The organism is Candidatus Chryseobacterium colombiense, assembly GCA_029203185.1.
Taxonomy (GTDB): Bacteria; Bacteroidota; Bacteroidia; order Flavobacteriales; family Weeksellaceae; genus Chryseobacterium; species Chryseobacterium colombiense.
The window spans coordinates 3590416-3647297 of record CP119310.1; the positions used below are offsets into that span (position 1 = coordinate 3590416).

The 56882-nt window shown below is 34.7% G+C and carries 62 protein-coding genes (2 of these 62 only partly in view); 26 read left to right on the forward strand and 36 right to left on the reverse strand.

Annotation, left to right across the window (positions count from 1 at the left end; translation table 11 throughout):
- Nucleotides 1-464: the start of an excinuclease ABC subunit UvrC gene (gene uvrC / locus P0Y62_16270; GenBank protein ID WEK69376.1), read on the reverse strand. Its footprint begins 1327 nt before the window's first position; only the first 464 of its 1791 coding nucleotides appear in the window; it begins with the start codon at nt 462-464; its stop codon lies off the left edge, out of view.
- 79 nt (nt 465-543) lie between these two features.
- Entirely contained in the window at nt 544-1305 is a 762-nt protein-coding gene (locus tag P0Y62_16275) for a hypothetical protein (protein ID WEK69377.1), read from the reverse strand.
- A 131-nt stretch (nt 1306-1436) separates the two neighbouring features.
- On the opposite strand from P0Y62_16275, the gene hutH reads away from it, so the two are divergent.
- The 4 genes from hutH to P0Y62_16295 all read left to right on the forward strand — a co-directional run bounded on the left by hutH (nt 1437) and on the right by P0Y62_16295 (nt 5584).
- On the forward strand, nt 1437-2924 hold the full coding sequence (gene hutH / locus P0Y62_16280) for a histidine ammonia-lyase (GenBank protein WEK69378.1): 1488 nt from the start codon (nt 1437-1439) through the stop codon (nt 2922-2924).
- A 14-nt stretch (nt 2925-2938) separates the two neighbouring features.
- The gene (locus P0Y62_16285; protein WEK69379.1) at nt 2939-3412 is read left to right on the forward strand and encodes a DUF2059 domain-containing protein; all 474 of its coding nucleotides are present in this window, start codon (nt 2939-2941) and stop codon (nt 3410-3412) included.
- A 113-nt stretch (nt 3413-3525) separates the two neighbouring features.
- Nucleotides 3526-3972 (forward strand): GNAT family N-acetyltransferase, encoded by a 447-nt coding sequence (locus tag P0Y62_16290; GenBank protein ID WEK69380.1) that lies wholly within the window; start codon nt 3526-3528, stop codon nt 3970-3972.
- Between the two features lie 115 nt (nt 3973-4087).
- Nucleotides 4088-5584 carry a S8/S53 family peptidase gene (locus P0Y62_16295; protein ID WEK69381.1) on the forward strand — a complete coding sequence of 499 codons (1497 nt, stop codon included), beginning with the start codon at nt 4088-4090 and terminating at the stop codon, nt 5582-5584.
- 45 nt (nt 5585-5629) lie between these two features.
- Here the strand turns inward: P0Y62_16295 and P0Y62_16300 are convergent, their stop codons facing one another.
- The 3 genes from P0Y62_16300 to P0Y62_16310 all read right to left on the reverse strand — a co-directional run bounded on the left by P0Y62_16300 (nt 5630) and on the right by P0Y62_16310 (nt 8274).
- Complete coding sequence (locus P0Y62_16300; GenBank protein ID WEK69382.1) at nt 5630-6802, reverse strand: carboxypeptidase-like regulatory domain-containing protein; 1173 nt, start codon at nt 6800-6802, stop codon at nt 5630-5632.
- Nucleotides 6803-6855: 53 nt separating this feature from the next.
- Nucleotides 6856-7683: a 4,5-DOPA dioxygenase extradiol gene (gene ygiD / locus P0Y62_16305; GenBank protein WEK69383.1), complete on the reverse strand. Its 828-nt coding sequence runs from the start codon at nt 7681-7683 to the stop codon at nt 6856-6858.
- A gap of 78 nt (nt 7684-7761) precedes the next feature.
- Nucleotides 7762-8274: a YceI family protein gene (locus P0Y62_16310; GenBank protein WEK69384.1), complete on the reverse strand. Its 513-nt coding sequence runs from the start codon at nt 8272-8274 to the stop codon at nt 7762-7764.
- A 368-nt stretch (nt 8275-8642) separates the two neighbouring features.
- On the opposite strand from P0Y62_16310, the gene P0Y62_16315 reads away from it, so the two are divergent.
- A complete protein-coding gene (locus P0Y62_16315; GenBank protein WEK69385.1) occupies nt 8643-10784 on the forward strand; it encodes a DPP IV N-terminal domain-containing protein in 2142 nt (713 codons plus the stop codon).
- Nucleotides 10785-11021: 237 nt separating this feature from the next.
- Nucleotides 11022-12047 (forward strand): LLM class flavin-dependent oxidoreductase, encoded by a 1026-nt coding sequence (locus P0Y62_16320; GenBank protein WEK69386.1) that lies wholly within the window; start codon nt 11022-11024, stop codon nt 12045-12047.
- Nucleotides 12048-12120: 73 nt separating this feature from the next.
- Here the strand turns inward: P0Y62_16320 and P0Y62_16325 are convergent, their stop codons facing one another.
- From P0Y62_16325 to P0Y62_16370, 10 genes are all read right to left on the reverse strand, one after another.
- Nucleotides 12121-12618: a hypothetical protein gene (locus P0Y62_16325; GenBank protein ID WEK69387.1), complete on the reverse strand. Its 498-nt coding sequence runs from the start codon at nt 12616-12618 to the stop codon at nt 12121-12123.
- Nucleotides 12619-12701: 83 nt separating this feature from the next.
- On the reverse strand, nt 12702-13736 hold the full coding sequence (locus P0Y62_16330) for a T9SS type A sorting domain-containing protein (GenBank protein WEK69388.1): 1035 nt from the start codon (nt 13734-13736) through the stop codon (nt 12702-12704).
- Nucleotides 13737-13756: 20 nt separating this feature from the next.
- Nucleotides 13757-14401, reverse strand: coding sequence for a hypothetical protein (locus P0Y62_16335; protein WEK69389.1), 645 nt, complete (start codon nt 14399-14401; stop codon nt 13757-13759).
- 136 nt (nt 14402-14537) lie between these two features.
- Nucleotides 14538-15272, reverse strand: coding sequence for an intradiol ring-cleavage dioxygenase (locus tag P0Y62_16340; GenBank protein WEK69390.1), 735 nt, complete (start codon nt 15270-15272; stop codon nt 14538-14540).
- A 216-nt stretch (nt 15273-15488) separates the two neighbouring features.
- Complete coding sequence (locus P0Y62_16345) at nt 15489-16163, reverse strand: LytTR family DNA-binding domain-containing protein (GenBank protein WEK69391.1); 675 nt, start codon at nt 16161-16163, stop codon at nt 15489-15491.
- Nucleotides 16160-17245, reverse strand: a complete 1086-nt coding sequence (locus tag P0Y62_16350; protein ID WEK69392.1) for a histidine kinase — start codon at nt 17243-17245, stop codon at nt 16160-16162. Before P0Y62_16350 ends, P0Y62_16345 begins: the two co-directional genes overlap by 4 nt.
- 9 nt (nt 17246-17254) lie before the next feature.
- A complete protein-coding gene (locus tag P0Y62_16355; protein WEK69393.1) occupies nt 17255-17701 on the reverse strand; it encodes a hypothetical protein in 447 nt (148 codons plus the stop codon).
- 47 nt (nt 17702-17748) lie between these two features.
- Nucleotides 17749-20787 carry an AAA family ATPase gene (locus P0Y62_16360; protein ID WEK69394.1) on the reverse strand — a complete coding sequence of 1013 codons (3039 nt, stop codon included), beginning with the start codon at nt 20785-20787 and terminating at the stop codon, nt 17749-17751.
- Nucleotides 20784-21992: an exonuclease SbcCD subunit D gene (locus P0Y62_16365; protein WEK69395.1), complete on the reverse strand. Its 1209-nt coding sequence runs from the start codon at nt 21990-21992 to the stop codon at nt 20784-20786. The genes P0Y62_16360 and P0Y62_16365 overlap by 4 nt, the downstream gene beginning before the upstream one ends.
- Entirely contained in the window at nt 21989-22141 is a 153-nt protein-coding gene (locus P0Y62_16370; protein WEK69396.1) for a hypothetical protein, read from the reverse strand. The genes P0Y62_16365 and P0Y62_16370 overlap by 4 nt, the downstream gene beginning before the upstream one ends.
- Nucleotides 22142-22278: 137 nt before the next feature.
- Here P0Y62_16370 and P0Y62_16375 point away from each other — a divergent pair, with 137 nt between their 5' ends.
- The 3 genes from P0Y62_16375 to P0Y62_16385 all read left to right on the forward strand — a co-directional run bounded on the left by P0Y62_16375 (nt 22279) and on the right by P0Y62_16385 (nt 23987).
- Nucleotides 22279-23079, forward strand: coding sequence for a hypothetical protein (locus P0Y62_16375; protein WEK69397.1), 801 nt, complete (start codon nt 22279-22281; stop codon nt 23077-23079).
- A 40-nt stretch (nt 23080-23119) separates the two neighbouring features.
- Entirely contained in the window at nt 23120-23365 is a 246-nt protein-coding gene (locus P0Y62_16380; GenBank protein WEK69398.1) for a VF530 family protein, read from the forward strand.
- Between the two features lie 121 nt (nt 23366-23486).
- Nucleotides 23487-23987 (forward strand): peptidylprolyl isomerase, encoded by a 501-nt coding sequence (locus tag P0Y62_16385; protein WEK69399.1) that lies wholly within the window; start codon nt 23487-23489, stop codon nt 23985-23987.
- A 189-nt stretch (nt 23988-24176) separates the two neighbouring features.
- Here the strand turns inward: P0Y62_16385 and P0Y62_16390 are convergent, their stop codons facing one another.
- Nucleotides 24177-24554 (reverse strand): YchJ family protein, encoded by a 378-nt coding sequence (locus P0Y62_16390; GenBank protein WEK69400.1) that lies wholly within the window; start codon nt 24552-24554, stop codon nt 24177-24179.
- A 376-nt stretch (nt 24555-24930) separates the two neighbouring features.
- Complete coding sequence (locus tag P0Y62_16395; protein WEK69401.1) at nt 24931-27069, reverse strand: M3 family metallopeptidase; 2139 nt, start codon at nt 27067-27069, stop codon at nt 24931-24933.
- Between the two features lie 60 nt (nt 27070-27129).
- Between P0Y62_16395 and P0Y62_16400 the strand changes: the two genes are divergently transcribed.
- Nucleotides 27130-27948, forward strand: a complete 819-nt coding sequence (locus P0Y62_16400) for a DUF2807 domain-containing protein (protein ID WEK69402.1) — start codon at nt 27130-27132, stop codon at nt 27946-27948.
- 68 nt (nt 27949-28016) lie between these two features.
- Here the strand turns inward: P0Y62_16400 and P0Y62_16405 are convergent, their stop codons facing one another.
- From P0Y62_16405 to P0Y62_16430, 6 genes are all read right to left on the reverse strand, one after another.
- On the reverse strand, nt 28017-28565 hold the full coding sequence (locus P0Y62_16405; protein ID WEK69403.1) for a hypothetical protein: 549 nt from the start codon (nt 28563-28565) through the stop codon (nt 28017-28019).
- Nucleotides 28566-28666: 101 nt separating this feature from the next.
- Nucleotides 28667-30541, reverse strand: a complete 1875-nt coding sequence (locus P0Y62_16410; GenBank protein WEK69404.1) for a monovalent cation:proton antiporter-2 (CPA2) family protein — start codon at nt 30539-30541, stop codon at nt 28667-28669.
- A 3-nt stretch (nt 30542-30544) separates the two neighbouring features.
- On the reverse strand, nt 30545-31066 hold the full coding sequence (locus P0Y62_16415) for an NAD(P)H-dependent oxidoreductase (protein WEK69405.1): 522 nt from the start codon (nt 31064-31066) through the stop codon (nt 30545-30547).
- 229 nt (nt 31067-31295) lie between these two features.
- On the reverse strand, nt 31296-32096 hold the full coding sequence (locus P0Y62_16420; protein WEK69406.1) for a TPM domain-containing protein: 801 nt from the start codon (nt 32094-32096) through the stop codon (nt 31296-31298).
- Nucleotides 32077-32505: a TPM domain-containing protein gene (locus P0Y62_16425; protein ID WEK69407.1), complete on the reverse strand. Its 429-nt coding sequence runs from the start codon at nt 32503-32505 to the stop codon at nt 32077-32079. The genes P0Y62_16420 and P0Y62_16425 overlap by 20 nt, the downstream gene beginning before the upstream one ends.
- Before the next feature lie 2 nt (nt 32506-32507).
- Nucleotides 32508-33116 carry a LemA family protein gene (locus P0Y62_16430; GenBank protein ID WEK69408.1) on the reverse strand — a complete coding sequence of 203 codons (609 nt, stop codon included), beginning with the start codon at nt 33114-33116 and terminating at the stop codon, nt 32508-32510.
- Between the two features lie 74 nt (nt 33117-33190).
- Between P0Y62_16430 and P0Y62_16435 the strand changes: the two genes are divergently transcribed.
- Both P0Y62_16435 and P0Y62_16440 read left to right on the forward strand, forming a co-directional pair.
- Nucleotides 33191-33685, forward strand: coding sequence for a dihydrofolate reductase (locus tag P0Y62_16435; GenBank protein ID WEK69409.1), 495 nt, complete (start codon nt 33191-33193; stop codon nt 33683-33685).
- Between the two features lie 75 nt (nt 33686-33760).
- Nucleotides 33761-34327 (forward strand): tetratricopeptide repeat protein, encoded by a 567-nt coding sequence (locus P0Y62_16440; protein ID WEK69410.1) that lies wholly within the window; start codon nt 33761-33763, stop codon nt 34325-34327.
- Nucleotides 34328-34389: 62 nt separating this feature from the next.
- Here the strand turns inward: P0Y62_16440 and P0Y62_16445 are convergent, their stop codons facing one another.
- The 6 genes from P0Y62_16445 to P0Y62_16470 form a co-directional block, all read right to left on the reverse strand.
- Nucleotides 34390-34851, reverse strand: a complete 462-nt coding sequence (locus tag P0Y62_16445) for a hypothetical protein (protein WEK69411.1) — start codon at nt 34849-34851, stop codon at nt 34390-34392.
- Between the two features lie 75 nt (nt 34852-34926).
- Nucleotides 34927-35559 (reverse strand): trimeric intracellular cation channel family protein, encoded by a 633-nt coding sequence (locus P0Y62_16450; GenBank protein WEK69412.1) that lies wholly within the window; start codon nt 35557-35559, stop codon nt 34927-34929.
- Nucleotides 35560-35600: 41 nt separating this feature from the next.
- A complete protein-coding gene (locus P0Y62_16455; GenBank protein WEK69413.1) occupies nt 35601-35957 on the reverse strand; it encodes a four helix bundle protein in 357 nt (118 codons plus the stop codon).
- 45 nt (nt 35958-36002) lie between these two features.
- Complete coding sequence (gene coaD / locus P0Y62_16460; GenBank protein ID WEK69414.1) at nt 36003-36461, reverse strand: pantetheine-phosphate adenylyltransferase; 459 nt, start codon at nt 36459-36461, stop codon at nt 36003-36005.
- A 4-nt stretch (nt 36462-36465) separates the two neighbouring features.
- Nucleotides 36466-36918: a hypothetical protein gene (locus P0Y62_16465; GenBank protein WEK69415.1), complete on the reverse strand. Its 453-nt coding sequence runs from the start codon at nt 36916-36918 to the stop codon at nt 36466-36468.
- A 5-nt stretch (nt 36919-36923) separates the two neighbouring features.
- Nucleotides 36924-37907, reverse strand: coding sequence for a D-alanine--D-alanine ligase (locus P0Y62_16470; protein ID WEK69416.1), 984 nt, complete (start codon nt 37905-37907; stop codon nt 36924-36926).
- A gap of 153 nt (nt 37908-38060) precedes the next feature.
- Between P0Y62_16470 and P0Y62_16475 the strand changes: the two genes are divergently transcribed.
- The 6 genes from P0Y62_16475 (at nt 38061) to murI (ending at nt 44945) form a co-directional block, all read left to right on the forward strand.
- Nucleotides 38061-39119: a PASTA domain-containing protein gene (locus P0Y62_16475; protein WEK69417.1), complete on the forward strand. Its 1059-nt coding sequence runs from the start codon at nt 38061-38063 to the stop codon at nt 39117-39119.
- Nucleotides 39120-39191: 72 nt separating this feature from the next.
- Nucleotides 39192-40265, forward strand: coding sequence for an RluA family pseudouridine synthase (locus P0Y62_16480; protein WEK69418.1), 1074 nt, complete (start codon nt 39192-39194; stop codon nt 40263-40265).
- A gap of 51 nt (nt 40266-40316) precedes the next feature.
- Nucleotides 40317-41267, forward strand: coding sequence for a type IX secretion system membrane protein PorP/SprF (locus tag P0Y62_16485; GenBank protein ID WEK69419.1), 951 nt, complete (start codon nt 40317-40319; stop codon nt 41265-41267).
- 50 nt (nt 41268-41317) lie between these two features.
- Complete coding sequence (gene hemW / locus P0Y62_16490) at nt 41318-42442, forward strand: radical SAM family heme chaperone HemW (GenBank protein WEK69420.1); 1125 nt, start codon at nt 41318-41320, stop codon at nt 42440-42442.
- Nucleotides 42443-42475: 33 nt separating this feature from the next.
- On the forward strand, nt 42476-44071 hold the full coding sequence (locus tag P0Y62_16495; GenBank protein ID WEK69421.1) for a DUF4139 domain-containing protein: 1596 nt from the start codon (nt 42476-42478) through the stop codon (nt 44069-44071).
- Nucleotides 44072-44114: 43 nt separating this feature from the next.
- A complete protein-coding gene (gene murI, locus P0Y62_16500; protein ID WEK69422.1) occupies nt 44115-44945 on the forward strand; it encodes a glutamate racemase in 831 nt (276 codons plus the stop codon).
- 35 nt (nt 44946-44980) lie between these two features.
- On the opposite strand, the gene P0Y62_16505 is transcribed toward murI, so the two are convergent.
- Complete coding sequence (locus tag P0Y62_16505; GenBank protein ID WEK69423.1) at nt 44981-45583, reverse strand: NAD(P)H-dependent oxidoreductase; 603 nt, start codon at nt 45581-45583, stop codon at nt 44981-44983.
- 84 nt (nt 45584-45667) lie between these two features.
- Between P0Y62_16505 and P0Y62_16510 the strand changes: the two genes are divergently transcribed.
- The gene (locus P0Y62_16510; protein ID WEK69424.1) at nt 45668-46006 is read left to right on the forward strand and encodes a winged helix-turn-helix transcriptional regulator; all 339 of its coding nucleotides are present in this window, start codon (nt 45668-45670) and stop codon (nt 46004-46006) included.
- A 17-nt stretch (nt 46007-46023) separates the two neighbouring features.
- On the opposite strand, the gene P0Y62_16515 is transcribed toward P0Y62_16510, so the two are convergent.
- The 4 genes from P0Y62_16515 to P0Y62_16530 form a co-directional block, all read right to left on the reverse strand.
- Nucleotides 46024-46602, reverse strand: a complete 579-nt coding sequence (locus P0Y62_16515; protein WEK69425.1) for an RsmD family RNA methyltransferase — start codon at nt 46600-46602, stop codon at nt 46024-46026.
- Between the two features lie 72 nt (nt 46603-46674).
- Nucleotides 46675-47391, reverse strand: a complete 717-nt coding sequence (locus P0Y62_16520; protein WEK69426.1) for a DUF3822 family protein — start codon at nt 47389-47391, stop codon at nt 46675-46677.
- 18 nt (nt 47392-47409) lie between these two features.
- Nucleotides 47410-47904, reverse strand: coding sequence for a Smr/MutS family protein (locus P0Y62_16525; protein WEK69427.1), 495 nt, complete (start codon nt 47902-47904; stop codon nt 47410-47412).
- A gap of 11 nt (nt 47905-47915) precedes the next feature.
- Nucleotides 47916-48410 carry a metallophosphoesterase family protein gene (locus P0Y62_16530; protein WEK69428.1) on the reverse strand — a complete coding sequence of 165 codons (495 nt, stop codon included), beginning with the start codon at nt 48408-48410 and terminating at the stop codon, nt 47916-47918.
- A gap of 158 nt (nt 48411-48568) precedes the next feature.
- Between P0Y62_16530 and P0Y62_16535 the strand changes: the two genes are divergently transcribed.
- Nucleotides 48569-50113, forward strand: coding sequence for a serine hydrolase (locus tag P0Y62_16535; protein ID WEK69429.1), 1545 nt, complete (start codon nt 48569-48571; stop codon nt 50111-50113).
- Between the two features lie 52 nt (nt 50114-50165).
- Here P0Y62_16535 and P0Y62_16540 read toward each other — a convergent pair whose 3' ends face one another.
- On the reverse strand, nt 50166-50642 hold the full coding sequence (locus P0Y62_16540; protein WEK69430.1) for a phosphoglycerate mutase family protein: 477 nt from the start codon (nt 50640-50642) through the stop codon (nt 50166-50168).
- Nucleotides 50643-50757: 115 nt separating this feature from the next.
- Between P0Y62_16540 and ruvX the strand changes: the two genes are divergently transcribed.
- From ruvX to P0Y62_16570, 6 genes are all read left to right on the forward strand, one after another.
- Nucleotides 50758-51174, forward strand: coding sequence for a Holliday junction resolvase RuvX (gene ruvX, locus P0Y62_16545; protein WEK69431.1), 417 nt, complete (start codon nt 50758-50760; stop codon nt 51172-51174).
- On the forward strand, nt 51171-51743 hold the full coding sequence (gene def / locus P0Y62_16550; protein WEK69432.1) for a peptide deformylase: 573 nt from the start codon (nt 51171-51173) through the stop codon (nt 51741-51743). Before ruvX ends, def begins: the two co-directional genes overlap by 4 nt.
- 76 nt (nt 51744-51819) lie before the next feature.
- Complete coding sequence (locus P0Y62_16555) at nt 51820-52380, forward strand: DUF5606 domain-containing protein (protein ID WEK69433.1); 561 nt, start codon at nt 51820-51822, stop codon at nt 52378-52380.
- A gap of 214 nt (nt 52381-52594) precedes the next feature.
- Nucleotides 52595-53362 carry a nucleoside triphosphate pyrophosphohydrolase gene (gene mazG, locus P0Y62_16560; protein WEK69434.1) on the forward strand — a complete coding sequence of 256 codons (768 nt, stop codon included), beginning with the start codon at nt 52595-52597 and terminating at the stop codon, nt 53360-53362.
- Nucleotides 53363-54442 carry an FUSC family protein gene (locus P0Y62_16565; protein WEK69435.1) on the forward strand — a complete coding sequence of 360 codons (1080 nt, stop codon included), beginning with the start codon at nt 53363-53365 and terminating at the stop codon, nt 54440-54442. It begins immediately after the preceding gene.
- Nucleotides 54443-54444: 2 nt separating this feature from the next.
- Complete coding sequence (locus tag P0Y62_16570; protein ID WEK69436.1) at nt 54445-55314, forward strand: hypothetical protein; 870 nt, start codon at nt 54445-54447, stop codon at nt 55312-55314.
- A gap of 38 nt (nt 55315-55352) precedes the next feature.
- Here the strand turns inward: P0Y62_16570 and P0Y62_16575 are convergent, their stop codons facing one another.
- On the reverse strand, nt 55353-56882 hold the end of the coding sequence (locus tag P0Y62_16575) for a metallophosphoesterase (protein WEK69437.1). Its footprint extends 2184 nt past the window's final position; 1530 of the gene's 3714 nt are visible here — the last part of the coding sequence; its start codon lies off the right edge, out of view — the gene reads right to left on this strand; its stop codon occupies nt 55353-55355.

Sequence of the window (56882 nt, forward strand, 5' to 3'; positions counted from 1 at the left end):
TTGAGATTACAGGTTCTGAGCTTATAAATATGCTTAATGGTATCCAACAAAATTTTTGCAGGACGTACTTTCGCATAAGGACCGTAATATTCAGATCCGTCTTTAATTACTGTTCTTGTCAGAAAAATTCTTGGAAAATCTTCATTTTTAATGCAGATCCATGGATAGGTTTTGTCATCTTTCAACATGACATTGTAAAAAGGTTGATGTTCTTTGATCAGATTATTTTCTAATAAAAGGGCATCATATTCACTGTTTACAATAGTGGTTTCCAAGCGCTGGATTTTCCCGACCATGATCTTGATCCGGTATCCTGAAAGGTTTTTGTTGAAATAAGAAAGAACCCTTTTCTTTAAATTTTTAGCCTTACCAACGTATAAAAGCTGGTCGTTTTTGTCATAATAACGATAAACACCAGGTTCGGAAGGTAAAGTTTTAAGCTGCAGTTCTAAAGAAGGATTCATATAACAAAATTAAGGAATTTAAAGCCATAAAAAAAGCTGCAGAATTTCTACAGCTTTATAACATATGTTAATATTAATTTTATCCGTTGCTCATTTCAGTATACTGATACACTAAGAAGCTGAAATAATCCCATTCTACAGAGTTTTTAGGATATTTTTTCATGAATTCTGCATTGTCTCCAAAAAGAAAATCATAGTTGTCTTCAAAATCATCTTTGTGAAGCCACATTACTTTATCGCCTTTCTTCACATAGTAAGATTTGGTAACACCTCCGGTAAGGCGCGGTCCCATCCCGACATACATTCCACCAGTTTCTTTTGCTCTTGGATCATGATAAACAGAGATAATATCATCGAATTGAGGATTAATAACCTGCATTAAGAACTCTTTATCATCTTTCTTATTCTTCAATGAAACTGTTTGATTTACAAAATAAATATGTTCATTTGTAGTACTTTTATTTATTTTTTTTGTGGTCATACTTTTCAAACTGCTGTAATGTCTAGCTACTTTTAAACCTTTTTCGAAATTACTTGGAAAAACATACATTTCTTTAACTTTTTCGGCATCAAATGTCATTGGTTTTTTTGTAGCACTGTCTTTTATTGAAATGGAATAGATTTGGCCTTTTTTAGTTTCTAGATCATTACAGAACCCTTTGTAGATTGCCCCATCTTTTAAAACAATGGTAGATATTTTTTTAGGAGAGGGGCCAGAAAACCCTTCATTAAAAAGGTATTGTTCCATCTTTTTGATCTCTTCTTTAGAGTATTTTACTTTCTGCGCGAAAGAAGCAGTGCTTACAAGAAACAAGGTAAATAGTAAAGATTTAAGTTTCATATGGATATTAATTTTTTTATTTAGGCGCTAAAATAGCAAATTAAATGACTTATTCTGAGAAAAATATGACGTCGAAAAATTAGTTTTTCCAATTATTGTTAAATGTGTAATTTTAAGACAAAATTTAGAGAATGATATACGGTGTAGATGTTTTCAGTTTCCATGATGTTTTGGAAATCTGTAAAGCTCCAAATAAAGCTAAACTCAACAAAGCTGCGAAAGAACAAATCTTAAAATCACAGAAAAATGTTCAGAAGATTGTAGACTCAGATCGTTGTGTGTATGGAATTAATACAGGATTTGGACCTCTTTGTGATACAAAAATTTCAGCTGATGAAACGGCTCAGTTACAATATAATCTGATTATCTCTCACGCAGTAGGAGTGGGAAAACCTATTGATAAAGAACTGTCAAAAATCATGATGATTGCTAAAGTTCATGCGTTGTCAAAAGGATTTTCGGGAGTTTCTTTAGACGTGATCGAGAGAATGATTTTAATGTTGGAAAAAGATATTATTCCGGTTGTTCCAGAACAAGGTTCTGTTGGAGCTTCGGGAGATTTAGCACCTTTATCACATCTTGTTTTACCTCTTTTAGGACTTGGAAAAGTGTGGGTAGGAAATGAAATTTTTGAAACGGCTGAAGTTTTAGAAAAAAATGATCTTCAACCATTGGTTTTAGGTCCAAAAGAAGGATTAGGATTAATCAACGGAACTCAGTTTATTCTTGCTCATGCTATAAAAGGTTTAGAAAAATTCGAATACTTATTAAATCTTGCGGATATGACAGCGGCAATGAGTCTTGAAGCGTATAGAGGTTCTGCAAGTCCGTTTAAAAAAGAACTTCATGAAATCAGACCGTTTGAAGGAAGTAAAAAAGTGGCAGCAAGAATGCTTAAGTTTTTAAAAGGTTCTGAAAATCTGAAAGCGCACGAAGATTGTGAAAGAGTTCAGGATCCTTATTCAATGAGATGTGTTCCTCAGGTTCACGGGGCGAGCAGAAATGCTTTTGAACATTTAAAGATGATGGCAGATACGGAATTGAATTCTGTAACAGATAACCCAATTGTTTTAAGTGCTGAAGAATCTATTTCAGGAGGAAACTTCCATGGTCAGTTGATGGCTTTACCATTAGATTATGCAACGTTAGCTGCTGCTGAACTGGGAAATATTTCTGACAGAAGAAGTTATTTATTATTGGAAGGAAAATACGGGTTGCCAAGATTATTAACAGAAAGCTCTGGTTTAAATTCAGGATTTATGATCCCTCAGTATACTTCTGCAGCATTGGTGACAGAAAATAAAACATTATGTTTCCCTGCTTCAGCGGATTCTATCCCGACAAGTTTAGGGCAGGAAGATCACGTTTCGATGGGAAGTATCTCAGGAAGAAAATTCAATCAGGTTTTAGGAAATTTGGTTAATATTTTAGCTGTTGAATTAATGTTTGCGGCACAAGGATTAGAATTCAGAAGACCTTCAAAATGTTCAAAAATCATTGAAGAAAACTATGGAATTCTCCGTTCAAAAGTGGCTAAGCTTGAAGATGACCGATTGATCGGACAGGATATGTTAGCCATTGCAGAATTGATTAATGAAAGAAAATTTGTAGTTAATTAATAATCGAACTATTGATGAAAAAAGCTTTTTGCATAGCCATGCTTATATTGGGGATATTTTCTTATTCTCAAACAAAACAGGATAAAGTTAAAGAATTAATTTCTTTAAGTGGTGCTTTCCCGGTTACAAAACAAGCTGAAAAAAGTTTGATCGCTAATTACAAGAAGCAATACAGTAATGTTCCTGATTCTGCATGGGAATCCATTGAAAAGAAAGTGAATATTGACAATCTGATCAATAATGTGGCTGGAATTTACGGGAGTAAGTTTTCTGAAAAGGAAATTGATCAATTGCTTAGTTTTTATAAATCGGATTTGGGAAAGAAGGTGATTCAAAATACACCAAGCATTATGTCTGAAATTCAAACGGCAGCAGGCAATTGGGCTAAGAATATTACCGAAACAATTAATGGGGATTTAGTAAAAATGGGTTATTTACAATCTCCACCTCCTATGGAATCAAGTCCTAACCCTCCTATGCATAAATAAAATAAATTAAAAAAGCTTTCGGAAACGGGAGCTTTTTAATTGTTTACAACATTTAAAAGATTATAAAATCAAAAGCCATCTTAAATAAGTAATTTTGTATAAATATTCATTCAATGGTAATTAAAAGAACAGATTCCTCTAATTCAGATTTTCAGTATTTAGTCCAATTTTTAGATCAGGATTTGGCGATTCGTGATGGTGATGAACATGCCTTCTATCATCAGTTCAATTCAATTGATACATTGAAAAACTGTGTTCTTTTCTATATAGATGAAAAACCTGTCGCTTGCGGAGCATTTAAAAAATTTGAAGATGATACCGTGGAGATTAAAAGAATGTTTGTACTGCCTGAACACAGAGGGAATGGATATGCATCTAGAATACTCTCAGAACTGGAAATCTGGGCGAAAGACGAAGGTTTTCGATTTGGTATTTTAGAAACCGGACTTAAACAACCGGAAGCTATTGCCTTGTACAAAAAAAATGGGTACGATCTTATACCTAATTACGGGCAATATATCGGGGTTGAGAATAGCGTTTGTTATAAAAAGATGCTGTGATTCATTTTGTTACTGTTATTTTTAGTATAATAAAATTAATGGTAATTTAAATTTTAAATCTTTTTAATTCAATGTAAAGTGATATCTTGGTTAAGCCAATCAAATATTATTTTATATGAAAAAAAATGTCTTTTATCTACTGCTATTGTTTTTTGTTTTCACTGCCTGTAACAGAGAAGACCTTCAAAACAATCCCGCAAACATTGAAGTGGCACAGAAAGATCCTCTGACGGCCAAACAAATCAATGAAAAAATTAATGAAACCATTAAAACGAAAGGAAGGTTTTCCTGGAACCAATCTTCAGATCATTTGGTGTGGAGTGCCATTTTCCAGGGGAATAAAATTGCTTCTATCGGATTTGGTTCTTCTTTTGACAGAAGCTTGACGCCGGATAATAAAGCGATTGAGGAAGAAATTTTAAAAGTAATTGAACAATACGAAGGAAAAACGGGAAGAAATTTATTATCTTCAGATCAGTATTTAAATCAAATCGATGTAACGATAGAAAAGCAGGAAACGGTGATTGCTCTTAGAAAAATGAAAAATATCCGTTATCTGGAGCCTGCAGATTATCATTATTTTGAAAATGAACAGAAATTCGGAACTGCGGCAAAATCGAGCAGCGGTTCATCAGGATGCGGATTTGAATCAACAACCTTAAGTACTTCAGATTATACAACCGTAACTCCTAATGCAAAAGCACCCTGGTCTTTTGCGAAACATAATATCACCAACGCCTGGAGCTACAGTACAGGTGCAGGAATTACTATTGGTGTGATTGACAGCGGGGTTTCTCCTGAGCAAACTTTACTGGGAAGCAGTTTTAATAACGGGCTTTCCTCGGGTAGAACGATCAGCAAAAATGGAGTCTATGTAGATTCGGTTTGGCCGTGGAGTACAGGTTACGACGGTCCTGCAGATCAATGCGGCCACGGAACGAGCATGGCTTCGGCAATGGCAGCTCCCCGAAACAATCAGGGACAGCCGGTTGGTGTTGCTTACAATGCGAATCTGGTAACGTACAGAGCAGCTTCAAACGTTGTATTGGATGGGTACCACGAACAAAACGGGGTGAAAATTGCGTTTACGGAGCTGGGAAACAATACCAGTGTTAAAATCATTTCAATGTCGATGGGACATATTTTCTCTGTCGGGAAAATCGAAGATGGGGTAAAATATGCGTATTCAAAAGGGAAACTGATTTTTTGCGCAGGAGGAACTTCTACAAGTTTTACGAATTTTGTGGGGGTGATCTTTCCGGCATGGATGCCTGAAACACAGGCAATCACAGGAGTAAAAGAAAATACATCTAATCAAAAATGTGATGTATGCCATTCAGGCGCTGAAATTGATTTTACCTATCAAATGGAAAGAGCTTCAGGAAACAGTATTCCGGTGTTGAGCTATTACAATGCACAAACCGATTATGTGGGAGGTTCTTCTGTAGCAACAGCTTCTACGGCGGGAATTGCAGCTTTGGTTTGGGCTAAAAATCCGTCCTGGACGAGAGATCAGGTTCTTAATAAAATGAGACAGTCAGCTACCTATTATCCGACTCCGAATTCAGATTACGGATATGGAAATATTAATGTGTTACAGGCTGTTCAATAAAAATATTAGATTAAAAAATATTCAAAAAGGCGGAAGTATCTCAGATTAATCTCCCAGCTGATAATCTAAAGGAAGCATATATTCAATTTTATTTTTGGTAAAGTCTCCTTCAGCAATCAGTAAATCAGGAGTGGAGATGTTTCCGTCTTTTGAAACTTCAAAAGTTTCACCTTCAGGATGTAAATAGGACGATATCACAACAGGAATTGTCGTTTTTATAAACTGTTTTCCTTTCAGTTCATAGTAATACTTAGAATAATTAACCTGTAGCATATCCTTAAAACTGAAAAGAACATTTTTCCCATCTCTTTTTACATAATCAGAATCCGGAATCATGGTTTTTGTTATCGCTAACGCGTAAGGTTTTTGGGTATTTTTCCTGTGCGAAATATCACTGATTTCCTCCGAAATTTTTCCTATTATTTTTGAAGTTCGGGTCATCTCCATGAAATTTTTCAGGATGTTCAGTTCTTCTGCGGTAGGATATTTCGGATTAGGAATCTGGACAACATGATTTACGATAAACTTATCTTCTGAAATCGTATTGTTGTAAATACTTCTGAAAAAATGAAGCATACTTCCGTCATAAGCATTCATTCTGTTGAGTTTTATTTTATCAGAATTTTTGGTTTCCTTGAAAAAGCTTGTTCCTGTATAGTTAACCATATTAGAATTGAAATCTGCAGAAAAGCTCATGAGATTATATTCGATCTCGTATCCCAGATTTTTATTTTCGATAATTAATGTTTTCGGGGCTTTTACCTTCAGTGTTTTATTCTTTTTATCGTACGCGAATTTTAAAGATCTTTGATTTTTAATTTTCACATTTTCCTGATCATTGCCGATAAAAGTATTGAGGAAATAATGGATGTAATTCTTATATGCTTCCTCAGTGAAAGGAATGATGGTTACCTCTTCAATGGTATTGGTCTTGAGTAAAACAACTTTTAATTTTTTATTTAAAACTTCTGAAACAGGAGTTGCAAAAGTTTCGTAATCTTCTTTCTGAAAAATAATATTCCCAATATTTTTTGAAGGCAAATTGAGGCTGAAACTTCCGTCTTCTTTAGAAGTTGTCCCGATTTTTGTTCCATCAATATAAATTGAGACATTGGGAATTTTTTGTTCCACATCGTTCACTACCGTCCCTTGTATTATTTGAGCAATGGAAAAGGAAAACGGAAACAGAAATAAAAAAAGTAATACTGTTTTTTTCATGGTAAACAATATTACTAAATTTTTAGTGATAAAAAATAGAGGAGAATAAGTTATTATCCAATTCTCACACTCGTCATGCTTAAAGAGCCTCCTATTAATTCATCATTAAATAAGGTTAAGCTTTCTGATTTATCTTTCAATCCTAACGTATAAATCAAAGGAAAATAGTGATCTGGAGTCGGAACAGCATATTGTAGTGAAGTTCCCTGCTTTTGATAATCAATTATATTCTGAAAATTTCCGTCCAAAAGCCAGTTGTTGGTTTTCTCACGGGCTTCAATCGCCCAATCCCAGCCAGCACCTACCGTATTGATGTTTTTCCAGTCGATCAATCTGAGGTTATGAACAATATTTCCGCTACCGATGATCAGAATTCCCTTTTCACGAAGCTTCTGTAATCTTTTAGCCAGGTCAAAATGATATTGTGAAGGCTTCGTATAATCAATACTCATCTGAATCACGGGAATATCTGCATGAGGATACATGTGTTTAATAACGGACCATGCTCCGTGATCCAATCCCCAATTATGGTCTTCTTCCACTACAACAGGAGCTAAAAGTTCTGCTGTCTCTTTTGCCAGTCCAGGATCTCCGGGAGCGGGGTACTGAACGTCAAACAAAGCCTGTGGAAAACCACCAAAATCATGAATTGTTCTGGGCATATCCATCGCCGTAACTTTCGTTCCGTGAGTAAACCAGTGTGCAGAAATACACAAAATTGCATTCGGTTTCGGAATTTCAGTGGCTGCTTTTCTGAAACCTTGTACAAACTGATTTTCCTCAATAGCGTTCATCGGTGAGCCATGCCCAAGAAAAAGAACGGGCATTCTCTGGGTGTTCCCGAAGTTTTCGCTTATGTTTTGTAAATCGTTTAGGTTCATTGTATTGATAGTATAGAAAAAACAAAAGGTTCAAGGTTTTAGAAAAATCCCTGAACCTTTTAAGATATTTGTTAAAAATTAAGCTTGCTTTACGAACTGTAATTCACCTGCCAATTTTACCTCATCGCTTACCATTACACCTCCTGCTTCAAGAGCTGCATTCCAGTTCAATCCAAAATCTTTTCTGTTGATTTTTCCTTCAAAAGAGAATCCTGCTTTTGTATTTCCCCATGGATCTACGTTAACTCCGTTAAAATCTACGTCAAGGCTTACAGGTTTTGTAATTCCGTTGATTGTAAGGTTTCCTGTAACTTTTCCGTTCAATGACTGAGCATCGAAAGTGATGGTAGGATTAGCTTCAGCGTTAAAAAACTCTGCAGATTTTAAGTGATTATCTCTGTCTGTATTGTGCGTAGAAATAGAGGCAGTCTGAATCGTTGCAGTCGTTTTAGCATTAGCAAATCTATCATCATCAGCTTCGATTTCTGCATTGAAGTTAGTGAAGTTTCCTTTGATATTAGAAATCATCATGTGTTTTACTTTAAAAGTAATTTCACTATGCGCTGGGTCTAGGTTCCATTTTGTTGCCATTGTATAAATGTTTTTATTGTTATTGTATGATGCAAATTTATATCAAGAGACAGATACAAGTCATTGATTTAGGATAAGAAATGATTTCTGTTTTTATTTTTTAATGGGACATTTATTATTTATTAAAATAGATTTCCGCGACGCTGTCATTTCGACAATAGGAGAAATCTAAATTACGATCAACAGATTCTTCATTTCATTCAGAATGACAAGCACAAAAAACGGACAATCATATGTCTGATAAACTCACCATTAAGGTAAGAAATAAATTTCTATCTGCTTATTAATATCGTTTTATAATCTTTTATTTTAACATTTCTTAACGTGTGGGTTTTATTTCTTATTTTTGATGGATTCAATTTTTTACAATGAAATTACATAAGTTTTCTTTATTGATGCTGGTTTTGGGGAGTTCAGCATTTGCTCAGACCCAAAAATTTACGATGGCGGAGGCTGTTAATGGTTTAAGAAGCAATCTTGCAGTGAAAAATATTTCTCAGTTTTCGTGGTCGAATGACGGGAAATCATATATTCAGGCGGTGAATGGCGGATATCTAATCACCGATTTAAAAACAAGCAGACAGGATACGTTAGTGTCTTTGTCACAGTTAAATAAAAGCCTTGCGAATAATAAGCTTAAAGCGATTCCGCAGATTAAATTTGTAAGCAATTCTAGCGGTTATTTCAATTCTGATAATCAGATGATCTGGGTTGAAAAATCAGGAAACGACTGGAAAGTAAAAAATGCGGTTACCATAGATAAAGATGCTTCAAATATCAAGATCTTCGGAGATAATGAGACTTTTGCTTTCACGGCAAAAAACAATCTATTTATTAATAAAAGCGGAAAGACCATTGCGGTAACGAATGATTCTAACGAAAACATTCTGAACGGTGCAGCCAATGTTCACAGAAACGAATTCGGAATTGATACAGGAATTTTCCCTGCGCCCAATTCTGAAAGTGTAGCTTTTTACAGAATGGATCAGACCATGGTTGCAGATTATCCGATCATTGACTGGTCAGTAACTCCGGCTGTCAATCACAATATTAAATATCCGATGGCGGGGCAGACTTCGCACCAGGTAACGTTAGGTGTGTTTAATATCAAAACGCAGTCAACGACTTTCTTAAATATTGAAGGAGAAAAAGATCAGTATTTAACTGCTGTTACCTGGAGTCCGGATTCAAAATATATTTTTGTTGCGGTATTGAACAGAGGCCAGAATCATATGAAAATGAATCAGTATGATGCTGCTACCGGAAATTTAGTAAAAACTTTATTTGAGGAAACTAACGATAAATATGTTGAACCGCAACATCCGTTAACGTTCTTCCCGAATTCCAATACGGATTTTATCTGGCAGAGTCAGAGAACAGGGTACAATCATTTATTCCACTATAGCTTAGAAAAAGGCTTGATCGCACAGATTACGAAAGGAGACTGGTTGGTAACGGATATTTTAGGATTTAGTGAAAGTAAAAAGGAAATTTATTTCGCTTCTACTAAAGAAACTCCTTTAGAAAAACATTTATACAGAATCAACTGGACGAATTTCAAAATGCAGAGAATGGATAATGCAGAAGGAGTTCACGCAGGAATTTTAAGTAAGGATGGAAATTATCTTTACGATTCTTACAGCAACGCTACCACACCGAGAATTGTAAATGTTATTAATACAACAACATTAAAATCAACGAATCTTCTTACTGCTGAAAATACATTAAAAAATTACCAGAGACCGGAGATCAAAAGTGTGAATTTCAAAACGGATGACGGTACGATCCTGTATGGGAAAATGATTCTTCCGACAGATTTTGATGCCAGTAAAAAGTATCCGGCTATCGTTTATCTATACAACGGACCACATTTGCAATTAATTACCAATACATTCCCGGCTTCAGGAAACCTTTGGTATGAATATATGGCTCAAAACGGGTATATCATCTTCACCATGGACGGAAGAGGTTCTGCCAATCGCGGTCTGAAATTCGAACAGGCTGTATTCAGAAACTTAGGAACAACAGAAATGAACGATCAGATGAAAGGAGTGGAATATTTACAGTCACTTCCTTATGTAGATTCTGAAAGGTTGGGAATCAACGGATGGAGCTTTGGAGGATTCATGACGACAAGTTTTATGCTTCGTAAACCGGATGTATTTAAAGTAGGAGTAGCAGGAGGACCTGTAATTGACTGGAGCATGTATGAAATCATGTATGGAGAAAGATATATGGATACTCCACAGGAAAATCCACAAGGCTATGCAATGGCTAATCTTTTAGATAAAGTTCAGAACTTAAAAGGAAAACTGCTAATGATTCACGGAGCGCAGGATGATGTGGTCGTTTGGCAACATTCGGTTAAATTTATCAAAGCAGCAGTAGATAATGGTGTTCAGTTGGACTACTTTGTTTATCCCGGACATCCGCATAATGTAATCGGAAAAGACAGGGTACATTTAATGCAGAAAATCACAGATTATTTTGATCAGAACCTAAAGAAATAAATAGTTAAATCCAGCCAATGAGGTTGGATTTTTTGTTTCTCATCCATAATATGTCATCGTGTAATATTAATAACACCGCTGTCATTCCGAGTAAAGAGGAACCTACTTCTTTTATGAATAGATTCTTCATTTTATTCAGAATGACACGAACAATAGTAAAGTATGAATCATTCTTATCAAAGATCAATGCATCTGAAAGGTAAGAAACTTAATTTTGTATCACTAAAAATCAACAATATGGAATTAGGAATAGGAATGTTTGGAGATCTTTCATTAGATCAGACAACCGGAAAATATAGAGATGCAGGAGTAAAAATTCATGAAATCCTTGAACAGGTAAAATTCATGGATGAGGTAGGAATTGACGTTTTTGCGATGGGAGAACATCACCGTCCCGATTATGCCGTTTCGTCCCCTGAAATTGTTTTGGCAGCAGCAGCAAGTATTACAAAAAATATAAAATTGGCAAGTGGTGTTACGGTTTTAAGTTCATCCGAGCCGGTAAAAGTATATGAGGACTTTTCGACTTTAGATTTGATTTCTGACGGTCGTGCAGAGATTTTCGTTGGAAGAGGAAGTTTTATAGAATCTTTCCCTTTATATGGCTATTCTCTGAATGATTACGAACAGCTTTTTGATGAAAAATTAGAATTGTTGCTAAAGATCAATTCAGAAGAAAATGTTTCCTGGTCTGGAAAATTACGCGCACCGATGCAAAATCAAACGGTTTATCCGAGAGCTAAAAATGACGGAAAATTATCGATCTGGAGAGCGGTTGGAGGAACTCCACAATCTGTTTTGAGTGCTGCACAGTTAGGAATGCCTTTAGTGGTGGCCATTATTGGTGGAATGCCTATCCAGTTTAGAAATTTAATTGAATTTTATAAGCAGGAATATAAAAAAGCAGGTCACGATGTAGATAAAATGCAGATTGCGATCCATTCGCATACGTTTGTGAGCGATGATCAAAAAGTAGTGGACGGATATTTCCATAATTATAAATCTCAGATGGACAGAATTGGTGCTTCCAGAGGTTGGGCACCTTACACAAAAATGCAGTATGACGGAGGAAGAAGCAAAGATGGAGCATTATTTATCGGAAGTCCGGCTGAAGTAGCTGATAAAATAACGTATATGAAAGAAATCTTCGGAATTACAAGATTTATCGGTCATATGGATGTTGGAGATCCTTCACATGATATCATGATGAAATCAATCGAATTGTTTGGTAATGACGTGAAGCCACTCATTAAAAACTTATAAAATAAACCGCCGCTGAAATTTTCAGCGGCGGTTCTCTTAAAAAAACAGTTATCGTACTTATAATGAAAAAATATTAAAAAGGAGTGTAACTGGAAATGGCTACTTGTGGATGAAAAGCAAACATAAATGTTTCAAAACTTTCACCAGATACATTTTTACTTAAGAGGTATTTATTGTCAATAATATCGATCAATAATAATTGTGGAGAGTAGAAGGTGATGCCTATTTTATGTTTTGAAGGATCTTCTATATTGGAACTGATGAGGTCAAGTTTAAAATTTTCAATAGGAAAAAATGTATTTCCTAAAACGTCCGGAAGGCTTTTAATTTCCCCATTAAGCTGAGAAATATAATTGGTTGCTGAAGCGCTCAGTAAAAATGGAATTCTCCCGGCGTGCGGATTTTTTGCTAACAGCTCCCAAAAGTTTTTCACCGGATTTTCTTTATCGTCGAAAACCTGATGCTGAACTTTATATTCAAAGAAAGTATCTTCAAAGATATATTTGTCCCAGACCATTGTGGAACTTTGATCGATCAAAATCCGAAATGCTAGCTTTATTTTCGCTTTCATGAATTACAATGTTAAATAAACAGGGCGGTTTTAATTCCACCCTGACTCTTAAATAAATGATATGAATTTAATACTCAAAAGTATTAATGAACGAGAACTTTAAGATTCTCGATTAATGTTCCTTTTGAATTGTCAATAGTAATTTTTGCTACATACATTCCTGATTTCAGTTGATTTCTGCTCATCTTTATTTCCTGTTTTCCAGCGGAAAGATTTTGATGGTCAATTACTCCCAAAACCTTTCTTCCGCTTGCGTCAAATAAATTAATACTCACTGTCGATTTTTCATCAAGAAAAAGAGGGAAAACTGTTTCCTCACGGAAAGGGTTGGGATAATTTTGTTTCACCTGATGATTTTTTGGATTCGAAACTTCTTGTGTTCCAAGAACAGCCCCTGCAACATATATCGTATGAGTTAAGGTATAACCACCCGACAGCGAACCTGTCACAGTGCTCATTTCATTACTTGTTCCGTCAGAAAATACATTGTCTGTACTGTTGTAGGTGTATCCGGTCATTCCTTTTGTATATCCGTAAGAAGTCCCATTCACATTAACGTCGTACACTGCACTCGTAGTTCCTTCAGGAAATGCAATTTGAGTTACCAACAAAGAGGTTCCGTCTGCTTTGTAGATATGAACATGAATATGTGTTGCTCTGCTTTGGTACCATCCCGGAAAAATACTGGTAAAAGTTACCAGACCATTAGCATCGGTAGTTTGCCTGCCGCGAAGAAAATGATAATTGGTATAATTGGAAGACTGCATTGAAGTTCCTTCGTATTCGGAGTAGTTTCCGTCTTTATCACAATGCCATACATCTACCAGTACTCCTTGATATGCTGCACAGTTGGCATTGGTATTTTTGATATAAATATTCATCGTGAAAGCGACTCCTGTTCTGTCACTTACAATATTACTTTGTACAAGACTTGATGGAGTATGGGTAGGAAAGGGGCCTTCCGTTTCCGAGTTTGTAACACTACAGCTTAGCGTATTTTTTAATACCTCTGTCAAAGGTTTTTCTTCCGGAAATATTTCAGATCTAAGCAGACTGGGAACAGCAACAGCAACACCTGCCAATCCTAGGGAATTTCTTAAAAAATTTTTTCTATCCATTGTTTATTGTTTTTGTGAGACTAAATTTCTAAAAAAATTAAAAGTGCATTTTCACTCAATGCTTCAAATTCTAAAGTTTCAATTTCTGAAAGAAGAATCGCATCACGGGCTTCCAGAAGCCTGTTTTGAAATTCAAAAGCACCGTTGATGACCATTCCGAAAATGGAACTTCCTTTAGTATGAAGAGCATATTTCTGTTCTTTTCGTCCCTCATAAAGTCCTATAAAATTGGGAATCTTTAAATTATTGGAAATCTGATGCAGAATATTTCTTCTATTTAAATCTAACCCTTCAATAGTAAAAGCGTTCTCAAGATTTTTACTTTTAAATTCTAAAATGAGAACGTCGGCTTTTTCATTCGTAAGATTATTTTTGATCGTTATCGCATTTTGTTCAATGGACTGTAAAGAGAAAGTTTCTTTTGGGGAAATCGCTTTTTCAAAATCATTGATTAGAATTTCGCCATACAAAATAATGATGAGAAGATTGTTTTTTTCTCTGTAGGCAAATTCATAACTTCCACTTTCGGGCAAAACAATTTCTGTGACTTTTCTTAGTTTTAAGGGATCTTCACCGGAAAAGAACTCATTTACTGCACAAGAGTTAACTTCTTTCCAGACTGAAAAATCAGATTTAAATATTCTTGATGGACTTTGAACTAACATAATTTTACATCTTAAAATTTCCACACAGCACAGACAAATACTTTGCTTTTAGTTTAACACACACTCTCAGCTTTTACCTGTACACATCTGCGCTTTTGTGGAAACGACTAATATTAATACCTCTCTCTTCTTAGATCTAAGCCGAAACTTTTATAGTGTGAGTCAGAGCAAAACCTCCGCTAACACTTCCCGAAATGCTTGACATTTCGTTTGATGTTCCGTCACTGAATACATTATCACTTGCATTATAAGTATAACCGCTCATTCCTTTATATCCGGTACTTGCCGCGACTAAAGCTACAGCGCTGTCACTTCCTTCAGGAAATGCAATTTGTGTTACCAAAAGCGATTGCCCTGAAGTATTGTAAATATGTACATGAATATGAGTTGCTCTGCCACTGTACCAACCTGGAAAAATTGAAGTAAAACTCACTTGCCCGTTAGCATCAGTAGTCTGTCTTCCTCTTAGAAAATGTACAGACGTATAATTTGCAGACTGCATTGAAGTTCCTCCGTATTCCGAATAATTTCCGTCTTTGTCACAATGCCAGATATCTACAATAGCACCCTGCAAATTTGCACAACCGGCATTTACATTCTGGACGGTAATCGTGATGCTGAAAGCAACTCCCGTCCTGTCACTTACAATATTGCTCTGAACCAAAGTTGAAGGTGACTTTGTAGGAAAGGGCCCCTCAGTTTCAGTGTTCGTAACAGAGCATCCTGTTGAAGATGATCCTGAAACGGTAGAAGAGGAATCGGTAATGACATCATCATCACTTCCACAATGGATTAAAATGGGTGCTGCAACTGCTGTTACACCTGCTAAACCCAGATTTTTCAAAAATCCTTTTCTTGACATCGTTTTCATAATACGGGTTTTTAGGGTTAATACTGAAAATCAATAAGGATGAATATTCATCTGTTTGAATTTCCTGTATCAAATGTATTTTCAAAAAACGGTCTTCAGAAATTTATGAGGTAAACGATGTAAATGTGTCGGTAAATTTACTGTTGAAACAAAATTGAGAAATATGAAAACTTTAAAATGTTTTAGGACAAACAATTTTGCTTGTTGGTGTTCCTGTTATTTGTTCAGGATTTTCATTACCGTGTCTTTATAGGTTTCTCCGATGGGAATAATAAAGCCTCCGATATGAATATTACGGTTGACTATGGTTTTAATACTGTTTATGGGAACGATATAAGAGCGGTGAACACGGACAAAATCTTTATCAGAAAGTTTTTCCAGAATATTTTTCATAGAAGAACGTGCTGTTATTTTAGTATGATCGGTTAAATGAATCTGAATATAATCATCCAGACCTTCTATCAATAGAATATCATCGAAATTGATTTTATGAAGCTTATAATCCGCACGAATAGAAAGATGTTTAACTTCATTGGTTTCAGGATTGATTTTTACTTTATCTACCGCGGCTTTGAATCTTTCGAAAGAAAAAGGTTTCAGCAGATAATCTACGGCATTAATGCTGAATGCATCTACAGCATATTCCGAATAAGCCGTTGTAAAGATCACCTTTGTGTTCTGAGAAATACTTTTATAAAAATCCATGCCGTTTTTAGAAGGCATTTCTATGTCTAAGAAAATAAGATCAACCGGAAATTTGTTGAGGTATTTTTGGGCATCACTCTGGATATTGAATGTTCTTTCAAGTGAAAGATTTTCAATTTTTCCGGCATAATTCTCAATAATCCTCAAGGCAAGAATTTCGTCGTCCAAAGCAATGGCTTTTATCATATCAAATTAATTTTTAAATCTACTTCAAAGGTATTTCCCGTATTGTTTATTTTTAAAGTGTGTTTTGAAGGATATACCTGTTGTAAATGTTCAATCGTATTTTTTAAACCAATTTTCAGGCTGTTCTCATTTGTAATGTTTTGATTGACAATATTATTAAAGATGTGAAAGTGTAGTACTTCTTCCTGAATAATAATCTTTACGGATATTTTTGAATTCTTTTCAGCATTGAAACCGTATTTGAAAGCATTTTCAATAAAATTAACCAAAATAAAAGGAGCAATCTGCCCATCTTTATTTTCACCGATCTCTGTATAAGAAAAATCTAAGCTGCTGTCTGTTCGTATCAATTGTAGAGCTATATAATCTTTAAGGTATTCAATTTCTTTGCTGAGCTCTACAAAATCTTTGCTGCTTTCCTGAACGACATACCGCATTACATTCGAGAGTTTTAAAATTCCGTTGGGAGTGTCATCAGATTTTAATAAAGCTAAAGAATAAATAGAATTTAGTATGTTAAATAAAAAATGAGGCTGAAGCTGATATTTTAGGTTTAATAACTCCGCCTTAGCTTTAGAACGTTCCAATTCCTTTTTTTCAATATTCCTATAAATAAATAGTGAAGATAGAAAAGAGAAAAGAAAAGGGAGAACGGAAGGAAAAATCATTTGCAGATAAGATGTCTCATTTCTGGGACCAAAATGTTCAAATGGTCTTTTTCCGATAGGTGGAGGAGGAAAATTTTCATGAGGATGCATTTGAGGAGGTCTCACCTGGATCATAGAGGATTGAGAAGAAAAGATGTTCGCAGAACTGAGATAATTAGGAATAAAAACCATAATTCCGAAACATATCAAAATACAGGCTGCTAAAGGTAAATATTTTTTTTTGCTGTAAAATCGGGGAAGAAAAATATTGAGATTCAGGTAGAAAAAAATAATAACCAGTATGAAACGGATAAATTCCCTCTGAAATGGAGAAACCCTGAAAACCGATAATGTTCCGTCGAAATCAGGAGAAGAAACGATCGGAATGGTTAGCAGTAGGGGAATCAGAATGATATGAGGCCAGATTTTTTTCACATGAAATAATTAATGGCTGTTCAATTGATTTTTATAATCATTTAAAAGTGCTGCCAGTTTTTTTGCAGACATTCCGTAAGTGTCGGGAAAAGCTCCTTGTTTGGATTTGATTTTAGACAGTTTTAAAAACTTTTCATCAATATCAAACATAACCAGTTTGTTAACAAAGATCTGTTTTGTTGTAAAGCCGTTTATAACCTGCCACGGAATAAATGTGGTTCTGAAAAGGCTTTTCATTTCAAGACCCCTTTCGTCAATCTTCAGATAAGAAGTATTGGGAATAAGATTGATGGAAAAAACAATTAAACTGATTCCGAAAAGAAAAATAGTAAGAATGGCAATCCAGAGATTTCTCTCAATAAGCGTAATTCCCATACAGATAAATCCGATACTGATGAGAATCAGGATAATATTTTTTAATTTTCCGGGTCTTAAAGTAAGGGGTAAATTTTGCATTGTAGTTTTTAATAATTCAAATGTATAAAAAAGAAATTATGAATTTTCTAAATAAATTCAATTAAACTTCCACGCTCTTCATCTTTTATAATATTCAGTGCAACAGGGATTTTTTCTTTCAGCTCTTCCACGTGAGATATAATGCCGACCATCCGGTTTTCCTTTTGAAGATTCATCAGAGTTTCAAATACGATATTCACCGATTCAATATCCTGGGTTCCGAAACCTTCGTCTATGAAAAAGAAATTAGATTCTGATTGTGCATTACTCTGAACACTTTCTGCCAAAGCCAGGGCAAGGCTAAGAGAAACCTGAAATGCCTGTCCTCCGGAAAGAGTCTTCACACTTCTGCTTCTGCCTTCATTCAAATAATCTATAATTTCAAAATCGTTGTTTTCATTTAATTGCAAGCTGAGCTGATTCCTTGTCATCCGATGAAATCTTACATTGGCATGATCACACAATTGACGCAGATAAATGGATGAAACATATTGTACAAAACCAGCTCCTTTGAAAAGATTGGTCATAATTTTCAGGTTTTCTGCACGCTTTTGCAGTTCCGACCAATTCTTTAAAAGATTTTCTTTTTTCTTAAACTCGATTTCCAGCCTTTCAATCTCCGCTGTGATTTTTACCACTGCATTATTGGCTGTTTTTACATCATTTTCAAAAGACCTGAATTGATTTTCAACGGCTAAAAATTCTTCCTCATTATAGGAAAAGTCCTTCAATTTGGACTCAAATTCAAGGATGCTGTTTTTAAGCGTTTCAAACTGAATTCTGAATTGCTGTATTGTATTTCTCGTTTCCTGAACATTGATCTGTTGTGCAAGAATTTGCTGAATTTCATCTAAATGATTGAACTGTTTTTCTGCCAAAGCTTTTCCCAAAAGATCTTTATTATCCGAGATTTCCTTTTCCAGTTCAGAAATTCTTTTTTCCAGTTGAGAAACCATTGTTTTCTGTTCTGCAAGGCGGGGAGCAATTTCTTTTTCCTCTTTTATAAGCTGCTGATAATTCTCTTCAGTTTCAAGATTGGAACGGGATAATGTGTTGAAAATTTCTTCAACTTCTGCAATGGTTTTTTTCTTGTAATCCAGCCACTGTAAAACTTTTAAATTCCCTTCATTTGTTTTGATCTGCTCTTCTTTTTTTGCTTCATCAAGTCTGAATTTTTCTAGTGCTTTATTGTAACTGTCAAGATGTTCTCTTTCTTTATCAAGGTTTTTCTGCTCCAGAGCGATTTGAAGATTCAGCTCATCAATCTGTTTTTCAATCGAAAAGGATTGTTGGCGTTTTTCTTCAAACTCATTTTGATTTTCAGGATTAAATTCTTTCCAGTTGAAATTTTTAAGATGCTCTTCAATCGTATTTTGAATTTGTTTCAGGATGTCTTCTTCAGATTTCAGCTGTTCTTCAAAAATTTTCTTCCGGTCAAGAATCTTTTCAAGATCCAGAAACTGTTTTTGAATGTTTTCTTCATCAATGTCAATCTGTTCAATTTTTTTCTGAATTTCATTCATTTCTGAGTTGACATCATCAAACGCTACAATATTCGGATGTTCCAGAGCTCCACAAAGCGGACAAGATTCCCCATCATGCAATTCATTGGCAAAGTGCGCCAGTTTTTGCTGCACTTCAAGATGGTTTTTCTTGTCAGAAAGAGATTTTTTCTGTTTTTTTAGAGTTTCAATCTGAAGGTTAAAATCATTTCTGAACGTTTCAGGATTGATTTCAAAGGGTTTCAGCTCTTCCGATATTTTTTCAATTTCAGTTTTCTTTAAAACAATTTTTTTAATTTGTACTTCAAGCGTTTCAGTCAGTTTTTTTCTTTCCAGGAACCAGTTCCCTACATTCAATAGCAAATGGGAATCTAGTTTTTTCGGTTTTAAAAGCTCGATGTTTTTTGAAAGCCCTTCAATTTTTTGCTGAATTAATTTTTGACCGGCTTCAACTTCTTTTACTTTTATTGAACCTTTTTCAGTTCGAACCTTTAAAGTTTTAATTTCCTCAGAGAATTTCAGCATCTGGAGAACCAGACTCAAATCTTGTTCCTGAAATTTGGATTCATTTAACGCCTCATATTTAGGTTGAATCGCAGAAAGTTTATTTTTTGTATTTTCAAATTGAGTTTCGGTTTCCTGTAAAATTTTGAACTGATGTTCTTTGTTTTTCTGCTGATCCGAAATTTCTTTTTCAAGCTTATCCTTTTCAGAAAGCAAAGGTGTGAAAATCCTGAAAATACCATCGTAGATTTCAGTTTTTCTTTCTAAGATGTCAATTTCAGTTTTCTTTTGCGCCAGTTTTTCAAAATCAGTTTTTTTTTGTTGAAGAAGCTCAATATCGGCTTTCAGGTTTTTGAGTTTTGAATATTTCTCTTCTGTTTCTTTAAAAACTTTCTGTATCTCATTAAACTTCAACTGTTCGGCTTTTAAATACTCTTTCTGAGCTGAAATCTGCTCTTCATTTACTTCTTCAAAACCTTTAAGCTGTCCTTCCAGCTGATCCAGCTCCGATCTGTTTTTTATATGTAAGGCAGAAACATTATGTTGCAGATCAAAACGCTGAAGGCTGAAGATTTCCTTCATCATATTGGTCCGTTCGGTTGCACCGAGTTCTATAAACTCTTTGAATTGTCCTTGAGGAATGATGATGGTCCGTTTAAAGTTGGCATAGCTCAGTCCAACCAGCTTTTCTGAGTTGGAATGCTCCAGTGGAACCCAGTTTTCGTTTTTCCATTCGTAGAATACGACATTCGGGGTCTTTACATCTTCAAAGTTTTTAGAATTACGTCTGAACTCTCTTGTAGCACGGAATTTTTTATTTTCATAATTAATAAAATCAAACTCGATATAGGATCTGTTTGATTTTAAGTTCATCATATTGTAGGTACGTTTGTCTCTTGCATTCAGTCTCTCGGTTTCTCCATAAAGTGAAAAAGAAATGGCTTCCAGAATAGACGATTTTCCGGAACCTACCGAACCGAAAATTCCAAAAATCCCTGCTTCTGTAAGGTTTTGAAAATCGATTTTCTGACGTTCCTGATAAGAATAAAGACCTTCTAAAGTAAGTTGAATAGGAATCATGATGGATTAAGAATTTCATTAAACAGATTGATCAAGTCTTCATTGGCTTCCTGTCCGCCATTTTTAGATTTAAAATAATCTCTGAACAACGTCTGGATATCCTGGTTGAGATTGATGTCACCAAGTTGATTTTCATCGGTATCCATATTTTTTATTTTGGGAATCAGATATACAATTCCGTTATGGGATTGATACAGTAATTTTCTTTCTTCGGCTTTTAAATAAGTTTCACTTTCTAACGTCAGTTCAACCAGAGCATTTTGATTTTCACTCAGCCATTCTATAGCGCTTTCTACGCTTTGAAAGGTTTTTCGGACTAATGGTTTTCCATTTTTTAATGTGACTTTTTCATAGGTAATCTGCTGTCCGGGTTCCGCGTTAATAATCGAAACATATTTCGTCTGTCCAGCTTCACTGAAACTATAACATAAAGGTGAGGAAGAATAAACAACAGGCTTTTCTTCTGTTCCTATATTTTTAAAACCATGAAGATGCCCCAAAGCAGTATATTGGATCTGATCCGGAATACTGTCCGAAAAAACAAGATCTGCATTTCCTATTTTGAGAGGTTTCTCTCCTTCGGGTTCATCGAGAAGCGGAGCTCCTTTTTTATTCATATACAAATGAGTCATCAAAAGATTGATTCCGTTGCCATCACAGAATTCATCGGCCGTTTCTTTCCAGTGTTTTTCCAGTATATTATTGAGTTCTGCTTCTTTATTTTCACCGAAATATTCTTTTAAACGAATTTCGTTTGCATAAGGGGTGTGAAGTAAACGGACAGGGGAAGAATGACCTTTTAACTGCAATTCTAAAAATCCCGCCGCTGATTTTGAAATTTTAAAATCTCCCAAGGCAAAAGGAGTAATTTTTGCTTTGGGATAACCGATCAGGATAATACCGCATTCTCTTGCCAAAGGATCCGGAGCATCAATAAAGCTGGGAGAATCATGGTTTCCAGAAATGGCAATTACAGGACGTTTCCCGTTAAGAGAAAGTCTTTTTAAGGTTTTATAAAAAAGTTCAACAGCTTCAGTTGAAGGATTGAAATTATCGAACAAATCTCCGGCAATCAGGACCAGATCAACATTTTTTTCATCGGCAATCTCGACAATTTCATTCATCACCGAAACCTGTTCTTCTATTCTGGAAAAACGATCCAGACGTTTCCCTAAATGCCAGTCGGCGGTGTGCAGGATTTTCATAATGTATTATCAGATTCTCTCGCTTTAAAATCTTCTCTGATTTGTTTCAGACGTGCTTTTCTTTCGGCTTCCGCATTCTGTATCTTCCGCTTTTTATTGTCGATTTTCTTTTTATGCAATTTTCTGTTGGCGTCTGTATTTCTACTCATCTTAGCTGGTTTTAGGTGAACGGTAAAATGGAATATTTAACCTCAGCGATTTCATAGGGTAAATGTAAGAAACTAAAAAGGCAAAGTGAAATTTCCGATTGAAAATGTTATTCGCTATTTTTGAAAAAACTAATTTTATGAAAAATATTCTATCTGTACTTTTTATTTTGTTTGCAGTTTTATTCAATGCTCAAAATCTGGAAAAAATTTCGAAGGAAATTAATGAAGAAGGGATTGCTTTGTACCGAAGTGAAATGGCAAGCTGGTATGGGACAGATCTTTTTATTGCTAATTACGGAAAAAAAGAAAATATTGGCGGGTATTTTTCATATGTTGATGATGTTCCGAAGTGTATTTTTTTCTCAAAAGATCAAAAAGTGATTGGTACTATCTCATTTCCTACCAATTATGATCCCAAAAATGCCAATCTTGATTTAAAAGAAAGGGGTTTTACTCCGATAGAAGCTGAATATTTTACAATCAGACAGAATGCTTTAAAAAGAATTCAGAACGATACAATTTTTAAAGTCTATAAAAATACAAGCCTAAATATTGTTCCGCTTATTAAAAATAAAGTAAAAAAAGTATATGTACTTACAGGACCTTCTGTAAATAACGTTGTTGTATTTGGGAATGACTATCTGATTACTTTTGATAATAAAGATCAGGTGAAGAATGTTGAAAAGCTCCATAATAGCTTGATTGTTCAAAACATTAATGATGAAAAAGTAGGGAAAACAATCAGTGGAGTACATACCCATATTTTAGAAAATTGGCTTGCGATGACTCCAACTGATATTTGTACACTAATGTTATATCATAAGTTTACAGATTGGGAAAGTTATTTTACTACGTCTAAAAAATATACGAGTATTTGGAATGCGAATAATAATCTTGTGATTATGAAAACTGAAGATTTTGAAAAGATGAACAAATAAGTTGAGAGAAAAGGGAAATAATAATGTAAAATAACAATAGATGGAACAACAATCAAAAGATCCGCTTCACGGAAAAAGACTGGATGCTATTCTTGAGGAACTGGTAGAGTATTATCAGGGATTTGAAAAACTGGGTGAGCAGATCAACATCAAATGCTTTACGGATAATCCAAGTATCAGTTCATCTTTGAAGTTTCTGAGAAAAACACCCTGGGCAAGAACCAAAGTGGAGAGTTTGTATCTCTTCGTTTTAAGACAGAAAAAAAAGGAAGAAAAAAATAAGTAAGATTAGAGCTAGATAAGATTTTCTTAAGTTTTTTCAGAGTATTTTATCAGAATCAATCATTTCAAAAAAGACTATATTTGTCAAAATTAATCGTGAGCAGATCACGAAAAAAAGAAAAAATATGACAATTGAAAACAATCATGTTGTAGCGGTAAGCTACATTCTTCACACCATCGAAGAAGATGGAAGTAAGATTTTAGTAGAGGAAACAACAGCAGAAAATCCACTTACATTTTTATATGGTGTAGGAATGATGATTCCGAAGTTCGAACAGAATATTCTTGGTTTGAAAGCAGGTGATAAAGCTGCATTTGTGATTCAGCCGGAAGAAGCATATGGTGAAAGACATCCTGACTCTATTGCGCAGCTTCCTCTTGAGATGTTCAACGAAGCAGGAGTTCCGCCGGTAGGAGCTATTTTGCCTTTATCAGACAATCAGGGGAATAATTTCCAGGCTATTGTTGTAGAGGTAACTCCGGAAGCTGTAGTAGCAGATCTTAATCATCCTATGGCAGGGAAGACTTTGGATTTCCAGGTGGAGATTTTAAATACACGTCCTGCAACAGAAGAAGAGTTGTCACACGGTCATGCTCATGGAATTGACGGAAACGAAGCTCACTAAGAGGCTCTTTTTTATAATATAATGTCCGGCTTTTTTCAGTCGGACATTTTTATTGATATTTCTGATCTTCTTTTTGTCGTGTAACTGTCATTCGTGAATGTAATGAAGAATCTTTAATAATAGATTTCTCCTTTCGTCGAAATGACACATCTCTAAAAATATGATTGAAAACGAATTGGCAATTTTATTTTAATCTAAAAACTCACCGGTCACATAATACCATCGGTTCTGTATCATTTTGAACTGCGACAATTCATGATGAACCTGCTGTTTTCCGTCTTCGTCGGTATAAAAGGCTTTAAATTCAACTTTATTCATCGAAGGTTTGCTTACGATTTCCAGTTTTGTCCATTCATTGATTTCTCCCCATTCCTGCAAATCTTTCGTGTTATGAAATTGCCTTTTGCTGGGAGAAGTTGTTTCTATTAAATATTTTCCATTCGGAATCGCAAATGCAGAAAACCTTGAACGCATTAATGCTTCTGCGGTAGGAGCATGTTTTTCTCCGGTATGATAAGGTTTACAGCAGTCTTCGTAAGATTTTCCTGAACAGCAGGGACAATTCATTTTTTCTGGATTTAAAGCACAAATTTACGCGAATATTTTTTCAGAAGTTTTGATTTTTATTTTCTCCCATGGATTTTGAAGATCGTACAGATGCTTGTGTTTAAATTTTATATGGTGTTTTTAAATTTGCGTAATTAGCGAGATCCGCGAGACAATAGATATTGTCATATCATTTATGAAAAATAAGTTCCGTTTTTTATTTTCTCCCACAGATTTTACAGATCGCACAGATGTTTGTGTAAAATTATGATGCTATCAAATCTGTGTAATTAGTGAGATCTGTGGGAGAAAAGATATATCATGTCATTTGTGAAAAATGATTATGTCATTAATGTTTCAATAAAAAAAGCATCCAAAACTGAATGCTTTTAAAAATTTATTTAATAAAACCTCTGTTTCTCAATAAAGGTTTAATATCAGGATCGTGTCCTGTAAAATCTCTGAATGCCTGGTTCAGATCAACAGAATTTCCTACAGAAAGAATATATTTTCTGAAACGGTCTCCGTTTTCTCTGGTCAGTCCGCCATTCTTTGAAATCCATTCCCAAGCGTCATTATCCAATGTTTCTGACCATAAGTAAGCATAATATCCTGCTGAATAGCCTCCTCCCCAAATATGTGCAAAATAAGGCGTATGATATCTTGGAGGAACTGTTGCTAAAGTGAATCCGTGTTTTGCCAGTGATTGTTTTTCGAAGTCCAAAACAGGAATAAGTTCGCTTTCATTGGTTACCGTATGCCAATCCATATCCAATTCAGCGGCAGAAACCAATTCAGTGGTCATGTACCCTTGATTAAAGGTAGCTGCTTTTTTAATTTTATCAACTAGAGCCTGTGGAATGGGTTGTTTCGTTTGGTAATGAAGGGCGTAGTTTTTCAGAACTACCGGATCTAAAGCCCAGTGTTCGTTAATTTGCGAAGGGAATTCTACAAAATCTCTAGGTACATTCGTTCCTGAAAGAGAAGGGTATTTCTGGCTTGCAAACATCCCGTGAATAGAGTGACCAAACTCGTGGAAAATTGTGGTTACATCATCATAGCTGATTAATGAAGGTTTTCCCGGAGCAGGTTTCTGATAATTGTAGCAGTTGACAATGACTGGTTTTGTTCCTAAAAGATAAGACTGCTCAACAAAATTGCTCATCCATGCACCTCCGTTTTTAGAATCTCTTGTGTAGAAATCCAGGTAATAAATGGCGATAGACTTACCGTCGTGGTCGAAGACTTCGTACGTCACAACATCAGGATGATATACCGGAAGGTCCGTTCTTTTTTTGAAGGTTAATCCATAAAATTTTTCAGCCGCGAAGAAAACTCCTTTTTCCAACACGGTTGTAATTTCAAAATAAGGTTTTATTTCACTTTCATCAAGATCAAATTTTGCCTTTCTAACCTGTTCCGCGTAAAAATTCCAGTCCCAAGGTTCAAGTTTGAAACCTCCTTTCTGCTGATCAATCAGATCCTGAATATCTTTAGCTTCACGTCTTGCCGTTTCTACAGCAGGTGTTGCAATCTGGTTCATTAATTTGGTGGCAGCTTCGGGAGTTTTAGCCATCTGATCCTGTAATTTCCACTCTGCGAAACTTTTTTTACCTAACACCTGAGCTTTTTTAAGTCTCAGATTAGCCAATTTTTCAATGGTTTCTCTGGTATCGTTTGCGTCTCCTTTTTCAGCTCTCAGCCAGGATGCTTTGAATAATTTTTCTCTTGTTGCTCTGTTTTTCAGATTTTGCAGAAGAGGTTGTTGTGTAGTATTTTGTAAAGCTAATAAATATTGACCAGGCTTTCCTGCATTTTTAGCATCACTTGCAGCGGCAGCAATTTCATCAGCAGAAAGTCCGTCCAGTTCTTTTGCATCGGTAAAGAAAACTCCACCCTGCTTTCTCGCTTCCAATAACTTGTTTGAGTATTGGGTAGAAAGGGATGCTAATTCCTGATTGATCTGCTTTAATTTCTCTTTATCAGCAGAAGAAAGGTTTGCGCCCGCAATTTCGAAGTTTTGTTTATAATATTGTAATAGTCTTTTGCTTTCAGCATCTAACCCGTTTTCAGAAATCGCTTTGATTCTCTTATAAAGATTCTCATTCAGATACATTTTATCGGAGTGAGCCGCAAAAATCGGAGCATATTCTTCATCTAAAGCCTGTAAAGTAGGATTGGTATTCGCACTTGTAAGGTTTGAGAATACAATCATGGCTCTTTTTAAAATTTCACCGCTTTTTTCCAAAGCAACGATGGTGTTTTCAAAAGTAGGAGCATCAGGATTATCGGCGATACCTAAGATCTGAGAATCATGTTGCTTGAGTCCGAAATCAAAAGCAGGTTTAAAATGTTCATTTTTAATTTTATCAAACTCGGGAGCTTCATACTGAAGCTTGCTTTTCTTTATAAAAGGGTTTGATGCGAGTGAGGCAGGAATAAAAAGTTCCTTTTGAGTATCGGCTTTTTTCATTGTAGTACAAGAGTAGTTAAATGCTAATGCAGAAATTAATAATACCGATGTAATATTTTTCATAAATTAGTTGTTATTAAAAGTATAAAGATATTAAAACTAAAATTTATAAAAGAACCAAACATGAGATCACAAACTATTTTTATTTTTTCTGCCTTCCTATTATTAGCCTCGTGCGATAAGCAAGAACGAAGAAATGGTGAAAGAGAAAAAAGCAACTGGGTTGAAAAAGTGGTTACCACCGACAACGGACCCATGAAGCAAAGGGAGGTCACCGGAGATTTTGATGAAATTGAAGTTTCCCAGGCGATTGATGCTGAAATTATAAAAGCTGATGTTGAAAAAGTAGTCATTTATGCCCCTCAGAATATTATTGATGAGGTATTGGTAGATAACGACGGCGGAAATCTTCATATTCATTATAAAAAAGGAATAAGGGTAATGAATACCCATAACGTTTCCGCTAAAATTTATACCAAAGATTTTTCAAAGCTTAATGCGAATTCTGCGGCAAATATTACTGTTAAGGACAAATTTGTTCAGGAGAAAACACATATTGAAGTGTCCAGTGCAGCAAGTATTTCCGGAGATCTTGAAGCGAATGATTTCGATATTTCCGTAGACAGCAGCAGTAATTTTAAAGGAAAAATATGGGCTGTAGATTTAGGAATAGAGGCTTCCTCAGGAGCAAGTATAGATATTTCCGGGAAAGCCAAAAAAGCTGAGGTTACCTCTTCTTCAGGAAGCAGCGTTTCAGCAAAAGAGCTTGTAGCAGATCATGTAAGTGCAGAAGCTTCAAGTGGGGCAAATATACAAATCAGTGCTTCTTCATCCATTAAAGCAGATGCTTCTTCAGGAGGGAGTGTGAATGTATATAAAAGAGGAAATGTAACTTCTGTAACGAAAGAAGAGAGTAGTGGCGGAAGTGTATCGATTGAGTAAGAATTATTATTGATTATATAAAACAATCCTCCGTTGAATTGCAGCGGAGGATTGTTTTATAATGTAATCTATAGATTCTCTGTTTTAGGTGTTTTAAATAATAAAACCAAAGCCCAGATTTGTAAAATCATTTGTATAATATTGATAATTCCGACAATGGGATCATTGACTAAATTGGCAATTATAAAAATAATACTGAAAAGCCCAAGAGATAACAGAATTAAAAGTACAAATTTTATCCACTCGGTTCCTTTACTTACTAAATATCCAATTCCAAATATAATAGCTAGAGAAAATAGAGCAATACATATTTTTATTCCACTATCCAGTGTTTCATATTTCCAAATTAAATTTCCGATTTCCAAAGCTCCGGAAAGGTAAATAAGTTCTGCCGTTTTTTTATAATTGGAGTGAATAACCGTATTTTTTCTTTCCGTTTTAAGAGTTAATAATTCCTGATTTCTTTCAATTTCTTCGGAAGTAAATTCATAGGCTCTTGATTTTAATATTTCAAAAGCCTGTATTTTTGCTTCGTCTACAAATTTACTTTCGGGTAAAAGGTATTGCGCTAATTCTTGATTTGATTTTTTCTCTAAAACACTTTTATTTACGCTCATTTTTGAAAATAATAACTATTTTTCAAATGTATGGACTTTTTAATAATTGATTTCTGATTTGGTGTTAGACCATTTAAAAAAACGTATAATAAAAAGAAAGTTTAATCTTCATCTTCTTCATCTGCAGATGATGAACCTTCCCAGTTTCGGGTATCGAAATTAAGATTATCATAAGCGAGTAGTTCTTCTTCTCGCTGAAGCATTTCTTTTGTCGTAAAAATATTGAGATCACCTTCTTCTTTGATTTTAGCTAATTTCCTTACAGAATCTTTATCTATAGCCATAAACCTTTGTCCGAGCCTTCTTGCTGCATATTTTCTCATCCCTGTTTCATGCAGAACATCTACTGCCATATCAACCGCAGTACCCAGTGTTTCACGGTAGATATTATCAATTCCGTTGTTGAGGTAACTGTATGCATCAATTCTGTTTTTAGCTCTTACGAAGATTTTTACATTAGGATAATGTTCCCGCACAAGCTCTGCAATGAATTTATTATCATCAGGATCGTCAAGACAAAGAACCAGAATCTCGGCATCTTCAATTCCTGCTGCTCTCAGAATAGGAATTCTTGTCGCATCCCCATAATATACTTTGAAACCATAACTTCTTAATAATTTGACACGATCCGAATCTCTGTCCAAAACAGTTGCAGTTATTTTATTGGCTTTAAGCAATCGTCCGACCGTACTTCCAAAATGGCCAAAACCAACAATTATGATTTTTTTCTGGGCGACATTGTTGTCTAAAATGTTAAAAGCATTATCCTGTTCAGGGATTTCTTTAATAAATTTAGGAGTTATGATTTTATCATTGATAATTAAAAGAAGCGGAGTGATACACATGGTGATTGCCGTTACCGCCATCATTTGTGCGTTCAGTTCCGGACTGATCAGATAAAGACTGGAAGCATAATTGATTAATACAAAAGCAAATTCTCCCACCTGAGAAAGAGCAAAAGCATAAAATAAGCTCTGAGGAGTATCAATTTTGAAAAACTTCCCGATAAAAAATAAAACAATAAATTTTATACTTAAAACAGCAAAAACGGTACTGAAAATAAAGACCGGATCTTTCTGGATAATATCAAAATTCATGGTAGAGCCGACACTTACAAAAAACACCGCCAATAATAATCCTTTGAACGGGTCGATTTGCGCTTCAAGTTCATGCCGAAACTCACTGTTGGCGAGCATTACCCCTGCAAGGAAAGCTCCTAAAGCAGGAGATAGCCCAATTGCGACCATAAGCTCTGAAACACCAATTACCAAAAATAAAGAAGAAGCCGTTAAAAGCTCCGTCATTCCCGACTTTGAAACATATCTTAAAAAAGGAACGAAAACATATCGTCCTAATAAAATTAAAATAGCAACTCCCAGAATTACGGTTGCAAACTGCATCCATTCCGGAAGTGTTTGTATCAAAACCTGAATTTCGTTATCGTGATGCCTGGCTTTATAATTGGCAACAAGTGGTAAAATTGCCAATATAGGAATCACTGCAATATCCTGAAATAAAAGCGTGGAAAATGAAGCTTCTCCGGCTAATGTTTTTAAATTATTTTTTTCCTGTAAAGTCTGTAAAACAATAGCTGTGGAAGAGAGTGCAAAACACATCGCAATGGCGAAAGCTTTATCTATTTTCCAATCGACCCAGATAAATACTAAAAAAAGCAGGGAAGTGGTCAGAAGCATTTGTGTGAGTCCCAGTCCGATAATTTTCTTCCGCATCTCCCAAAATTTTCTGGGTTCAAGTTCTAGTCCGACTAGAAATAAAAGCATAATCACTCCGAATTCACTGGCGTGCATAATGTCATTTACATCTTTACCGGTTAGTTTTAAAACATAAGGACCGATAATAATACCTCCTGCAAGATAACCGATTACAGAACTTAGACCAAATTTTCTTACAAGCGGAACCATAATGATGGCAACGCCTAAAAAAATAAGGGTATTCATTGCTAAGCTAGATTCCATGCATTATTGATTCAAAAGTTCTGTAAATTTCTGTTTATGTAGAATGATATCTTTTTTGGATAATTTATTGGCTTCGTAAACAATTTTAATATTTTTAAGATTAGCTTTAAAAACATTTAACGAAACGATAAGGCCGCTGATGAGTTCTTCTACAGTGTATTTATAAGTGCCATGTCTGCTGAAAGACCTTTCTTTTCCACCAGTCGTTACCAAAATATAAACTTCTTTATTTTCTAATGGGTTATATTCTCCTTCTTTAAGCCAGTCACGGTCAAAAACTTCGTCAATCCAAAGTCGCAGCAGAGGAGGGATTCCGAACCAAATCAAGGGAAACTGAAAAACAAAACGGTCATAATTTTTTAATCTTTTTCTTTCCCTAAAAGCAGCGATATGAAAGTCGGGGTATTCTTCGTAAAGATCTCTGAGGGTAAAATGCTGATGACGTACATAGAAATTGATGAGCTCTACATTCGAGTTTGAGTGCTCCAAATAAGGGTGTGCAAAAACTACCAACGTCTTCTTCATAAACCTGTTTTCAGTAAATTTAATAAATTTTTTTTGAATTAAAGGTAGGCTTTGAGTGGATTTGTTGATTTTTTAATATTAAAAATGATACTTATGTTAAAATAAAGTAAAGAATAATAGTTTAATTTTTATTTTCTTTAATATTCTTGTTTTTTATTAATGAAAAAATCGCTCATCATTGAGCGATTTTATATTTTATTGATTTGTAATTATATAATAATTCAGGCTTTTACCATCCGCCAGATGCACCGCCTCCGCCAAAACTTCCGCCTCCGCCGAAACCTCCAAATCCACCGCCTCCGCCGGAGCCACCACCAAATCCCCCTCCGCCAAAGCTGCCTGGAAATGGAAAGAATCCTCCGGGATAGTTTCTTCTGCCACGTCTTGTAATAAGAACGTCATCATCATCGTTTCCGCCATTTCCTCCTCCTCTGTTTCCGAAAAGGATGGCAAGAATAACTAAAATGACAAAAGCAATGAGTAATATCTTTAGCGCATTTCCGTCTCCGCTTTCTTCTTTGGCAATAGGTTTGAATTTTCCCTGAACGGCTTCCATCAGTGCAGAAGTTCCCCGATTGATTCCTTCATACCATTCTCCTTTTTTAAAATGTGGAGTAACAATATAATCTAAAATCTGTCCGGCAACTGATGCTGTTAAATACTGTTCAACGGCTCTCCCCTGCTGTATCGACATGGTATGATCTTCGGTGGCAATAAGGAAAACAATTCCGTTATCAATATCTTTTTTTCCGATTCCCCATTTTTCGCCGAACATGGTGGCTAAAAAGTTGACATCTTCTCCCTTTGTAGAAGGAATAATGATTACTTCAATTTCCGTTGAGGTGGAATCTGCAAACTTAATGAGTTTGTCATTCAGTTTATCTATTTCCTGTTGACTTAATAAATTGGCTTTATCATAAACAGGATAGAGAGTCGATGGCTTTTCAGGAATAGTGTACTGTGCTGATACAAAACTGTAAAAGCAAAGCAGTAAAAATGAAAATACTATTTTAAGAGAACGTAATTTCATTAGGCAATTGATTGGGGTTTTCTCCTGTTACGGGAAAATGTTTTTTAAGCTCAAGTCCTGTTTTCAGGATTGCACTTTTCAAAGCTTTATAATAATTTCCTTTAGCAAATTCAGCAGTAATATAGTCATGCAGATGATCCCAATACGACTGCTGCACTTTCTCATGAATTCCTGTGTCGCCAATTATGGTGAGGTATTTCTGTTCAAAATTCACATGGAAGAGCACAGCATTCTTTTCGGTGGTTTTATTAAGGCACAGTTTTTCGAAAATCTGAAATGCTGTTTTAGCATGATCTTTTTCAGTATTCGAGTCGATATGCACTCTAATCTCACCGGTAGAATGTTCTTCTGCTGACTGAATCGCTTCCACAAGGGAAGCGATTTGCTGATCTGTAAGGAAACTTTTCATTATTATTCTGAGAATACTTCAGGTGCTTTTTCAGCTCCCGCTTCAGCCTTAAATGCAGGCTTTTCTTTGAAATTGGTGAAGTTTGCCAAAATATTGTTAGGGAACTGTTTAATCGAAGTATTGTATTTCTGTACAGCCTGATTATAATATACCGTTTCAGTTCTGATACTATTTTCAATGGCAGTATATTCTCTCTGGAAGTTAATGTATTGCTGATCGGCTTTTAAATTCGGATATTGTTCCACGACAGCCATCAAACGGCTTAAAGATCCTGATAATTCTCCCTGTGCAGCCTGGAATCTTGCAAGATCCTGTTCTGTCATATTGCTCGGGTCAATATTGATGGAGGTAGCTTTTGAACGGGCTTCAACTACTTTTGTAAGAGTTTCCTGTTCAAATTTTGAATAAGATTTTACCGTTCTTTCCAAATTAGGGATAAGATTTGCTCTCTTTTGATACACAGTTTCTACGTTGGCCCATTTGGTAATAACTTCCTGCTCCTGAGCTACGAAATTATTATATCCGTTTTTACCCCAGAAAAATAATACAGCAACGATAATGATAAGAGCAATACCGATGGTTCCGGCGCTCAGACAGCCCTTGTTTTTCATAGTTTATTTTTTTTTAAATTCTTGTCTTAACCAAATATACAAATTATGTGCTAATTTTGCAGAAAATTATTTGAATGACAACAATAGTGGTGGCAATGGGAGAGAAAAATGAAATTGGTTTTGAAAACCAGTTGCTTTGGCATCTTCCGAAAGATTTAAAACATTTTAAAGATCTGACGTCGGGGCACCCGGTTATTATGGGAAGAAAAACATATGAAAGCATCGGTAAACCTCTTCCTAACCGTACCAATATTGTTGTATCCAGACAAAAAGACTGGTTTGAAGAAGGTATTTTAATCGTAGGAAGCATTAAAGAGGCTGTGAAATTTGCCAAAAAGATTGATGAAGAGGTCTTCATTATCGGAGGCGGAAATATTTATGAGCAGACGATGGATGTTACGGATAAGCTGGAGGTGACTTTAGTAAAAGCGGATTTACAGGCAGATACTTATTTTCCGAAAATTGATCCTAAGGTTTGGAGAAAAGTGGATGAAGTTTGCCATGAGAAAGATGAAAAAAATCAATATGATTTTTGTTTTCAGACTTATGAAAAAATTAAGAGTGAATAGTTGTAAGAATTCTGGCTTCCAACTTCTAGCATCTAACAGTTAAATGTTTTATCTTTGCACTTCTAAAATTTAAAAATGAATAAATACATAAAATTCGTAATCTCTGCGATTATTATTGCAATAGCGGTTTATCTGATGATGAACAGAAACATCGGTTGGGGTATTGTTTTGGTTGTTGTTGCTGCTGCACCTATTTTGCTTTTCTTTAAAAATGAATATATCCTTTTGGCTTTCTGGCAATTGAGAAAACAAAACATGGAAAAGGCGGCTGTTTGGTTACAAAGCGTCACCAATTATCAAACTCAGCTTCATAAATCTCAATATGGATATTATCATTATCTATTAGGATTAACACAAGCTCAGGATCATCCGACAAAAGTGGAGCCTTTAATGAGAAAAGCTTTGGAATACGGATTGAATATGAAGCACGACAGGGCAATGGCTACCTTGAATTTAGCTGCTGCAGCAATTTCCAAAGGAAGAAAACAGGAAGGACAAAAACTATTGGAAGAAGCAAAGAGATTAGACAGCGCAGGAATGATGACCGATCAGATCAAAATGATGAAAGACCAGCTGAAAATGCCAACAATGCAGAAGCATATGCATAATCCTCATATGAGAAACAGAGGGAAATTCTTTTAATTGAAAGAAAAATTTCGGATCCGATTATAAAATAAAAAAACACCTATATTTTAGGTGTTTTTTTATTTTATAGGAGGTGGTGGAGGTGGTTCTGGAGATTTAAAAAATCGGTCTACAGGATATATGTTTTTTCGGACTAGCGAAAACTGCTCAAGTTTTTCAAATTTATCTTCTAAGCCATCATCATAAAAAGCTTCAGAATAAGGTCTGTTTTTGAGGGAAACAGTGACAAGTGGCGAACGTGTTTCTTTCTTAGGTCTATTTCTTCTCTTTAAATATTTAAAATAATTTTCAAAAGATAGCGGGGCTGAAGACCTGATCTTGTAAATTATTTTTGGTAAGTTCTGTTCTTTGTGTTCAAATGAATTAATTTCAGAATACGTTTGAATGTATGTAATATCCTTTTGTTTTGTGAAAGTGAAAACTTCATGAGCAGAATACATACACGCAGAATAGTTAATGTTTACCACTATGGTATCTCCGTCTTCCATTTTCTCTGAGAATTGATACAAATCTTTTTTCATGTCAAATTTACTCTCATGCTGTTTGCAAGAGAAAATAAACCAGAGAGAAAATAAAAAAATAAAAGATTTCATAAGTTACATTTCAGCATCATTATTATATCCATAAAATTTGGGAATTTGCCAATGATACTTTACGGCCAATGTTCTGATAGCTACAATTAATAAAATCGTAAAAATCTGAATGACCGTATAAGAAAGAGGAGTGAATTTTGTTAACAGTAAAAATATGGAGCCACCCACAATACAGGCTGTTGCATAAATTTCTTTTCTGAATATCAGAGGAATTCTGTTGAGCAAAATATCCCGGATAATCCCTCCGAAACATCCTGTAATCGTTCCCAGACCAATACAAATTAAAGGATGTATACCTACATGCAATCCTTTCTGAATCCCGATTATCGTAAATAATCCAAGTCCGAAGCTGTCAAAAATAAATAAAGTTACCTGAAAGTTTTTTTCAAGAGATTTGAAAATCATGGTAAAAATACTGGTCAGGATAATCAATGCGCAAGTCAGAAGATCATGCATCCAGAACACCGGAATGTCCAGTAACAAATCTCTTACAGTTCCGCCTCCCACAGAGGTCACGAATGCAATAATAAGCACTCCAAAAGGATCCAGGCGTTTTTGCATGGCGGCAAAACTTCCGGACATTGAAAAGGAAATCGTTCCAAGTACTTCTATGGCAAAATTGAGCTGTTCGTGCATGTTTTTATGGGTAATAAGTAGTGGGTAATGAGTAATAAAAATTATGCCGTTATATTTTGGGATAATTTATATTTGGTCATTACTTTTACTAATTCTTCACATTCCAATTTTAAATGTAGAATTTTTTCCTCATTTAAATATCCTAATTCCTCAATTATTTCCAGCCAGAATTGAGTCTCATCAATTTCCTCAACAACAATACAAATTTTTGCAAACCTTTCTTTTTCGGATCTTGCTCTTGAAGCGGCCCTGTAATTGGCCGCAACAGATGTTGCAGATCTGATAATTTGTTTTCTGATTATTGAAAGATCATCAGAATAAGCTAATGGCGATAAAGATTTAATAATAGAGACAGAAATTTTTTTAGTTATATCTCTAAATGTTTGATTAAAATCCATAGTAGTAAAAATTACTCATTGCCCATTACTTAATACTAATAATATTTATACTCTAACGGAATCGGGAACAAGCAGTTCATATTCTCCGCCATGGTTGATGATTTCTCTTACAATGCTGCTGCTGATAAAAGATTTTCCTGATGAAGTTAATAAAAATACCGTTTCCAGTTTTTTGTGAGCCAGTGTTCTGTTGGTGTGGGCAATAGCTTTTTCAAATTCGAAATCTGCGGGATTTCTCAAGCCTCTTAAAATAAACTGAGCATTTTTTTCAAAACAGAAATCCACCGTTAAACCTTCAAAAAAATCAACTTCTACATTGGGAAATTCTGCTACGGAATTTTGAATAAATTCTATTCTTTTTTCCAGAGGAAACATATATTTTTTTTGAGAATTCTGACCAATTGCGATAATTAATTTATCAAAAAGCGGAGCTGCTCTTTCAATAATATCGTAGTGTCCTAGAGTAATGGGATCAAAAGATCCCGGGAAAACAGCAACTTTCATATTCTTAGTTGTTTTCGTTTGATTTTTCGTAAAATAGCCTCAAATTATCAATATTTAAGGTACAATCATTATTTAAAACTTGATTGGAAGATAGGTTTAAAATTAGTTTATTTCTTCCTATAATTTTTGAATTTTTATACAATTTTTCAATTGGTCTGAAATTAATAATGTTTTCAAAATTCCCCGATTCATTTTTTTTAATAATTCCTGAAAATAATACTTTATTATCCAGAGAGGTAATTTCAAAATAGTTTGGAACTCTTTCGTTGTCAATTACTATATCGTGCTTCATGATATATATAAAACACTTCTTTTTATCTAAATAAATTGCATCTTCTTTAAAGCTGACATCTTTAGGTTCAAGATTCGTTTTAGGAATATCTAATTTAAGAGTTTCTAAACTTTGAGAGGCTCCTAAAAAAGGAATTAAAAATAAAATCGCTAAAAAATTCTTCATTATTTCTATTTGTTAAGAACCTTTTCAACTTCATTTCCGCAAAGATCAGTGATGGAAATTCCATATATTTTTGCCTGTTGAGGAAGGATACTTGCAGGGGAGAATCCCGGGTTCGTATTCATTTCCAGCATATAAGGAATTCCGTTCATCAGAATATATTCACTTCTTGAGAAACCGCTCATTCCTAAAGAATTATAAGCTCTTTTAGAGATTTCTTCCACTCGCAGTCTGGTTTCATCATCAATTCTTGCCGGAGTAATCTCTTCGGAAGCACCTTCATATTTTGCCTCATAATCGAAGAATTCGTTTTGAGGAACGATTTCTGTAATTCCTAAAACAATAGTTTCCCCTTTATAATCAATCACTCCCACAGAAACTTCCATTCCGTCAAGGAAACTTTCGATCAAGATTTCATCATCTTCTTTAAATGCAATTTCCGTTGCTGCAATCAATTCAGATTTTTCTTTAACTTTTGAAATTCCTAAAGAAGATCCCGACTGATTCGGCTTCACAAAAACGGGAAGACCAAGGGTTTCTATAATTTCATCAACATTGATTTCTTCTCCTTTTCTTAAGTAAACACTTTTTGCGGAAGGAATTCCATATTTTGAAAGTACAGCTAATGTATCTTTTTTATTGAATGTTAAAGCACTTTGATAAAAGTCACAACCCGTGTATTTTTGTCCGATGGCATCCCAATAAGCCTGTAGTATTCCGTTTTCTCCGGGCGTTCCGTGGATGATATTAAAGCATACATCAAATTGTAATGTTTCATTATCACTTAATGTGACAGAAAAATCTCCCTTGTTAATGTTGTATTTTGTGTCATTTTCGTCCAAAAAATACCATTCCTTTTTAAGGATAACTACTTTATATACATTGTATAAGTTTCTGTCTAAAGAATCAAAGATTAATTGACCGCTTTTTAAGGATACAACGTATTCGTCGGAATAGCCTCCCATTACTACGGCAACATTTTTTTTGCTCATATCTATATAGTATCAATGAAGCAAATTTAATGATTTTATGGAATCTGAACCGTGAAAATAAGAAATTTTAAAATCTGAATGAATTGTGTTAAATAAAAGTACATTCTAAAATTATTAGCTATATTTGCCGTTATAATTAAAGTCATTTTAAGTATGTTTAAATCACTTTTCAATTGGAAAGTTTTACTGAATTTATTAGTAGCCATCGGTGTTTTTGTGGGGTTGGTTTGGCTTACCTTCCGTTGGTTGGAATATCATACTAATCATGGTCAGGAAATTCCTGTCCCGAATGTGGTTAATAAAACCGTACATGAAGCAATCAAAATATTAGATGATACAGGACTGGAATATGAAGTAGACAGTTCAAAATATGATCCTAAGTTCAGACCTTTTCAGGTTCTTCAGGTATTTCCTTCGCCAGGTTCCCGTGTAAAAGACGGAAGAACGGTGAGATTGAAAGTGAATCCTAAGACCTGGGCTGCGATTGCTCTGCCGGATGTAATCAATAAATATTCCGGATTGGCTTTCCAGAGATTGGAACAGGTAGGTTTAAAAGTGGGTGATACAATCTATGAACCAAGTATTCAGAAAGATGCGGTTCTTAGAGTTCTATTTAAAGGAGTAGAAGTAAAGCCTAAAACCAAACTGCCAAGATTCTCCATTGTAGACGTGGTGATCGGCTCCGGACCGATGAGAAATATCGGAATTCCTAGTGTCGTTGGGTTAACGATAAAAGAGGCAAAAGCACTTATTATCAGAAGTAAGTTTGAAGTAGGAGTTATAGAGTTTGAAGATGGAGGTAAAGATGAATCTGATATTGTATATTATCAGGATCCTGCAGCAGGAGATGTCAGGGATCAAGGAATGCAGATCGATATTTGGGCGAGCAAAAGAACGCCGGCAGAGTTAAGAAATAAAATTGACCAGCTTAATTCTATGTATCGTATGAAAGTAGATACGGCACTTCCTCCTGTAAGATATGAAGAAGTGGCGGTAGAACCTACTCATGCGGTTGAACCTGCTCCGGCTCCTAAAAAAGAAATTCCTAAACCAGAACCAGCCAAGTCGGAACCTCAAAAGACTACTACGAATGTAAAGCCGGCAACTGCTACAGAGGATAAAGCAAAAACGACAGGAAGCAATATCAAAGGAACTACACAGCAACCTGCTGAAAGACCAAAAGCTAAAAAGGAAAAGGTAATTATTCAATAATATTACCGTTATTATAAAAATTACAGGCTTCAACTTTACTATGTTGAAGCCTTTTGCATAAAAAATAAAACAATGACAGAAGATAACGAAGATTTTTTAGATGAAGAATTATTAAATGCGAACAGCATTGATAATATCGATATTGATGAAGAAAATAAAGGATTGTATGAACATCTTAATCTCACTGTTGATAAAAGCCAGGAACCCTTAAGAATTGACAAGTTTTTATTGATCTTTCGTCAGAATTCTTCAAGAAATAAAATTTCCCAGACTTGCAGGGCGGGGAATGTTATTGTGAACGGAACTGCAGTAAAACAGAATTACCGTGTAAAACCAGGAGATCAGATTTCTGTGCTATTGGCACATCCTCCAAGAGAAAATGTAATTATTCCACAAGATATTCCTATTAATATCGTTTATGAAGATGATGACCTTGTAGTAGTAGATAAAGATCCCGGAATGGTTGTTCATCCCGGATTTGGAAATTGGGACGGAACTTTGGTAAATGCATTGGCTTTTCATTTTGAAAAAAATGGTTCCAAATCTGATCTGGACAGAGTAGGATTGGTGCACAGAATCGATAAAGATACTTCCGGGTTACTTGTTATAGCCAAAAATGAATATGCTTTAAGCTTTCTGGCAAAACAGTTTTTTGACAGGAAAACAAAGAGGCTATACTGGGCTTTTGTATGGGGAAATGTTCAGGACGATGAGGGAACAATAAGAGGTCATATCGGGCGACATCCCAAAAACAGGATGCAGATGCATACCTATGAAGACGGAAGTCAGGGAAAACATGCGGTAACACACTATAAAGTATTAGAGAGATTTAAATATATGACCTGGGTGGAGTGTAAACTGGAAACCGGAAGAACTCACCAGATCAGAGCACACTTTAAACATATTGGTCATACCTTATTTAATGATGAAAGATACGAGGGGCATACGCCTCTTCGTGGAGTGAATCTGCCTAAGTATAAGCAGTTTATAAAAAATGTATTTGAAATTTTGCCTAGACATGCGCTTCATGCCCATACTTTAGGATTTATACATCCGACGACGAAGAAAGAATTATATTTTGAGAGCCCAATGCCAAAAGATATGGCGGATGCTGTAAAAAAATGGAGAAATTATTTAGAAAACTAAAAATATATTGAGAATTTTTTTATATTTGTTGAATTGAAATCAAGATTTGTTATGAGAAAACTATATGCTATCGTATGTTTAGCTCTTTTGTCGAATGCATACAAAGCACAAGAATCACTTCCATATTATCAACAATACTTATTGGATGGTGATTTCCTGTTCAACCCTGCTCAGTATGGAAAAACAGATGACGTACAACTTAATCTCAACTACCAACAGCAATTTTCAAAGTTCAGCGAGTCTCCCAATGTACAATCAGTGGGGATCAACGCTAATATCTTTGATAGAGTAGGTGCAGGGATTTCTGTATTTAGAGATAGCAACGGCCCTATTTCTGCTGGAGGTATCACAGCAGGAGCTTCTTACTTTATTCCTTTAAGTAGTGAAGGAGACAGAAAAGATCAGTTCTCTTTTGGTACGAGTGTTAATTTTTACAATATGAATTTTGATTATTCAAAAATCAATACTGAAGAAGGTTATGATCCATTATTACAGGGGAACGAAAGCAATATTTTCATGGTGTATGCTAACTTCGGTTTAGCAGCTACCTATAGAAACTTATTTGGAGGGGTGTCTGTTAATGATATTGCTTTGAGTAATGACCAATCTATTGTTAATAACTATGAGCCATCTCCGATTAAGTTCTTCTTAAATTTAGGATATGACTGGCATGTAGGTGATAATATGTATTTCTCTCCGTCAGTATTGGTAAACCTGAATACCAACTCTACAAGACTTATCGATTATAACTTGATGGCTACTTTCTTTAATGACATCAACTCATTCTCTTTCGGGGTAAGTTATAGAGCTGCTCAGAATAGATTTGATAATCAGCAGTTACAGATTGCTCCGGTTGTTAAAGTTAAATTTAACAAGTTTATGGTAGGAGCTACTTACAACTTAGGATTATCTGATATCCAGAGTTATGGAGGAAACAGCTTCATGGTAAGTGTAGGTTATAACTTCGATAATTTCATTAACCGTAGAGGATATAGATATTAATCAATTTAATTTAAATAAATTTGAGCTCTGAATTTTTCAGAGCTTTTTTTATGATTTATATACACATTCCGTTTTGTAAGCAAAAATGCAGTTACTGTAATTTTCATTTTTCCACTTCTTTAAACTTTAAAGATGAAATGCTTGCTGCGATGAAGAAAGAAATCTTCAAACGAAAAGATGAGCTGCAAAACAAAAACCTCCATTCCCTTTATTTTGGTGGCGGAACTCCGTCAATTCTCTCTCCTGATGAAATTAAATCTTTAATAGATGAAGTTTTAAAATATTTCAGTTTTGAAAAAGATATTGAAATTACGCTGGAAGCTAATCCGGATGATTTAGGGAAAGATTTTCTGAAAGGACTTTCGACTTCTCCTGTAAACAGATTGTCAATAGGAACTCAGAGCTTCTTTGAAGAAGATTTGAAATTGATGAATCGTGCACATACAGCATCGGAAGCAGAAGATTCTATCAAAAGAGCGCAGGATTTTGGTTTTGAAAATCTGAGTATTGATTTAATTTATGGTTCACCGACTTCCAATCTTGATATCTGGAAAGAAAATCTGAATAAAACAATAGCTCTTGAAGTTCCTCATATTTCTTCTTATGCTTTGACTGTGGAACCAAAAACTGCTTTAGAAAACTGGATTTCAAAAGGAAAAGTAGTCAGTCCAAAAGAAGAGGAACAGAATAAGGAATTCTATTATTTATCAGACTTTTTAAAAGATAATGGTTTTGAGCATTATGAAGTTTCCAATTTTGCTAAACCTGGATTTTACTCAAGACATAATTCTGCATACTGGAAATATAAGGAATATCTTGGAATTGGCCCGTCTGCACATTCTTACAATGGTTTTGATATCAGGAGCTGGAATGTTGCCAATAATCAACAATATATTAAAAGACTGAATTCAAACCTTCTGGCTAAAGAAGAAGAAATCCTTTCTCAGGAAGACCAGTTTAATGAGATGATTATGATAGGCTTAAGAACAATATGGGGCGTTGATCTTGTAAGCTTGAAAGAAACATTCAGTGAAAATATTCTTGAACATTTTCAAAACGAAATTAAAACAAAGCTGCAGGAAGGAATGTTAACCATTGATAATAACCATTTGAAAATTCCAGAAAAACATTGGTTTATGGCCGATGGAATTGCTTCCGATTTGTTTTTTGTTTAAATTGATCATCAAAAATAAACTACAAGTATAACTATGAAACTAAAATTGTTTTTCTTCCTGTTTTTTATAGGGGCTTTAATGTATGCTCAGAAACCTATTTTTGTAAAAGCAAAAGTGAATGCCGTAAATGTATACCGAACATCAGCAGAATTACAAAGCTCTGTGAATGTATCATTACCGGCAGGAACATCTGAAATTGTGGTGACCAATATTTCCAATGAAATAAATGAAAGATCACTTCAAATCAATTTTAATAATAAGAATATTGCAATTCTTTCGGCTCAATATACCGATAACTACGTCTCTGAATATGATATGGATAAAACCAATCCGAGAATCAAAAAGGCGACGGACAGTATTACTATTGTAGAAAATCTTTTAGCAAAAGCAAATATTGAGCTGGATGCAAATAATAAAACCCTTGAACTTTTAGATAAAAATCAGACTGTTTTGGTAGGAAGTAATACTTCTAATGTTGCCCAGCTTATGCAACTTACAGACTACTACAAAAATAAAAGAGTAGAAGTAAGCGAAACGATTTCATCGATCAATAAAAAGACGAAGGAGCTACAAAAGAAATTAAACCGTTTAAAAAGCAGTCTTAAAATAAATTCTGAACTGGAAGAAAATCTATCTGATGGAGTTCTGATTTTAAAAGTAATGAGCAGTACAGCCTCAAGTACGAAGTTAGATATTGGTTATCTTGCAGAAAGCGTTTCTTGGGAACCATTTTATGAAGTAAGAGGAAATAAGATTTCTGAGCCTTTAGATGTGACTTTTAAAGCGAAATTGAGACAAAATACAGGATTAGACTGGAAAGGAGTAAAATTATCCCTGATTAATTCCAGATCTTCAAGAAATAATATGGCTCCTGTTCTTAGACCCTGGTTTTTACAATCTGAAAAAAATGAAGATATTATAAATGCAGGAAGGCAAGCTTCATTTTCTGATTCGGCCAAAGAAAAAAATATTGAAGAAGTTGTGGTGGTTGGGTATGGTGTAAGAATTATTGAGAATCAATTGAATATGAGTTTCGATGTAGATGTTCCTTACGATATTCTTTCTAATAATCAGGATCATTTTATTAATCTTAAGCAGATTAAAATACCTGCTGATTATAAATACTATACTGCACCTAAAGCTGGAAATGATGCATATTTAATTGCTACTATTAAAGATTTTAATAAATATAATTTGATCTCAGGTTCTGCCAATGTAATTTTTGAAAATATGTTTATCGGAGAGACGAGAATTAACCCAAATCAGGTAACAGATGAATTAAATATTACACTTGGAGATGACAAAAAAATAAGTATTCGAAAAGAAATTGTCGATGATAAAGCCAGCGTAAAATTCTTTTCTTCTTATCAGGAGAAAACCTTTACTTATGATATTGTGGTACGAAATAATAAAAAAGATGCGATTGATATTGAAATTAAAGACCAATATCCTTTAAGTAAGGATGAATCAGTTAAAATAGAATTATTACAAGCTGATAAAGCTGAAGTAGATAAAGAAAAAGGCTTTTTAACCTGGAATCTTAAAATATCTTCTAATGAAACTAAAAAAATAAGAGTAAGCTATAAAGTAAGATATCCGAAAGATTATTCAATCAGTAATCTTAATTAATTACGATTCTATTCCTTATTTTTGTATAAAATTTCAGCTCGATTTGAAAAATAAAAAACCAGACTATTCGCATCTTTCATCCAACCAGCCTATCGGTATTTTTGATAGCGGGGTAGGAGGTTTGACGGTAGCTAAAGAGATAAAAAGGCTTCTTCCTCATGAGGATTTAATTTATTTTGGTGATACAAAACATCTTCCTTATGGTGAAAAATCTAAGGAAGCCATTATAGAATATTCTACAAAGATTACCAATTTTTTATTGGAACAGAACTGTAAAGCGATTGTCATTGCGTGCAACACAGCAACGGCCAATGCTTTAGACCAAGTAATGCAATCTGTTGCAGGCAGAGTTCCTGTTATTGATGTTATCAACCCTGTAGCGGAAAAAGTTTCGTATGAAATCCATAATAATGTTGGAGTTATCGCGACAAAAGCTACGGTGAATTCCGGATTATACAAAAAGAGTATTCGTAAACATAATAAATGGATTAAAGTAGATGAATTGGCGACACCTTTATTGGTTCCTGCTATTGAAGAAGGCTTTAAAAACCATCCGATTACCCATGCTATTATCTATAATTACTTAAGCAATAGCAAGCTGAAAAATATTGAAACGCTGATTCTAGGATGTACTCATTATCCTTTATTGATCGATGAAATCAAACAGTATTATGGAAACCGTGTTCGTGTGATTGATTCACCGAATATTGTGGCGAATCATTTAAAAATTATTTTAGATAAATATAATCTTTTAAATGAAAACAATCCGAAGCCTAATTATCACTTCTACTTATCTGACCTGACTAAAAATTTCGAAAAAATCTCAAAGAAATTCTTCGGGAAAACAATAGATCTGGAACTGAAAGTATTATAAATAAAAAAAGACTCAAAAAAGAGTCTTTTTTTTATTTATATCTCAAGAATGACTTCTTGTTTTTCATGTCTTGTTTTGGGAGTAATGGTCGGCTGATTGCTGTCTTCTTCAGCTCTTAGACCAATGGTAACCGCAAATAGAGTTTCATACTTTTCATTGTTTAAAATAGTGTCATACTTTTCTGGTTCAATTCCTTCCATTGGTGTAGAATCTATTCCCATTTCTGCACATGCTGAAAGGAAGACTCCCAATGAAAGGTAAACCTGATGACCCAGCCATGATTTTATGGCAGCATTGCCCTTCGGTTTTACAAAATTTTTATAATAATTCACACTTCCTTCAGGAAGATAACCTTCAATCTTATTTTCAAAATCATCAGGGTTTTTCATGACCTGAAATACAATTAAATAATTGCTGTCCAAAACTTTTTCCTTGTTCCAGTAAGAGGCTTCTGCCAAAGGTTGCTTTAAATCGGAAAAATTATTTACAAAAATAAAATTCCATGGCTGACTGTTGATAGAGGAAGGACTTAGCTGTAAAATGTCTTTTAACTGCTGAATTTTTTCTTCACTTATTGTTCCTTGAGGATTATACTTTTTCACAGTATATCTCGATTTCATTTTTTCTAAAAAGCTCATAATTTTATACTATATTTTTTATAGTTGCAAAACTAATTTAAGTTTAATACATTTGCAATAACGGTAAAAAAGGATAGTATAAAAATGTATACAATAGATAATAAAGTATATCCGTGTTGTACAAGTGTTACCATGCGGTTTATTGGAGGAAAATGGAAAGCGGTAATTCTGGTCCATCTGAAGAATGGTCCCAAAAGATACAATGAAGTGAGAAAATTGATTCCCACGATTACAGAAAGAACATTAAGCCTACAACTGAAGCAATTAGAAGAAGACCATATTATTGATCGAAAGGTTTTTACAGAAAAACCGCCGCTAATGGTAGAATATACATTGACGGATTTTGGGAAAACATTACTTCCTGTTTTGGAAGAAATTACAAAATGGGGAATTGAAGCTTCTGAAAGATTCAAAAAAAAATAATCAAGAAAAAATCCTGATTATTCTGTTATTTCTGTAGTCGCTTCCTGATTAGGTTTAAAAAAGCTGAAGCTTACGTTTCCGTATTTTCGGGTATCCATTAAATTCGGATGGTCAAATTTCATTCGGCTTTGATGCTCCACGATCAGTATGCCGTTTTCTTTTAGATATTTATTGTTTAATACTAAAGAAATCAATTCGTGGTATTTTTTTTCTTCCATTTCGAAAGGGGCGTCAGAAAATACGACCTCAAATGACTTTTTATTTCTAAACTTCTTTAGCCAGTCAAAAACATCCCCTCTCTGAACGTTAACCTGTAAGCTAAATCCTAATTCAGAAGCTGTGGAATTCAGAAAGCTGGTGTGTTTGGGATTCATTTCTACAGAAGTAATGTCCTGACATCCTCTGGAAGCAAATTCAAAGGTTATAGAGCCAATTCCTGCGAATAAATCCAGCACGGAAACCGACTGCATATCATATGTATTTTCCAAAATACTGAATAGCGCCTCTTTTGCAAAATCCGTTGTTGGTCTTACATCAAAATTTTTCGGAGCGGCTATTTTTTTAGCTTTCCATTTTCCCGAGATGATTCTGTACATATTATGGTAGGTTTTAAGTTGTAGATCGTAGGTAACAGGTATACTAAACACATGTTATCTGGTTACTGCAACCTAATTTAAAATAAAATTTTTATTAGGAATATTATCAAAAACGATTTTCAGATTCTTTACAAACTTTTGTAATTCTGAAATAAAGGTTTCATTCTCTGTGGTTTCACCGTAGGCAAAAAAGCTGGTTTCATTAATTCCAAAACCTATTTTACTTAAAGTGAACATCACAAAATAAAGAAAATCAACTTCTGAATTGACATCCAGATTATTATATAAGATGATTTTTTTATCATCAATAGCAAAAAACTCACACTGATTATGGTATAGGTTGATGTGAATTTCTTTATTGCTTTTATTATGAATAGCATTTAAAAACTTTTCCCCTGAAAAATTAAAATGAACAGGTATCCCTAGACTCTTTATTTTCTGATAAAAATGTTTTGGAAAAGTGTAATAAAACTGAACCTTGAATTTTTTATTGACAGAAAGCATAAGCTCTTCGTTATCCTTATCAACAGGAGCGTTAAAAGCAATTAAGTCAAATCCTGCATCATGCTCAGAAAATCCTTCCGGCATTAAAGTAAAGTGATTCAAGGCTGAAATTACCTGAATTTCATCAAATTTTTGTTTACCCAACACTTCATCCAGTTTATGTGAGATGAAATTTTCCGGAGTTTCTTCGTCTACGAAATAAGATTTTTCTTCCACAATGCTTTTATTTCTAGCAATTTGGAAGATCAGTCCGTCTTTGGTAAAAAGTAAATTAAGTACGTTCATATTTCAATTCCTGCAAATTTAGTGAAATTCTACCATTACTGCACCCGATTGATGATGAAGTATTTCCTTATTGTAAAAATCGAGATTGGTCTGACTTTCCAAAGTATCCCAAACCAACTTCTGTAAAATTCCGTCACCAATTCCGTGTACGATTTCCAGCCTTTTAAGATGATTTTTTCTGCAGAATTCCAGGGTTTCCACCAGTTTTTCCTTTTGAATAAACAATCTTTCAAAACTATCATAATCATTAGGATTCTTAACTAAATTATGAAAATGCAGGTCTAACACCAAATGGTTTTTCTGATGTTTTTTAGAAATATTTTTTTTAGGTTCGGCTTTTTTTATGATTTCTACCTTTTCATAAAAATCTGAAATTTTCGGAACCAGTTTCTCTTTCTGATATTGATGGGTAAAGCCATATTCATCTTTAAACACTACAATATTTCCATGAACGGAAGTTATTACTCCGTTTAAATCTTCATCTACCACAGAAACTTTGTCTCCAATCTTCATTTCTTAATAATTTATTTCGGTCCCAGCTCAATGACCTCCAGATCCTTTATTTCTGCACCATCAATCACAAAACGCATCATGGTCCTCATTTTGTGCCAACCTTGCTTACCGCAAGCTCCGGGATTGAGGTGAAGCAAATTATTTTTTTCATCAAACATCGCCTTCAAAATATGAGAATGTCCGGAAATAAATAAATTCGGTGCTTTTTCAGAAATCTCTTTTTTAGCTAAAGGAGTATATTTTCCGGGATATCCACCAATATGAATCATCACAATTTCAACTTCTTCACAGAAAAAACGGTTTACTTCAGGAAATTCAGAACGAATTTTAGCGTTGTCAATATTTCCGTAAACTCCTTTCAAAGGTTTGATTTTCTCAAGCTGTTCAATGACTTCCATACTTCCGAAATCTCCGCCATGCCATATTTCATCAGAGTGCTGAGCGTATTCTAAAATTCGGTCATCGATATAGGAATGAGAGTCGGATAGTAGTAATATTCTGGTCATTATCTAAGGGTTCTTTCTGAAATCTTTAGATTCCACTTTCTCTTTTCAGTTAAAAAATTTAAAATGTAATAATCATCATTTTTCATGCTTAAAACTTTTTGCAAATATAGGGGTTAAATAAAAATCTTAATATTTAGTACATTTGAAAAAATAAAAAAATGAAGCAGAAACTTTCTCTTTTCCTTTTTCTTTTGACCGTTGGTATTGCCAATGCACAGGTTGAGGAAAAAAAACTGGATGAATTGGTCCAGAATACGTTAAAAACTTTTGATGTTCCCGGAATGTCTGTAGGAATTATCAAAGACGGGAAATTAATTTATTCAAAAGGTTTTGGAGTACGCTCATTAACCACAAAACAACCGATGGATGACAATACTTTAGTGGGAATTGCTTCCAATTCAAAAGGTTTTACCTGTACAGCACTGGCTATTTTAGCGGATGAAGGGAAATTGAACTGGGATGATAAAGTTTCAAAATATATTCCTGAATTTCAAATGTACGATCCGTATGTTTCCCAAAATGTTACCATTAAAGATTTGGTGACTCACAGAGCCGGATTAGGTTTAGGACAGGGAGATTTAATGTTTTTTCCGGAAGGAGGAAATTTAACGGTGAATGATATTGTTCATAATGTAAGGTATTTAAAGCCTGAAAATCCTTTCAGAACCACTCTGGATTATAATAATATCATGTTCATTGTTGCCGGAGAAGTAATTCACAGAGTTTCAGGGCTGAGTTGGGCAGAATTTATCGAGCAAAGAATTATGAAACCTGTAGGAATGACTTCAAGTTTTGGGAGTTATAACAGAGCAAAAGCAGTTGCCAATAAAATTGATGCCCATGCTCCTGTAGACGGAAAAGCTGTTGCAGTTCCTCATGACTGGAATGAAACGGCCAATGCAGCAGGAGGAATTATGAGTAATATTAAAGATATGACACTTTGGGCTGAATGTTTGTTGAATAATTTCACGACAAAAGACGGAAAGAAATTAGTTTCAGATAAAAATGTTCAACAGCTTTGGAGCTTACAGATTCCAAGCGGAGTGTCAGCAAAAAATCCGTATGATACAAGCTTTTATGGGTATGGAATGGGCTGGTTTTTAAGTGATGTAAAAGGTCACAAACAAATCCAGCATACAGGAGGATTGATCGGAACGGTAACTCAGTTTACATTAATTCCGGATATGAAACTGGGAATTGTCGTTTTGACCAATCAACAGTCCGGAGCAGCTTTCAATACCATTACCAATACGGTTAAAGATTCTTATTTGGGCATTGCAGACAGAAACTGGCTGAAAACTTATGGTGACCGAATGAAAAAAATGGAAGAAGTTTTTGATAAGCAAAAGAAGGAAGCCTTTGCAAAATCAGAAGCTTTCAGAAAAGATAAAAATCTGCAGCCAAAGCCGGAACAGTTTGTTGGAACTTATAATGACCAATGGTTTGGTGATGTAGAAGTTTCTCAACAGGGAAATACATACAGAATTCTGTGTAAAAACTCTCCAAGACTGAAAGGCGAATTATTACCTTATTCAAATAATTCTTTTATCATTAAATGGGACGACAGAAGCTATGATGCGGATGCTTATATTATTTTTAATTATGATGAAACAGGAAAAGCTGAGTCTGCAAGATTAAAGCCGATTTCTGATGTTACGGATTTCAGTTTTGATTTTGATGATTTAGATCTTAAAAGAAAATAAATAAAAAACTCCAACAAGCTGTTGGAGTTTTTTTATGCGTATATTATTTTTGTTAAATCTTCCCGGGCTCATAAAAAAATAAAAGCTTTTTGTTGGCTCCGTCAAAATCGGCCCAGGAATCACAATCTATTTCAAAACCGGCTACACCACAGGTTGGAAAATGAAAAATATCTTCGGAAATTGAATTGGCAAAATTGGAAATTCCGTTATTATGAGAAAAAAAAGCGACTGAATTATGTTTGTTATCTAAATCATAAATCACCGACTCAAAATTTCTTTCCGACGGATTATACAATTTCTCATCAGTATTAAAATTAAGATTGTAGGTCTGATTGAAAATCTTACATGTATTTAATGCTCTTACAGCAGGGCTGGAAACAAGATAGTCTATAGATATATTATTGGATTTTAAAAACCTTGACATATTCATTGCGTCTTCCAATCCTTTATCAGCCAAAGGTCTGTCAAAATCTTCGGTTTCCTCCGGCCAGTCGCTCTTCGCATGTCTAACGAGTATGATTTTCTTCATAATTTAAGTAGTTTGGGAGAATAAAATTATAAAAAAAATAATGGAATAAAACATGATTTATAAAAAAAACTGTGTGTGGAATAAAATCATTAAAATTTACTAAATTTGCAAACTTATGGGACAAATCCTTGCAATAGACTATGGAAAGGCTCGTTGTGGTATTGCTGCAACGGATGATATGCAGATTATTGCGAGTGGTTTAGATACCGTTCAGACTCCTGTTTTGATTGAATTTTTGAAAAAATATTTTAACGCAAACAGAGTGGATGAAGTGGTAGTCGGACTTCCTGTAGATTTGAGAGGAAATATTTCCGAAGTGGAAACAGATATTTTAAAATTCATAGAAGTTTTTCAAAAAGAATTTCCAATGATAAAAGTTAACCGCTTCGATGAAAGATTTACATCCAAAATGGCTTCGTTTTTTATTTCCCAAAGTGGAAAAAGTAAAAAGCAAAGACAGGAAAAAGGATTAATAGATAAAGTAAGTGCAACCATCATATTGCAGAATTTTTTAGAACAAAGAACAAGATGATTTTACCGATAAGAGCCTTTGGGGATCCTGTTTTGAGAAAAGTAGGTAAGGATATAGATAAAGATTATCCCGAGTTACAAGAGTTGATAGATAACATGTTCGAAACCATGTACAGTGCCAACGGGATTGGTTTGGCTGCACCGCAGATCGGACTGGATATTCGTTTGTTTGTAATTGACGTTACTCCTTTGGCAGAAGATGAAGATTATGAAGATATTAAGGATGAACTGGCAGAATTCAAAAAAGTTTTTATCAATGCTAAAATTCTGGAAGAATCCGGCGAAGAATGGAAATTTAATGAAGGATGTCTTTCCATTCCTGATGTTAGAGAAGATGTAAAAAGAAAAAGTACTATTCTTATCGAATATTATGACGAAAATTTCGTTAAGCATACAGAAACTTTTTCCGATATTAGAGCCCGCGTAATTCAGCATGAGTATGATCATATAGAAGGAACATTGTTCACCGATCATTTAAGTGCTTTGAAGAAGAAGCTGGTAAAGGGGAAGCTTACAAAAATTACCCAGGGTGATGTAAGTATCAATTATAAAATGAGATTCCCTAAATAATTTAAATAAAAACAAAAAGAAATATTAAACAGCAGAAAGCCTTAAGCAGACTGCTATATTCACAAACAATAAAATTATGCTGTTAGAAAAAATAATTTCAATCTCTGGAAAACCAGGACTTTTCAAATTAGTTTCTCAATTAAGAAACGGATTCATTATTGAAGATGTTACCACTAAGAAAAAAGTGAGCATCGGTAACTCTAGCCAGGTAAGTTTGCTAGATAATATCGCCATGTTTACATTTGATAAAGAAGTTCCTTTGTTCGAAGTTTTTGAAAATATTGCTAAAAACTACGATTTTAAAGAAGCTATTCCTCACAAATCAAGCGATGCTGAATTGAAGGAATTCATGACGGCTTCTCTTCCGAACTATGATACGGAAAGAGTATATGCTTCTGATATCAAGAAATTGGCCCAGTGGTATAACATTCTTCATAAAGCAGGATATATCACTCCGGAAAGCTTTGTAAAAGCAGAACCTGAAACTTTAGACGGTGAGTCTGCAGAAGAAGTAAGCGTAGAAAAAGAAGCTCCTAAAAAAGCTGCTCCAAAAGCTGAAAAGCCAGCCGCTCCAAAAGTAAAAGCAACTTCAGCAGCTAAAGCCGCTCCGAAAAGCACACACAGAAAACAAGGATAATCTAATCTTTGAATCTAAAATATAACCTCGTCTTTTGGACGAGGTTTTTTGTTTATAATAGTTATAACAGTTGTCTGTCATTCTAACGAAGGAAGAATCTGTAAAATGTAGAGATTCTTCCTTCGTCAGAATGACAATAAATAAAATTGTAGTTTAATATTTCTCTGCCTAAGTTTTCATTCCTTAAATTTGTATCACTTTGAATTCTCAAACTATGAATACCAAACAGGAAAAACTGGAAGCTTTCGGAAGATTATTGGATATTATGGATGATTTGCGTGAAAAATGTCCGTGGGATCAGAAACAGACCTTACAATCACTTCGCCATTTAACTTTGGAAGAAACGTATGAACTTTCGGATGCTATTTTACAGGATGATCTGCAGGAGATTAAAAAAGAGCTTGGAGATGTTTTGCTGCATTTGGTTTTTTATGCTAAAATCGGTTCAGAGAAAGAAAGTTTTGATATTGCAGATGTCATTAATTCATTGAATGAAAAATTGATTTTCCGTCATCCTCATATTTACGGAGATGTGGAAGTGAAGGATGAAGAAGAAGTAAAACAGAACTGGGAGAAACTGAAACTGAAAGAAGGCAACAAATCTATTTTGGGAGGAGTGCCTAAAAGTCTTCCGAGTTTGGTAAAAGCGTACAGGATTCAGGATAAGGTAAAAGGAATAGGTTTTGAATTTCACGATGCGGAAGATGCCTGGAAAAAAGTGGACGAAGAAATTCAGGAGTTTCATGAGGAAACAGATCCTGATAAAAAAGAGCAGGAATTGGGAGATGTATTTTTCTCCTTGATCAATTATGCAAGAATTTCCGGCATCAATCCGGACTCTGCATTGGAAAGAACCAATTTAAAATTCATTTCTAGATTTCAGAAAATGGAAATCTTAGCTGCAGAAGAAGGCTTAAAACTTGCGGATATGACATTGGAAGAAATGGATGTTCTATGGGAAAAAGCTAAACTTTTGCAATAGATGAAGGTACAAAAACCGATACATCACAGATTTCAATACCTGTTGGAATTCAAAGAAACGGAAAGGAAATGGCATTTTCCCTTTCTTGCAGCATTGTGTATAGGAAGCTGTCTTCTTATCGGATATTTTTTAGGAAAGCCAAATTACGGAGCGCTTTCAAGTTTGGGAGCACTAACGATTTTATATTTCACATCGGCTCCGATTACACAGAGAATGATCCATTTAGTGGTGTGCGCTTTCGGAATTATATTTTCATTTACCATAAGCTCATTTTTTAGCTTTAATGCTTATTTTGCAGCATTGTCATTGGGAGTTGTTTCGTTTTTGGCCCATTTTATTACATCATATTTTAAAATTCCTCCGCCGGGAAACTTTTTCTTCATTATGGTTGCCGCAATGGCAAGTACCTATAAATTTGATTTAGAATTAATTCCTCTCAGAGTGGGGCTCGTTGCAATGGGAGCTATTTTATCCTGTTCATTTGCCTTTTTATATTCTGTTTTTATCGAAAAAAGTGAGATGGTGGTCATTTCAAGAAGATCATTCAATAAGAGGAGGTATACCAAATTTGTGGAGAGTACTATTATTGGATTTTTCATGGCTTCGACTTTAATTATCGGACATCTTTTGAAATTTGAAAATACCTACTGGATTTCTATCGCAGCAGTGGCTATCATTCAGGGAAGGAATTTTGAACATGTCCGGCAGAGGAATACACACCGGATTTTAGGAACCTTCATCGGGCTTGGCCTGGCTTGGCTGATTCTTTTATTCGATCCTGAAAAGATTGTCATGATCTTGATCATCACAGTTTTGCAATTTATCATCGAGTTATTGGTCGTAAGGAATTACGGTTTTGCAGTAGTTTTTATTACTCCGTTAACGATTCTTCTAGCGGAAACGGCAAGTGAGATTCATCATGATATTGAAAATCTGATGCGCGCAAGACTTATTGATACCATTATTGGAAGTTTAATTGGTTTGGCAGCTGGATTTTTCCTTCATCATCAGCAGATTATTAATAACTTAGAGAAAAATATCCGGTTTTCTTATTTTCAATTTAAAAAACTAAAAAAATAGATATGTTACGCATCGTTGCTTTATCAGCGTTCTTATTATGGAGCTGCAATCCAAAGGCACAGGATTCATCCCAGAAGAATGAGCTAAAAGTAGAATTTTCGCTGCCTAAAAAGCTGAAAGAGGTTTCAGGGATCGCCTTATCTCAGGACAAAAAAATAATCTGGGTTATAGAAGACCAGGGAAATAAAAATGTAGTCTATGGCTTAGATAAGCAGGGTAAACTGGTGGCGGATATTTTAGTGGAAAATGCCGAAAACAATGATTGGGAAGATATTACAAAAGATATACATGGGAATATTTATTTAGGGGATTTTGGAAACAATGATAATGACAGACAGAATCTTTCGATCTTAAAATTAGATTTGAAAACACCTTCTCAGGCGACTACGAAAGTTGTTCAGACTACCCGGTTTCATTATGAAGGACAGACTGAATTTCCTCCTAAAAAATCAAAATTGTTGTATGATTGTGAAGCCTTTGTAGAGATGGACGGTAATTTTTACCTCTTCACAAAAAACAGAAGCAAAGGTTTTGACGGAACTTTTCTGGTTTTTAAGGTTCCTAATAAAGAAGGTGATTTTGAAGCGAAATTAATAGGAAAGTTAAGGCTTGAGGGGAAATACAGTGATGCGGCTATAACTTCAGCAGCCATCAACAGTACAAAAGATAAAATTGTTTTGTTAAGCCATAAAAATATTCACGTTCTTTCAGGATTTACAGCTAATGATTTTAGTAACGCAAAAATTGAAAAAGTTTCTCTGAATCATAATTCCCAAAAAGAATCGGTTGTTTTTCTTGATGACAAGACATTGTTGATTGCCGACGAAAAAAATAAGGATACAGGTGGAAATGTCTACAAATTTTCATTATAAAAAACAAATCGCGGACTCATTGGTGCGCGATTTTATTTTTAAAACGTCATTCCTATTCCTCCGGAGATTCTTCCGCCATCGGAACCTGTAAAATAATTCAATCTTGCCGAGAATGTTTCTACAATGCTCATCCAGAAACCACCACCAATAGACTGATGCCATTTTCTTGAATCTTCATGATCATTCCAGACTCTACCGATATCATACCCTATCAGAATTCCCATGTTTGCAGGAACAATAGGATTTCTTACCCTTCCGAAATCCCATCGGATTTCAGAGTTATTGGTAAAATAAGATCTTCCTGAAAACCTGTCATTTCTGAAAGCTCTCATTCCGTTGTTACCTCCAATGCTTGCTGCCTGGTAGAATTCAAAATTGTTATTATTGATCCACATGGCGTTGGTAGAATTCGCCAATACAAAGTTTCCTCTTTTATCAAGTCGGTGGTCGATAGAAAGCGAACCGTTGAGAATAAGGAAACTTTTTTCAATATTTGATAGGTTGGTTTTCCAGTCTGCATTTACAACAAACTCCATTCCTAAAGTAGGAAAAGCGGTATTGTCTAAATTTTTGTAGCTGAAAGTATAATTCGCTCCGGCAAATTGCTGACTGCTGAATACCTCTTGGTTTACATCCGGAGAAACGTCTACAAAACGATTCCCTTTTCTTTGTACTTTATTGTTTTCAAACGTAAGCTGAAACTGATGTTGCAGATTCATCCAGCTTTTCTTAGAAATAGACGGTGCAAAGTTTAACTTTGATATTCTTGCTCTGTTGTATTTTCGGTCTGTGTTTTCTTTATCGTATTCACTTTCATTGGATAATCCGAAAAAGTTTTCAGAAAATCGGGGAGTGCTGTACAATGCATCAATATTAAAATCCCATCCTGCGATTGCTTTTTTGAATATTCCTTTATATGCAAGATTAAAGCCAGCTGTAGCAGTGTAAAAATTAGCTTTTAAGCTGTGCTTTTGTGTAAAAGGATCACGAATGAAGTTATTGACGGTATAATTGACTAATGCACCAATGATAACGCCATCATCAGGATTAAAGTCTATATTAGGATAACCGGCTACAAAATTATATTTCGGATGCTTGTAATTGTAGGTATTGATATCATAATCATCCGAAATCTTTTTGGCTCCTTCACCGTTGTATGTATTTTTCTGTGATTTAAAATCATAGATTTTTACTTTACTTCCGTTGGCAACGGTATAAGTGTCATGATTATAGCCTCCGATTAATCTGATATTCATTTTTGGATGGCCTTCCCCGGAAACCTCATAAATATCATCGTCTTCCAGTCCGTAAATCCAGAGTTCCTTGGTTTTGGAATCCTCATAGGTCTTCTCAAAAACAAGTTCAGGGTTTTCCTGGTTTTTATCAAGCTTATACTGCTGTACAAGAACGGAATTTCCGTTCTTGGTAATGACAAATTTGTCAGGATTTACAGTTCCGGCTAACGGTACTTTTTCCTGTAAAACATCATAATATTGGGAAGCGTAATCCTGAAGTTTTGTTTTTCTGATTTTTAACTTTCGCTGTATATCAGCAAGTGTTTCATCCTG

What these genes read in the sequence shown, in the direction of transcription:
- P0Y62_16275 (WEK69377.1), bottom strand. Translation starts at nt 1,305, where the DNA reads ATGAAACTTAAATCTTTACTATTTACCTTGTTTCTTGTAAGCACTGCT.
- hutH (WEK69378.1), top strand. Translation starts at nt 1,437, where the DNA reads ATGATATACGGTGTAGATGTTTTCAGTTTCCATGATGTTTTGGAAATC.
- P0Y62_16285 (WEK69379.1), top strand. Translation starts at nt 2,939, where the DNA reads ATGAAAAAAGCTTTTTGCATAGCCATGCTTATATTGGGGATATTTTCT.
- P0Y62_16290 (WEK69380.1), top strand. Translation starts at nt 3,526, where the DNA reads ATGGTAATTAAAAGAACAGATTCCTCTAATTCAGATTTTCAGTATTTA.
- P0Y62_16295 (WEK69381.1), top strand. Translation starts at nt 4,088, where the DNA reads ATGAAAAAAAATGTCTTTTATCTACTGCTATTGTTTTTTGTTTTCACT.
- P0Y62_16300 (WEK69382.1), bottom strand. Translation starts at nt 6,802, where the DNA reads ATGAAAAAAACAGTATTACTTTTTTTATTTCTGTTTCCGTTTTCCTTT.
- ygiD (WEK69383.1), bottom strand. Translation starts at nt 7,683, where the DNA reads ATGAACCTAAACGATTTACAAAACATAAGCGAAAACTTCGGGAACACC.
- P0Y62_16310 (WEK69384.1), bottom strand. Translation starts at nt 8,274, where the DNA reads ATGGCAACAAAATGGAACCTAGACCCAGCGCATAGTGAAATTACTTTT.
- P0Y62_16315 (WEK69385.1), top strand. Translation starts at nt 8,643, where the DNA reads ATGAAATTACATAAGTTTTCTTTATTGATGCTGGTTTTGGGGAGTTCA.
- P0Y62_16320 (WEK69386.1), top strand. Translation starts at nt 11,022, where the DNA reads ATGGAATTAGGAATAGGAATGTTTGGAGATCTTTCATTAGATCAGACA.
- P0Y62_16325 (WEK69387.1), bottom strand. Translation starts at nt 12,618, where the DNA reads ATGAAAGCGAAAATAAAGCTAGCATTTCGGATTTTGATCGATCAAAGT.
- P0Y62_16330 (WEK69388.1), bottom strand. Translation starts at nt 13,736, where the DNA reads ATGGATAGAAAAAATTTTTTAAGAAATTCCCTAGGATTGGCAGGTGTT.
- P0Y62_16335 (WEK69389.1), bottom strand. Translation starts at nt 14,401, where the DNA reads ATGTTAGTTCAAAGTCCATCAAGAATATTTAAATCTGATTTTTCAGTC.
- P0Y62_16340 (WEK69390.1), bottom strand. Translation starts at nt 15,272, where the DNA reads ATGAAAACGATGTCAAGAAAAGGATTTTTGAAAAATCTGGGTTTAGCA.
- P0Y62_16345 (WEK69391.1), bottom strand. Translation starts at nt 16,163, where the DNA reads ATGATAAAAGCCATTGCTTTGGACGACGAAATTCTTGCCTTGAGGATT.
- P0Y62_16355 (WEK69393.1), bottom strand. Translation starts at nt 17,701, where the DNA reads ATGCAAAATTTACCCCTTACTTTAAGACCCGGAAAATTAAAAAATATT.
- P0Y62_16360 (WEK69394.1), bottom strand. Translation starts at nt 20,787, where the DNA reads ATGATTCCTATTCAACTTACTTTAGAAGGTCTTTATTCTTATCAGGAA.
- P0Y62_16365 (WEK69395.1), bottom strand. Translation starts at nt 21,992, where the DNA reads ATGAAAATCCTGCACACCGCCGACTGGCATTTAGGGAAACGTCTGGAT.
- P0Y62_16370 (WEK69396.1), bottom strand. Translation starts at nt 22,141, where the DNA reads ATGAGTAGAAATACAGACGCCAACAGAAAATTGCATAAAAAGAAAATC.
- P0Y62_16375 (WEK69397.1), top strand. Translation starts at nt 22,279, where the DNA reads ATGAAAAATATTCTATCTGTACTTTTTATTTTGTTTGCAGTTTTATTC.
- P0Y62_16380 (WEK69398.1), top strand. Translation starts at nt 23,120, where the DNA reads ATGGAACAACAATCAAAAGATCCGCTTCACGGAAAAAGACTGGATGCT.
- P0Y62_16385 (WEK69399.1), top strand. Translation starts at nt 23,487, where the DNA reads ATGACAATTGAAAACAATCATGTTGTAGCGGTAAGCTACATTCTTCAC.
- P0Y62_16390 (WEK69400.1), bottom strand. Translation starts at nt 24,554, where the DNA reads ATGAATTGTCCCTGCTGTTCAGGAAAATCTTACGAAGACTGCTGTAAA.
- P0Y62_16395 (WEK69401.1), bottom strand. Translation starts at nt 27,069, where the DNA reads ATGAAAAATATTACATCGGTATTATTAATTTCTGCATTAGCATTTAAC.
- P0Y62_16400 (WEK69402.1), top strand. Translation starts at nt 27,130, where the DNA reads ATGAGATCACAAACTATTTTTATTTTTTCTGCCTTCCTATTATTAGCC.
- P0Y62_16405 (WEK69403.1), bottom strand. Translation starts at nt 28,565, where the DNA reads ATGAGCGTAAATAAAAGTGTTTTAGAGAAAAAATCAAATCAAGAATTA.
- P0Y62_16410 (WEK69404.1), bottom strand. Translation starts at nt 30,541, where the DNA reads ATGGAATCTAGCTTAGCAATGAATACCCTTATTTTTTTAGGCGTTGCC.
- P0Y62_16415 (WEK69405.1), bottom strand. Translation starts at nt 31,066, where the DNA reads ATGAAGAAGACGTTGGTAGTTTTTGCACACCCTTATTTGGAGCACTCA.
- P0Y62_16420 (WEK69406.1), bottom strand. Translation starts at nt 32,096, where the DNA reads ATGAAATTACGTTCTCTTAAAATAGTATTTTCATTTTTACTGCTTTGC.
- P0Y62_16425 (WEK69407.1), bottom strand. Translation starts at nt 32,505, where the DNA reads ATGAAAAGTTTCCTTACAGATCAGCAAATCGCTTCCCTTGTGGAAGCG.
- P0Y62_16430 (WEK69408.1), bottom strand. Translation starts at nt 33,116, where the DNA reads ATGAAAAACAAGGGCTGTCTGAGCGCCGGAACCATCGGTATTGCTCTT.
- P0Y62_16435 (WEK69409.1), top strand. Translation starts at nt 33,191, where the DNA reads ATGACAACAATAGTGGTGGCAATGGGAGAGAAAAATGAAATTGGTTTT.
- P0Y62_16440 (WEK69410.1), top strand. Translation starts at nt 33,761, where the DNA reads ATGAATAAATACATAAAATTCGTAATCTCTGCGATTATTATTGCAATA.
- P0Y62_16445 (WEK69411.1), bottom strand. Translation starts at nt 34,851, where the DNA reads ATGAAAAAAGATTTGTATCAATTCTCAGAGAAAATGGAAGACGGAGAT.
- P0Y62_16450 (WEK69412.1), bottom strand. Translation starts at nt 35,559, where the DNA reads ATGCACGAACAGCTCAATTTTGCCATAGAAGTACTTGGAACGATTTCC.
- P0Y62_16455 (WEK69413.1), bottom strand. Translation starts at nt 35,957, where the DNA reads ATGGATTTTAATCAAACATTTAGAGATATAACTAAAAAAATTTCTGTC.
- coaD (WEK69414.1), bottom strand. Translation starts at nt 36,461, where the DNA reads ATGAAAGTTGCTGTTTTCCCGGGATCTTTTGATCCCATTACTCTAGGA.
- P0Y62_16465 (WEK69415.1), bottom strand. Translation starts at nt 36,918, where the DNA reads ATGAAGAATTTTTTAGCGATTTTATTTTTAATTCCTTTTTTAGGAGCC.
- P0Y62_16470 (WEK69416.1), bottom strand. Translation starts at nt 37,907, where the DNA reads ATGAGCAAAAAAAATGTTGCCGTAGTAATGGGAGGCTATTCCGACGAA.
- P0Y62_16475 (WEK69417.1), top strand. Translation starts at nt 38,061, where the DNA reads ATGTTTAAATCACTTTTCAATTGGAAAGTTTTACTGAATTTATTAGTA.
- P0Y62_16480 (WEK69418.1), top strand. Translation starts at nt 39,192, where the DNA reads ATGACAGAAGATAACGAAGATTTTTTAGATGAAGAATTATTAAATGCG.
- P0Y62_16485 (WEK69419.1), top strand. Translation starts at nt 40,317, where the DNA reads ATGAGAAAACTATATGCTATCGTATGTTTAGCTCTTTTGTCGAATGCA.
- hemW (WEK69420.1), top strand. Translation starts at nt 41,318, where the DNA reads ATGATTTATATACACATTCCGTTTTGTAAGCAAAAATGCAGTTACTGT.
- P0Y62_16495 (WEK69421.1), top strand. Translation starts at nt 42,476, where the DNA reads ATGAAACTAAAATTGTTTTTCTTCCTGTTTTTTATAGGGGCTTTAATG.
- P0Y62_16505 (WEK69423.1), bottom strand. Translation starts at nt 45,583, where the DNA reads ATGAGCTTTTTAGAAAAAATGAAATCGAGATATACTGTGAAAAAGTAT.
- P0Y62_16510 (WEK69424.1), top strand. Translation starts at nt 45,668, where the DNA reads ATGTATACAATAGATAATAAAGTATATCCGTGTTGTACAAGTGTTACC.
- P0Y62_16515 (WEK69425.1), bottom strand. Translation starts at nt 46,602, where the DNA reads ATGTACAGAATCATCTCGGGAAAATGGAAAGCTAAAAAAATAGCCGCT.
- P0Y62_16520 (WEK69426.1), bottom strand. Translation starts at nt 47,391, where the DNA reads ATGAACGTACTTAATTTACTTTTTACCAAAGACGGACTGATCTTCCAA.
- P0Y62_16525 (WEK69427.1), bottom strand. Translation starts at nt 47,904, where the DNA reads ATGAAGATTGGAGACAAAGTTTCTGTGGTAGATGAAGATTTAAACGGA.
- P0Y62_16530 (WEK69428.1), bottom strand. Translation starts at nt 48,410, where the DNA reads ATGACCAGAATATTACTACTATCCGACTCTCATTCCTATATCGATGAC.
- P0Y62_16535 (WEK69429.1), top strand. Translation starts at nt 48,569, where the DNA reads ATGAAGCAGAAACTTTCTCTTTTCCTTTTTCTTTTGACCGTTGGTATT.
- P0Y62_16540 (WEK69430.1), bottom strand. Translation starts at nt 50,642, where the DNA reads ATGAAGAAAATCATACTCGTTAGACATGCGAAGAGCGACTGGCCGGAG.
- ruvX (WEK69431.1), top strand. Translation starts at nt 50,758, where the DNA reads ATGGGACAAATCCTTGCAATAGACTATGGAAAGGCTCGTTGTGGTATT.
- def (WEK69432.1), top strand. Translation starts at nt 51,171, where the DNA reads ATGATTTTACCGATAAGAGCCTTTGGGGATCCTGTTTTGAGAAAAGTA.
- P0Y62_16555 (WEK69433.1), top strand. Translation starts at nt 51,820, where the DNA reads ATGCTGTTAGAAAAAATAATTTCAATCTCTGGAAAACCAGGACTTTTC.
- mazG (WEK69434.1), top strand. Translation starts at nt 52,595, where the DNA reads ATGAATACCAAACAGGAAAAACTGGAAGCTTTCGGAAGATTATTGGAT.
- P0Y62_16565 (WEK69435.1), top strand. Translation starts at nt 53,363, where the DNA reads ATGAAGGTACAAAAACCGATACATCACAGATTTCAATACCTGTTGGAA.
- P0Y62_16570 (WEK69436.1), top strand. Translation starts at nt 54,445, where the DNA reads ATGTTACGCATCGTTGCTTTATCAGCGTTCTTATTATGGAGCTGCAAT.